Annotated in this window: 69 protein-coding genes, 1 pseudogene and 1 other annotated feature (2 of these 71 running past the window's edge); of the genes and pseudogenes, 23 read left to right on the top strand and 47 right to left on the bottom strand. The window is 35.5% G+C overall.

Going from position 1 to position 56,055, the window contains the following annotated elements:
- A protein-coding gene (locus AC0L0O_RS01340) for a DUF2953 domain-containing protein (RefSeq protein WP_000620650.1) crosses the window boundary here: on the bottom strand, window positions 1-384 show its 5' portion. It extends 255 nt beyond the left edge of the window; 384 of the gene's 639 nt are visible here — the first part of the coding sequence; it begins with the start codon at window positions 382-384; its stop codon lies off the left edge, out of view.
- Window positions 385-589: 205 nt separating this feature from the next.
- On the opposite strand from AC0L0O_RS01340, the gene AC0L0O_RS01335 reads away from it, so the two are divergent.
- Entirely contained in the window at window positions 590-1,393 is an 804-nt protein-coding gene (locus AC0L0O_RS01335) for an NAD kinase (protein WP_000785168.1), read from the top strand.
- Window positions 1,394-1,535: 142 nt separating this feature from the next.
- Here the strand turns inward: AC0L0O_RS01335 and AC0L0O_RS01330 are convergent, their stop codons facing one another.
- From AC0L0O_RS01330 to AC0L0O_RS01295, 8 genes are all read right to left on the bottom strand, one after another.
- Window positions 1,536-3,104: an amidohydrolase gene (locus tag AC0L0O_RS01330; RefSeq protein ID WP_000503969.1), complete on the bottom strand. Its 1,569-nt coding sequence runs from the start codon at window positions 3,102-3,104 to the stop codon at window positions 1,536-1,538.
- 69 nt (window positions 3,105-3,173) lie between these two features.
- Window positions 3,174-3,605 (bottom strand): VOC family protein, encoded by a 432-nt coding sequence (locus AC0L0O_RS01325; RefSeq protein ID WP_000600344.1) that lies wholly within the window; start codon window positions 3,603-3,605, stop codon window positions 3,174-3,176.
- A 102-nt stretch (window positions 3,606-3,707) separates the two neighbouring features.
- Window positions 3,708-5,294: an acyl-CoA synthetase MbcS gene (gene mbcS / locus AC0L0O_RS01320; RefSeq protein WP_001982857.1), complete on the bottom strand. Its 1,587-nt coding sequence runs from the start codon at window positions 5,292-5,294 to the stop codon at window positions 3,708-3,710.
- Window positions 5,295-5,516: 222 nt separating this feature from the next.
- Window positions 5,517-5,714 carry an alpha/beta-type small acid-soluble spore protein gene (locus AC0L0O_RS01315; protein ID WP_000124489.1) on the bottom strand — a complete coding sequence of 66 codons (198 nt, stop codon included), beginning with the start codon at window positions 5,712-5,714 and terminating at the stop codon, window positions 5,517-5,519.
- 80 nt (window positions 5,715-5,794) lie between these two features.
- Complete coding sequence (thiI, locus tag AC0L0O_RS01310; RefSeq protein ID WP_000989283.1) at window positions 5,795-7,009, bottom strand: tRNA uracil 4-sulfurtransferase ThiI; 1,215 nt, start codon at window positions 7,007-7,009, stop codon at window positions 5,795-5,797.
- Window positions 7,010-7,015: 6 nt separating this feature from the next.
- The gene (locus tag AC0L0O_RS01305) at window positions 7,016-8,158 is read right to left on the bottom strand and encodes a cysteine desulfurase family protein (RefSeq protein WP_000638961.1); all 1,143 of its coding nucleotides are present in this window, start codon (window positions 8,156-8,158) and stop codon (window positions 7,016-7,018) included.
- Between the two features lie 168 nt (window positions 8,159-8,326).
- Window positions 8,327-10,039, bottom strand: a complete 1,713-nt coding sequence (gene ezrA / locus AC0L0O_RS01300) for a septation ring formation regulator EzrA (RefSeq protein ID WP_000377288.1) — start codon at window positions 10,037-10,039, stop codon at window positions 8,327-8,329.
- 206 nt (window positions 10,040-10,245) lie between these two features.
- Complete coding sequence (locus tag AC0L0O_RS01295) at window positions 10,246-11,088, bottom strand: LysR family transcriptional regulator (protein ID WP_000362552.1); 843 nt, start codon at window positions 11,086-11,088, stop codon at window positions 10,246-10,248.
- 124 nt (window positions 11,089-11,212) lie between these two features.
- Between AC0L0O_RS01295 and AC0L0O_RS01290 the strand changes: the two genes are divergently transcribed.
- Window positions 11,213-12,157, top strand: coding sequence for a DMT family transporter (locus tag AC0L0O_RS01290; RefSeq protein ID WP_001036071.1), 945 nt, complete (start codon window positions 11,213-11,215; stop codon window positions 12,155-12,157).
- An 11-nt stretch (window positions 12,158-12,168) separates the two neighbouring features.
- On the opposite strand, the gene refZ is transcribed toward AC0L0O_RS01290, so the two are convergent.
- The gene (refZ, locus tag AC0L0O_RS01285) at window positions 12,169-12,807 is read right to left on the bottom strand and encodes a forespore capture DNA-binding protein RefZ (protein ID WP_000814927.1); all 639 of its coding nucleotides are present in this window, start codon (window positions 12,805-12,807) and stop codon (window positions 12,169-12,171) included.
- A gap of 147 nt (window positions 12,808-12,954) precedes the next feature.
- Between refZ and AC0L0O_RS01280 the strand changes: the two genes are divergently transcribed.
- The gene (locus AC0L0O_RS01280) at window positions 12,955-13,434 is read left to right on the top strand and encodes a GAF domain-containing protein (RefSeq protein WP_000494331.1); all 480 of its coding nucleotides are present in this window, start codon (window positions 12,955-12,957) and stop codon (window positions 13,432-13,434) included.
- 61 nt (window positions 13,435-13,495) lie between these two features.
- Here AC0L0O_RS01280 and megL read toward each other — a convergent pair whose 3' ends face one another.
- Window positions 13,496-14,674 carry a methionine gamma-lyase gene (gene megL / locus AC0L0O_RS01275; RefSeq protein WP_000726584.1) on the bottom strand — a complete coding sequence of 393 codons (1,179 nt, stop codon included), beginning with the start codon at window positions 14,672-14,674 and terminating at the stop codon, window positions 13,496-13,498.
- Window positions 14,675-15,071: 397 nt separating this feature from the next.
- Between megL and rpsD the strand changes: the two genes are divergently transcribed.
- Window positions 15,072-15,674: a 30S ribosomal protein S4 gene (gene rpsD / locus AC0L0O_RS01270; protein WP_000135311.1), complete on the top strand. Its 603-nt coding sequence runs from the start codon at window positions 15,072-15,074 to the stop codon at window positions 15,672-15,674.
- A 334-nt stretch (window positions 15,675-16,008) separates the two neighbouring features.
- On the opposite strand, the gene AC0L0O_RS01265 is transcribed toward rpsD, so the two are convergent.
- The 4 genes from AC0L0O_RS01265 to AC0L0O_RS01250 all read right to left on the bottom strand — a co-directional run bounded on the left by AC0L0O_RS01265 (window position 16,009) and on the right by AC0L0O_RS01250 (window position 17,317).
- Window positions 16,009-16,482, bottom strand: a complete 474-nt coding sequence (locus tag AC0L0O_RS01265) for a hypothetical protein (protein ID WP_473785628.1) — start codon at window positions 16,480-16,482, stop codon at window positions 16,009-16,011.
- Between the two features lie 70 nt (window positions 16,483-16,552).
- Window positions 16,553-16,720 (bottom strand): hypothetical protein, encoded by a 168-nt coding sequence (locus AC0L0O_RS01260; RefSeq protein ID WP_327960434.1) that lies wholly within the window; start codon window positions 16,718-16,720, stop codon window positions 16,553-16,555.
- Complete coding sequence (locus tag AC0L0O_RS01255; protein ID WP_473785627.1) at window positions 16,717-16,962, bottom strand: hypothetical protein; 246 nt, start codon at window positions 16,960-16,962, stop codon at window positions 16,717-16,719. The genes AC0L0O_RS01260 and AC0L0O_RS01255 overlap by 4 nt, the downstream gene beginning before the upstream one ends.
- A 139-nt stretch (window positions 16,963-17,101) precedes the next feature.
- Window positions 17,102-17,317, bottom strand: coding sequence for a hypothetical protein (locus tag AC0L0O_RS01250; protein ID WP_473785626.1), 216 nt, complete (start codon window positions 17,315-17,317; stop codon window positions 17,102-17,104).
- A gap of 280 nt (window positions 17,318-17,597) precedes the next feature.
- Between AC0L0O_RS01250 and AC0L0O_RS01245 the strand changes: the two genes are divergently transcribed.
- The 3 genes from AC0L0O_RS01245 to AC0L0O_RS01235 all read left to right on the top strand — a co-directional run bounded on the left by AC0L0O_RS01245 (window position 17,598) and on the right by AC0L0O_RS01235 (window position 20,972).
- A complete protein-coding gene (locus tag AC0L0O_RS01245; protein ID WP_473785625.1) occupies window positions 17,598-18,359 on the top strand; it encodes a hypothetical protein in 762 nt (253 codons plus the stop codon).
- Between the two features lie 407 nt (window positions 18,360-18,766).
- Window positions 18,767-20,650 (top strand): DEAD/DEAH box helicase, encoded by a 1,884-nt coding sequence (locus AC0L0O_RS01240; RefSeq protein WP_149884911.1) that lies wholly within the window; start codon window positions 18,767-18,769, stop codon window positions 20,648-20,650.
- Between the two features lie 4 nt (window positions 20,651-20,654).
- Window positions 20,655-20,972 (top strand): hypothetical protein, encoded by a 318-nt coding sequence (locus AC0L0O_RS01235; RefSeq protein ID WP_149884912.1) that lies wholly within the window; start codon window positions 20,655-20,657, stop codon window positions 20,970-20,972.
- Between the two features lie 185 nt (window positions 20,973-21,157).
- On the opposite strand, the gene AC0L0O_RS01230 is transcribed toward AC0L0O_RS01235, so the two are convergent.
- The 11 genes from AC0L0O_RS01230 to AC0L0O_RS01180 form a co-directional block, all read right to left on the bottom strand.
- Window positions 21,158-21,793: an AarF/UbiB family protein gene (locus AC0L0O_RS01230; protein ID WP_473785624.1), complete on the bottom strand. Its 636-nt coding sequence runs from the start codon at window positions 21,791-21,793 to the stop codon at window positions 21,158-21,160.
- A gap of 1 nt (window position 21,794) precedes the next feature.
- Window positions 21,795-22,382, bottom strand: a complete 588-nt coding sequence (locus AC0L0O_RS01225) for a hypothetical protein (protein ID WP_473785623.1) — start codon at window positions 22,380-22,382, stop codon at window positions 21,795-21,797.
- A gap of 30 nt (window positions 22,383-22,412) precedes the next feature.
- Complete coding sequence (locus AC0L0O_RS01220; RefSeq protein WP_473785622.1) at window positions 22,413-23,279, bottom strand: phage major capsid protein; 867 nt, start codon at window positions 23,277-23,279, stop codon at window positions 22,413-22,415.
- Between the two features lie 11 nt (window positions 23,280-23,290).
- A complete protein-coding gene (locus tag AC0L0O_RS01215; RefSeq protein WP_003289561.1) occupies window positions 23,291-23,455 on the bottom strand; it encodes a hypothetical protein in 165 nt (54 codons plus the stop codon).
- Between the two features lie 223 nt (window positions 23,456-23,678).
- Window positions 23,679-24,059: a hypothetical protein gene (locus AC0L0O_RS01210; protein WP_473785621.1), complete on the bottom strand. Its 381-nt coding sequence runs from the start codon at window positions 24,057-24,059 to the stop codon at window positions 23,679-23,681.
- Between the two features lie 21 nt (window positions 24,060-24,080).
- The gene (locus AC0L0O_RS01205; protein WP_445423695.1) at window positions 24,081-24,299 is read right to left on the bottom strand and encodes a hypothetical protein; all 219 of its coding nucleotides are present in this window, start codon (window positions 24,297-24,299) and stop codon (window positions 24,081-24,083) included.
- A 338-nt stretch (window positions 24,300-24,637) separates the two neighbouring features.
- The gene (locus AC0L0O_RS01200) at window positions 24,638-26,920 is read right to left on the bottom strand and encodes a phage/plasmid primase, P4 family (protein ID WP_473785620.1); all 2,283 of its coding nucleotides are present in this window, start codon (window positions 26,918-26,920) and stop codon (window positions 24,638-24,640) included.
- 102 nt (window positions 26,921-27,022) lie between these two features.
- Entirely contained in the window at window positions 27,023-27,319 is a 297-nt protein-coding gene (locus AC0L0O_RS01195) for a hypothetical protein (RefSeq protein ID WP_473785619.1), read from the bottom strand.
- Between the two features lie 14 nt (window positions 27,320-27,333).
- The gene (locus AC0L0O_RS01190) at window positions 27,334-27,477 is read right to left on the bottom strand and encodes a hypothetical protein (RefSeq protein ID WP_473785618.1); all 144 of its coding nucleotides are present in this window, start codon (window positions 27,475-27,477) and stop codon (window positions 27,334-27,336) included.
- Between the two features lie 145 nt (window positions 27,478-27,622).
- Window positions 27,623-27,892 (bottom strand): hypothetical protein, encoded by a 270-nt coding sequence (locus tag AC0L0O_RS01185; protein WP_473785617.1) that lies wholly within the window; start codon window positions 27,890-27,892, stop codon window positions 27,623-27,625.
- A gap of 31 nt (window positions 27,893-27,923) precedes the next feature.
- Window positions 27,924-28,118: a helix-turn-helix domain-containing protein gene (locus tag AC0L0O_RS01180; RefSeq protein ID WP_473785616.1), complete on the bottom strand. Its 195-nt coding sequence runs from the start codon at window positions 28,116-28,118 to the stop codon at window positions 27,924-27,926.
- A gap of 137 nt (window positions 28,119-28,255) precedes the next feature.
- On the opposite strand from AC0L0O_RS01180, the gene AC0L0O_RS01175 reads away from it, so the two are divergent.
- Window positions 28,256-28,825 (top strand): helix-turn-helix domain-containing protein, encoded by a 570-nt coding sequence (locus AC0L0O_RS01175; protein WP_473785615.1) that lies wholly within the window; start codon window positions 28,256-28,258, stop codon window positions 28,823-28,825.
- A gap of 65 nt (window positions 28,826-28,890) precedes the next feature.
- A complete protein-coding gene (locus tag AC0L0O_RS01170; protein WP_473785614.1) occupies window positions 28,891-30,072 on the top strand; it encodes a tyrosine-type recombinase/integrase in 1,182 nt (393 codons plus the stop codon).
- A gap of 121 nt (window positions 30,073-30,193) precedes the next feature.
- On the opposite strand, the gene AC0L0O_RS01165 is transcribed toward AC0L0O_RS01170, so the two are convergent.
- On the bottom strand, window positions 30,194-30,322 hold the full coding sequence (locus AC0L0O_RS01165) for a hypothetical protein (RefSeq protein WP_000050944.1): 129 nt from the start codon (window positions 30,320-30,322) through the stop codon (window positions 30,194-30,196).
- A 165-nt stretch (window positions 30,323-30,487) separates the two neighbouring features.
- Between AC0L0O_RS01165 and AC0L0O_RS01160 the strand changes: the two genes are divergently transcribed.
- The gene (locus AC0L0O_RS01160) at window positions 30,488-30,775 is read left to right on the top strand and encodes a YjdJ family protein (protein WP_428889012.1); all 288 of its coding nucleotides are present in this window, start codon (window positions 30,488-30,490) and stop codon (window positions 30,773-30,775) included.
- A gap of 78 nt (window positions 30,776-30,853) precedes the next feature.
- Here the strand turns inward: AC0L0O_RS01160 and tyrS are convergent, their stop codons facing one another.
- From tyrS to acsA, 6 genes and pseudogenes are all read right to left on the bottom strand, one after another.
- Window positions 30,854-32,110, bottom strand: a complete 1,257-nt coding sequence (gene tyrS, locus AC0L0O_RS01155; RefSeq protein ID WP_000512096.1) for a tyrosine--tRNA ligase — start codon at window positions 32,108-32,110, stop codon at window positions 30,854-30,856.
- 70 nt (window positions 32,111-32,180) lie between these two features.
- Window positions 32,181-32,409: a binding site (T-box leader), on the bottom strand.
- A gap of 76 nt (window positions 32,410-32,485) precedes the next feature.
- The gene (locus AC0L0O_RS01150) at window positions 32,486-32,731 is read right to left on the bottom strand and encodes a hypothetical protein (RefSeq protein WP_001293796.1); all 246 of its coding nucleotides are present in this window, start codon (window positions 32,729-32,731) and stop codon (window positions 32,486-32,488) included.
- A complete protein-coding gene (locus tag AC0L0O_RS01145; protein WP_000057171.1) occupies window positions 32,712-33,257 on the bottom strand; it encodes an RNA polymerase sigma factor in 546 nt (181 codons plus the stop codon). The genes AC0L0O_RS01150 and AC0L0O_RS01145 overlap by 20 nt, the downstream gene beginning before the upstream one ends.
- The gene (locus AC0L0O_RS01140) at window positions 33,238-33,693 is read right to left on the bottom strand and encodes a hypothetical protein (protein ID WP_000066442.1); all 456 of its coding nucleotides are present in this window, start codon (window positions 33,691-33,693) and stop codon (window positions 33,238-33,240) included. Before AC0L0O_RS01140 ends, AC0L0O_RS01145 begins: the two co-directional genes overlap by 20 nt.
- Before the next feature lie 67 nt (window positions 33,694-33,760).
- Window positions 33,761-33,850, bottom strand: a pseudogene (locus AC0L0O_RS01135) (acetyltransferase); the annotation flags it as partial.
- A gap of 122 nt (window positions 33,851-33,972) precedes the next feature.
- On the bottom strand, window positions 33,973-35,691 hold the full coding sequence (acsA, locus tag AC0L0O_RS01130) for an acetate--CoA ligase (RefSeq protein ID WP_000862052.1): 1,719 nt from the start codon (window positions 35,689-35,691) through the stop codon (window positions 33,973-33,975).
- Window positions 35,692-35,867: 176 nt separating this feature from the next.
- Here acsA and acuA point away from each other — a divergent pair, with 176 nt between their 5' ends.
- From acuA to AC0L0O_RS01110, 4 genes are all read left to right on the top strand, one after another.
- Window positions 35,868-36,500: an acetoin utilization protein acetyltransferase AcuA gene (gene acuA, locus AC0L0O_RS01125; RefSeq protein ID WP_000581406.1), complete on the top strand. Its 633-nt coding sequence runs from the start codon at window positions 35,868-35,870 to the stop codon at window positions 36,498-36,500.
- A gap of 17 nt (window positions 36,501-36,517) precedes the next feature.
- Entirely contained in the window at window positions 36,518-37,162 is a 645-nt protein-coding gene (locus AC0L0O_RS01120) for an acetoin utilization AcuB family protein (RefSeq protein WP_000634572.1), read from the top strand.
- On the top strand, window positions 37,159-38,325 hold the full coding sequence (gene acuC, locus AC0L0O_RS01115; protein WP_000092802.1) for an acetoin utilization protein AcuC: 1,167 nt from the start codon (window positions 37,159-37,161) through the stop codon (window positions 38,323-38,325). The genes AC0L0O_RS01120 and acuC overlap by 4 nt, the downstream gene beginning before the upstream one ends.
- A gap of 192 nt (window positions 38,326-38,517) precedes the next feature.
- Window positions 38,518-39,378 (top strand): alpha/beta fold hydrolase, encoded by an 861-nt coding sequence (locus tag AC0L0O_RS01110; protein WP_428888898.1) that lies wholly within the window; start codon window positions 38,518-38,520, stop codon window positions 39,376-39,378.
- 52 nt (window positions 39,379-39,430) lie between these two features.
- Here AC0L0O_RS01110 and AC0L0O_RS01105 read toward each other — a convergent pair whose 3' ends face one another.
- From AC0L0O_RS01105 to AC0L0O_RS01095, 3 genes are all read right to left on the bottom strand, one after another.
- A complete protein-coding gene (locus tag AC0L0O_RS01105) occupies window positions 39,431-39,718 on the bottom strand; it encodes a hypothetical protein (protein ID WP_428888896.1) in 288 nt (95 codons plus the stop codon).
- A gap of 122 nt (window positions 39,719-39,840) precedes the next feature.
- Window positions 39,841-40,530, bottom strand: coding sequence for a response regulator transcription factor (locus AC0L0O_RS01100; protein ID WP_001982862.1), 690 nt, complete (start codon window positions 40,528-40,530; stop codon window positions 39,841-39,843).
- A 1-nt stretch (window position 40,531) separates the two neighbouring features.
- A complete protein-coding gene (locus tag AC0L0O_RS01095) occupies window positions 40,532-41,986 on the bottom strand; it encodes a sensor histidine kinase (protein ID WP_272183151.1) in 1,455 nt (484 codons plus the stop codon).
- 149 nt (window positions 41,987-42,135) lie between these two features.
- On the opposite strand from AC0L0O_RS01095, the gene AC0L0O_RS01090 reads away from it, so the two are divergent.
- The 3 genes from AC0L0O_RS01090 to mscL all read left to right on the top strand — a co-directional run bounded on the left by AC0L0O_RS01090 (window position 42,136) and on the right by mscL (window position 44,349).
- The gene (locus AC0L0O_RS01090) at window positions 42,136-42,816 is read left to right on the top strand and encodes an ankyrin repeat domain-containing protein (protein WP_000475142.1); all 681 of its coding nucleotides are present in this window, start codon (window positions 42,136-42,138) and stop codon (window positions 42,814-42,816) included.
- A 79-nt stretch (window positions 42,817-42,895) separates the two neighbouring features.
- A complete protein-coding gene (locus AC0L0O_RS01085; RefSeq protein WP_428888893.1) occupies window positions 42,896-43,822 on the top strand; it encodes a Gfo/Idh/MocA family protein in 927 nt (308 codons plus the stop codon).
- 128 nt (window positions 43,823-43,950) lie between these two features.
- Entirely contained in the window at window positions 43,951-44,349 is a 399-nt protein-coding gene (mscL, locus tag AC0L0O_RS01080) for a large-conductance mechanosensitive channel protein MscL (protein WP_000267003.1), read from the top strand.
- Between the two features lie 49 nt (window positions 44,350-44,398).
- Here the strand turns inward: mscL and AC0L0O_RS01075 are convergent, their stop codons facing one another.
- Window positions 44,399-44,671 carry a DUF3917 domain-containing protein gene (locus AC0L0O_RS01075; protein ID WP_000636599.1) on the bottom strand — a complete coding sequence of 91 codons (273 nt, stop codon included), beginning with the start codon at window positions 44,669-44,671 and terminating at the stop codon, window positions 44,399-44,401.
- Between the two features lie 150 nt (window positions 44,672-44,821).
- Here AC0L0O_RS01075 and dhp61 point away from each other — a divergent pair, with 150 nt between their 5' ends.
- The 3 genes from dhp61 (at window position 44,822) to AC0L0O_RS01060 (ending at window position 45,800) form a co-directional block, all read left to right on the top strand.
- A complete protein-coding gene (dhp61, locus tag AC0L0O_RS01070) occupies window positions 44,822-45,118 on the top strand; it encodes a protein Dhp61 (RefSeq protein ID WP_000389134.1) in 297 nt (98 codons plus the stop codon).
- Between the two features lie 81 nt (window positions 45,119-45,199).
- Complete coding sequence (locus AC0L0O_RS01065; RefSeq protein WP_000637881.1) at window positions 45,200-45,436, top strand: DUF3949 domain-containing protein; 237 nt, start codon at window positions 45,200-45,202, stop codon at window positions 45,434-45,436.
- A gap of 1 nt (window position 45,437) precedes the next feature.
- Window positions 45,438-45,800 (top strand): DUF4288 domain-containing protein, encoded by a 363-nt coding sequence (locus AC0L0O_RS01060; RefSeq protein WP_001982812.1) that lies wholly within the window; start codon window positions 45,438-45,440, stop codon window positions 45,798-45,800.
- Window positions 45,801-45,834: 34 nt separating this feature from the next.
- On the opposite strand, the gene ccpA is transcribed toward AC0L0O_RS01060, so the two are convergent.
- From ccpA to AC0L0O_RS01040, 4 genes are all read right to left on the bottom strand, one after another.
- Window positions 45,835-46,833, bottom strand: coding sequence for a catabolite control protein A (gene ccpA / locus AC0L0O_RS01055; RefSeq protein WP_001103295.1), 999 nt, complete (start codon window positions 46,831-46,833; stop codon window positions 45,835-45,837).
- 652 nt (window positions 46,834-47,485) lie between these two features.
- Window positions 47,486-48,502, bottom strand: coding sequence for a CamS family sex pheromone protein (locus tag AC0L0O_RS01050; RefSeq protein ID WP_000738009.1), 1,017 nt, complete (start codon window positions 48,500-48,502; stop codon window positions 47,486-47,488).
- Between the two features lie 117 nt (window positions 48,503-48,619).
- On the bottom strand, window positions 48,620-48,946 hold the full coding sequence (gene ytxJ / locus AC0L0O_RS01045; RefSeq protein ID WP_001057490.1) for a bacillithiol system redox-active protein YtxJ: 327 nt from the start codon (window positions 48,944-48,946) through the stop codon (window positions 48,620-48,622).
- Window positions 48,946-49,458, bottom strand: coding sequence for a DUF948 domain-containing protein (locus AC0L0O_RS01040; protein ID WP_001197726.1), 513 nt, complete (start codon window positions 49,456-49,458; stop codon window positions 48,946-48,948). Before AC0L0O_RS01040 ends, ytxJ begins: the two co-directional genes overlap by 1 nt.
- Window positions 49,459-49,645: 187 nt before the next feature.
- On the opposite strand from AC0L0O_RS01040, the gene AC0L0O_RS01035 reads away from it, so the two are divergent.
- Window positions 49,646-50,761 (top strand): aminopeptidase, encoded by a 1,116-nt coding sequence (locus AC0L0O_RS01035; protein WP_000654739.1) that lies wholly within the window; start codon window positions 49,646-49,648, stop codon window positions 50,759-50,761.
- A gap of 36 nt (window positions 50,762-50,797) precedes the next feature.
- On the opposite strand, the gene AC0L0O_RS01030 is transcribed toward AC0L0O_RS01035, so the two are convergent.
- From AC0L0O_RS01030 to AC0L0O_RS01015, 4 genes are all read right to left on the bottom strand, one after another.
- The gene (locus AC0L0O_RS01030) at window positions 50,798-51,232 is read right to left on the bottom strand and encodes a lipoprotein (RefSeq protein WP_000757111.1); all 435 of its coding nucleotides are present in this window, start codon (window positions 51,230-51,232) and stop codon (window positions 50,798-50,800) included.
- A gap of 15 nt (window positions 51,233-51,247) precedes the next feature.
- Complete coding sequence (locus tag AC0L0O_RS01025) at window positions 51,248-51,430, bottom strand: hypothetical protein (RefSeq protein WP_000878347.1); 183 nt, start codon at window positions 51,428-51,430, stop codon at window positions 51,248-51,250.
- Entirely contained in the window at window positions 51,427-51,831 is a 405-nt protein-coding gene (locus tag AC0L0O_RS01020; RefSeq protein ID WP_098638935.1) for a PH domain-containing protein, read from the bottom strand. Before AC0L0O_RS01020 ends, AC0L0O_RS01025 begins: the two co-directional genes overlap by 4 nt.
- A 90-nt stretch (window positions 51,832-51,921) precedes the next feature.
- Window positions 51,922-52,476 carry a GNAT family N-acetyltransferase gene (locus AC0L0O_RS01015; RefSeq protein WP_000494669.1) on the bottom strand — a complete coding sequence of 185 codons (555 nt, stop codon included), beginning with the start codon at window positions 52,474-52,476 and terminating at the stop codon, window positions 51,922-51,924.
- A gap of 135 nt (window positions 52,477-52,611) precedes the next feature.
- On the opposite strand from AC0L0O_RS01015, the gene AC0L0O_RS01010 reads away from it, so the two are divergent.
- Window positions 52,612-52,956 carry a PadR family transcriptional regulator gene (locus tag AC0L0O_RS01010; RefSeq protein ID WP_000414135.1) on the top strand — a complete coding sequence of 115 codons (345 nt, stop codon included), beginning with the start codon at window positions 52,612-52,614 and terminating at the stop codon, window positions 52,954-52,956.
- Entirely contained in the window at window positions 52,953-53,615 is a 663-nt protein-coding gene (locus AC0L0O_RS01005; RefSeq protein WP_001031383.1) for an HAAS signaling domain-containing protein, read from the top strand. Before AC0L0O_RS01010 ends, AC0L0O_RS01005 begins: the two co-directional genes overlap by 4 nt.
- A 55-nt stretch (window positions 53,616-53,670) precedes the next feature.
- On the opposite strand, the gene murC is transcribed toward AC0L0O_RS01005, so the two are convergent.
- Complete coding sequence (gene murC / locus AC0L0O_RS01000; RefSeq protein WP_000219466.1) at window positions 53,671-54,981, bottom strand: UDP-N-acetylmuramate--L-alanine ligase; 1,311 nt, start codon at window positions 54,979-54,981, stop codon at window positions 53,671-53,673.
- A 252-nt stretch (window positions 54,982-55,233) separates the two neighbouring features.
- Window positions 55,234-56,055: the 3' portion of a nicotinate phosphoribosyltransferase gene (locus AC0L0O_RS00995; protein ID WP_000658369.1), read on the bottom strand. Its footprint extends 297 nt past the window's final position; 822 of the gene's 1,119 nt are visible here — the last part of the coding sequence; the start codon falls outside the window, past its right edge; the stop codon is at window positions 55,234-55,236.

Genomic DNA, 56,055 nt, shown 5'->3' with positions numbered 1-56,055 from the left:
TGCGTCGCCTGCTCCAATTTGTGTATGCCATTTCCAACCATTGATTTTCACTCGTTTGAGAAAATCTTTAACAATAGTATGAACTTCTTGAAGCTTTTTTATCAGTTCCCCCATACTATCAAGTTGTGCCATAATTTTATTGTCTAGTCCGCCGTCCTCTTCAGCCTTTTCAATTTTTTGTCCTGTTTTCTTCTGCTGTTTCTCAATTCTTTCCAACACATCAAATGTATATCGAATCATCCATATTTTCACTTGAAGCAAACATTGCTTTTCCATTTCTGAATATAAAAATGTCACTTTAAGCTTTATTTTCGACAATAGTATAAACAAAATAAAAAGGAGAAGAATTATTATTCCAATTACGAGCCACTTCATACGTATCATCCTTTCACTCCGTACCCATTATCGACAACTTTATTCATCATTAAACAGCGTTTCATAAGATTGAATATAAAAATTTTTCTAAAAATAAAAAGGTATTTTGACAATTTATATCGAAATATATTATTTGAACATATCGTCAGAGAACGGACTCTAATGATATGTAGCACGAAGCATAGAAAATTTAACTGCAGTGGAGGGATACATAATGGCAGATCGTCGCAATTTATTTTTCTTTTATGGTGATGACAAAGCAAAGCTCGTTGAAAAAATGAAACCAATCTATCGTATTTTAGAAGAGAATGGATTCACCATATTAGATCATCCAAAAAATGCAAACGCTATCGTCAGTGTTGGAGATGATGCAACTTTCTTACAAGCCGTTCGTAAAACTGGTTTTAGGGAAGATTGCTTATACGCAGGGATTTCTACGAAAGACGAAATTTCATTCTACTGCGATTTCCATATTGATCACGTTGATACAGCCCTTCAAGAAATTACAAAAAATGAAATTGAAGTGCGAAAATATCCAACAATTGAGGTAGATGTAGATGGTAGCACATCTTTCCATTGTTTAAATGAGTTCTCATTACGTTCTAGCATTATTAAAACGTTCGTTGTAGATGTTCACGTTGATGATTTATATTTCGAAACTTTTAGAGGTGACGGTTTAGTTGTTTCTACCCCAACAGGAAGTACAGCTTACAATAAATCGTTACGTGGTGCAGTTGTTGACCCGCTTATCCCTTGCTTCCAAGTAAGTGAATTGGCATCTTTAAATAACAACACATATCGTACACTTGGTTCACCGTTCATTTTAAATCACGAACGTACATTAACTTTAAAACTAAGACCAGACGGTAACGATTATCCTGTTATCGGTATGGATAACGAAGCGCTTAGCATTAAACAAGTGGAAAAAGCTGTTGTACGCTTAAGCGATAAACAAATTAAAACAGTTAAATTAAAAAACAACTCTTTCTGGGAAAAAGTACAGAGAACGTTTTTATAGTATTAAAATAACCGTAGAATTATGGTGGCCCATAATTCTACGGTTATTTATTTACCCCGACAACAATCTCTCACTATCTGGGCAATATTCTTGTCAATTTTTGTCGGTAAGTCGATATATTCCGATAATCGCTCATATATTTTTATGAATCTTTTCTATAGACGACTTGGCCATCTATTACGGTCATTTCTGCCTGTACTTCTTTTATTTCTTCTGCCTCTATTTCAAAAATATCGCGGTCTAATATTGTAAAGTCTGCCTCATATCCTTTTGTAATTTGCCCTCGCTTCGCTTCTTTTCCAATTGCATAGGCACTTCCTGTTGTAAATAAAGAAACAGCCTCATATACCGTTAATCTTTCTTCTGGCATATAACATACACCGTCAATAAAACTTCTACGTGTAACAGCGCTATATATGCCTAGAAACGGATTCACTTGCTCAATCGGAGCATCTGATCCCCCGTTACAGTGTAATCCTGCCTCCAGTAACGTCTTCCAAGCGTACGCATAACGAAGACGTTGCTCGCCCAGTTTTTCAATGACTGATGGAAAATCCGATGAAACAAAGACTGGTTGTATATCAATAATGGCTTGTAAGTTTTTCATTCTTTCAATCAACTCTTCACGAGCTAGCTGACAATGAATAATGCGGTCACGTAATCCTTCTGCTGGCGGATACAATTCAAGTGCATCAATGACATATTCAAGCGATAAGTCACCGATAGTATGAATCGCAACTGGCATATGTAAGTCTCGTGCTTTTTTCACTAACTCCGCAAGTTCTTCACGTGAGAAAATCGCAACCCCATTCGTTTCCTTCGCATCTTCATACGGTTCACTTAATAAAGCTGTTCTTCCGCCAAAAGAACCGTCTGAAAAAATTTTCATTGCCCCAAACTCAATATAATGCTCATTTTCATATTCTTTTCGTTCATGTGCTACTTCATGGTGAACGAGTAAATGTGCTTTAAATGGCATTTCTTTTATAACATGAGAAAACGCATTATGCGTTTTTCTAAATCCACCGTAATAATTTAAATCTTCCGTATGCCCGCCAACGAGTCCATATTGCCAGCAGTCTTTAATTGCTGTTTGCAAAGCTCTTTGTAAGTAGGCTTCATCAATTTCAGGCTGGACATGTTTGATTAACTCTTGGCCTTGTTCATATAAAAGTCCTGTTAATTTATTGAATGAGTCCCGTCCAACTTTCCCGCCTTTTGGATCTTTTGCCTTTTCTGTTATGTTCGCTTCTTGCAGTATGTATGAGTTCACCCATGTAACATGGCGACAAACGCGCTTTAATAAAATGGGATGTTCTCTTGAAATTGCATCTAAATCTTTTGCGTGAACATCTTTCGTATCCTTAAAGTTATTTTCATTCCAGCCCTCTCCGATAATCCAAGAACCTTTCGGCGCTTCTTCTACTCGCCTCCGAACGAGAGTCAGCACTTCGCTATAAGATGTGCAATTTGATAAATCTAAACGAAGTAATCTCTCCCCGTGACCAATAAGATGCATATGGCTATCAACGAGGCCTGGAATCATCGTTTTGCCTTTTAAATCGTGCAATTTAGCCACAGCATATCGGTTTTCTAACTCTTCTTTCCTTCCATTATCAACGATCCTGCCATTTTCAACATAAATAGCTTCTACTTTTTCATTTTCTTCCCTCATCGTGTAAATGTTGCCGCCATACCAAATTTCCCCCATATATTTCATCTCCTTTGTTTTATTGTATAAAAAAAAGCACCATTTCAAAACATGGTGCTTTTCTAAACATTACTTTTGTTCAGTAGTAGACGTTGTAACTTGCCATTCAATATTAAATTTATCTTTTACTTGTCCGTATGCTGGGCTCCAGAACGTTTCTTGAAGTGGCATAATAACTTCGCCACCTTCTTGTAACTTATCGAATACTTCTTTCGCTTTTTCTGCATTACTAATTTGAATTGCGATTGTTACTTGAGATCCAATTGCATGCCCTTGACCTGGGAATGTATCAGAAATCATAAGATCCGTATTACCAACTTTTAAAGTAGCGTGTAAAACGCGCTCTTTCGCTTCAGCTGGAACCGGGTATTCTGGATTTTCAGGCATATCACCAAAAGTTTGCATGATTTCTACTTTTGCATCTAACGCCTCTTTATAAAACTGTACAGCTTCTTGCCCACTACCATCTAAAACTAAGTACGGATTAATACCTAAAATCATACGGACACCTCTTTTTTCAATTTATAAAATCGAACTTGTGTTCGTTTTTATATTATCATTGTTTGCCATTTCATTCAACTATTTCCTTCACTGTTTTCAAATTTATTTTGACGGAATCTCCATCTCTTGTTTTCTAAGTTCAATACGGCGGATTTTTCCAGAAATCGTTTTTGGTAGTTCATCTACAAATTCAATTTTGCGAGGGTATTTATATGGTGCAGTAAGTTTCTTGACGTGTTGTTGGAGTATTGGAATTAATGTTTCTTCGTTCTTTTCTATATTCTCTCTTAATACGATAAATGCCTTCACGACACTTCCGCGAATTTCATCAGGACTTGCGACAACCGCACATTCTCTTACATAAGGGTGCTTTACGAGCGCATCTTCTACTTCAAACGGCCCGATTGTATAACCAGAGCTAATAATAATATCATCACCGCGCCCTTCAAACCAGAAATAGCCGTCTTCATCTTTCTTTGCTTTATCACCGGTAATATAATAATCACCGCGGAATTGCATCGCTGTGCGCTCATCGTCTTTATAGTATTGTTTAAAGAGGGCTGGTGTTTCAATATGAACCGCAATATCACCAACTTCGCCTACCCTTACTGGCATCCCTTCCTCATCTACAATATCAACGTGGTTGCCTGGCGTCGGTTTCCCCATTGATCCTGGTCTAATATCCATCCCTTTCATTACACCAACAAGCAATGTATTTTCCGTTTGCCCATAGCCGTCTCTCACTGTAATATGAAAGTGCTTTTGGAACGTTTCAATGACTTCTCTATTTAACGGCTCACCTGCGGATACAGCGCTATGTAACGCTTCTAAATTGTACTCGCTTAAATTTTCTACTTTTGCCATTAATCTATACTCAGTTGGCGTACAACAAAGTACATTCACCTTATTATCGTCTAATAAATTTAAATACGTTTTTGGTTCAAACTTACCGTGGTATACAAATCCTGTTGCCCCCGAGCCTAGAGTTGCTAAAAACGGGCTCCAAATCCACTTTTGCCAGCCTGGACTAGCTGTTGCCCATACAACATCATTCTCTTCAATTCCGAGCCAATTCGGAGCGCTTGTACGTAAATGAGCGTATGCCCACGCATGCGTATGAACAACACCTTTTGGATTTCCTGTCGTTCCTGACGTGTAAGATAAAAAGACCATATCTTCTTTATCTGTCTTCGCCATTTCTAACATGTCACTTTCTGTTTCTAACGCTGTTTTTAAATTGATCCATCCATCTACTGACTGCTCGCTCAGAACGAACTTTTGAAGGGATTCCATCGCTTCTATATCATCAAACTGTCCAATGTAAGGCTCATAACTTACGATTGCTTTTACTTCCCCGTGTCCAATGCGATATTCGATATCCTTTTTGCGTAACATTTCCGAACTCGGAATTACGACAAACCCTGCTTTAATCGCTGCGATATACGTCATGTACGCTTCAATTAAACGCGGCATCATAATGAGGAGCTTGTCCCCTTTTTGCAGACCACTCTTTATAAAAGCGTTTCCAATTTTATTTGCACCTTTCATTAACTCAGCGTATGTAACTTCTCGTCGATTCCCTTTATCATCTTGCCAAATTAAAGCAAGCTTCTCTTTATCACCTGTATATTTCTCTATTTCAGAAACTAAATTATAAGACGGTGGTGCCAACAATTCCTCTCTCTTCATAAACATCCTCCTTTTTCTTTATGCCTCCCTTATATAATAAAGAATTTTCTGTCAATTTTGAACCCTCATCTTTTGACAAATTTTTTAGTTCTGTCGAATATATCGAACACAACTTAGAATATATCAACGAAAAATTAAATATATCGACTTACCAACAAATAACGTCGCAACATAAAAAAGAAAGAGCGGGAGAACCCGCTCTTTCTAAGCCATCATATGGGATTATTTTTGGTAACCGCCTAATTGTTGCTCAGCTAGTGAAACTAGACGTTTAGTGATTTCGCCACCAACAGAACCGTTAGCGCGAGCTGTTGCATCAGCTCCAAGTTGAACACCAAACTCTTGAGCGATTTCGTATTTCATTTGGTCTAATGCTGATTCAGCACCAGGAACCGCTAATTTATTTGTGCTACGTGCCATGTTATATCACCTCCTTGTGAGTATAGAGTGTGATAAATAACATGACTTCATACACGTTTTAGATATGGTAATTTATGGTTTTAGAAAAGTTCTTCGAATTTTTCTTCTTCCGCTACTACTTCTACCGTTTGTAATACCATTGTTTCTTTGTTCGCTACAGCTTCATCGATTAATGGTGTGAAATCGTATTTCGCTTCAAAACGATTTGCTTTTTCACGCTTCGGCTTCGTCGCTGGACTTGCTGGTGTGAATACTGTACAGCAATCTTCGTACGGACGAATTGAAATATCATATGTGCCGATTTCTTCAGCGATTTTAATAATCTCTAATTTATCCATCGTAATAAGCGGACGAATAACTGGATAGTTTGTTACTTCGTTAATCGTATGCATACTATCTAACGTTTGACTTGCTACTTGTCCAAGACTTTCACCAGTCGTGATTGCTAGTGCGTTACGCTCCTCTGCGATACGCTCTGTAATACGCATCATCATACGGCGCATAACTGTCATTGAATAGCTAGATGGGATTTCTTTATTAATCGTTTTTTGCACTTCTGTAAATGGAACAAGATGAAGTGTTACACGTTTACAGTATTTCGTTAATTCTTGTGCTAAATCGATTACTTTTTGTTTCGCGCGCTCACTTGTGAAAGGCGGGCTATGGAAGTGAACTGCTTCCACAGATACGCCGCGTTTCATCGTTAAGTACGCTGCTACTGGGCTATCAATACCGCCAGAAAGAAGTACCATTACTTTTCCCCCAACGCCAACTGGTAAACCGCCAGCTCCCATACGCTCATCACACATAATATAGCTATAACCGCTACGGATTTCTACGCGTACATTTACATCTGGATTATGAACATCCACAGTAATATCTTCTGTATTTTCTAGAATATGTCCACCAATCTCAGGTAATAATTCCATCGTTCTCATTGGGAAATGCTTATAAGAACGGTGTACAGTAATTTTAAATGTTTTCACATCGCCTTTTACTTGTAAGAAAGCTGCTAATGCACCTTTTTTAATGTCTTCTAATTCTGATGGTACTTTCATCGCTAAGTTAAACTTATGAATACCAAATACATCTTTCAATCTTTCAGATACCGCTTCATGATCTTCGCCATTTAATTGGATGTACATGCGATCATGTGTTGCATCGATTTTAATATTTGGGAATTTTTTCAGTTTGAACTTTACGTTATCTTTTAATGTGCTTACAAATTTAGAACGGTTCTTACCTTTAGTCGTCATCTCTCCATAACGAACTAAAATATATTCATATGTCATCATATTCCTTTACCTCATCACTTCATATAATTTTGGCATCGTCTCTTTCACAATACCTTCAAATTGCTTTACTTCTTCCATCGTGTTTTCTGGCGCCAAACTAATGCGAATAGCACTTGCAGCAGCGGCATGCGGTACTCCCATTGACACTAACACTCTGCTCACTTCATTTGCTTTTGAAGAACAAGCAGATTTCGTTGATACATATACACCGTGCTCTTCTAAAGCATGAACGACCACTTCTGGTTTTAAACCAACAAATGATACATTTAAAATGTGCGGTGCTGCATATGCAAGCGACGTATTGATTGTTACATCTTCCATTTCTTTAAAGAAACGGACAAGCTCTGCTTGTAAACTGTGTAAATGAGCTACCTTTTCTTTCACTTGTTCCATTGTCATGCGAAGTGCTTTCACCATCGCTACAATGCCAGGTAAGTTCTCTGTACCAGAGCGATACTTCAGCTCTTGTTGGCCACCTGATAAAATTGGATCTAACCTTACGCCATCACGTACGTAAAGAAGACCTGTTCCTTTTACACTGTGGAATTTATGTCCAGATATTGAGCAAAGATCAATATGAGAAGCGTATAAATTAAGCGGTACTTTTCCTATCCCTTGTACATGGTCCACATGGAATCTTATTTTCGGATAATTCGATAATAACGTTCCAATTTCAGCAACGGGCTGAATTGCTCCAGTCTCGTTGTTCACGTGAATAATTGACACAAGAATCGTATCTTCACGAAGCGCTCGCTTTACATCCTCTACCGATACAACACCATGCTCATTAACCGGTAAATATGTTACATCAAAACCGAGATCTTCTAATTGTTTATATGCTTCAAACACAGACGCGTGTTCAATATTCGTTGTAATGATATGTTTACCGCGCGAACGATTCCTCATCGCTATTCCTTTAATCGCAAGGTTATTCCCTTCCGTTCCACCTGATGTGAAAATAATTTCAGAAGGTTTAACGTGAAGAAGCTGCGCTGCAATTGTTCTTGATTGTGTTAATAGACGCTCTGCCTCTCCTCCAAGCGAATGAATAGAAGAAGGATTCCCAAAATATTTCCCCGCAACCGTTACGTACGATTGAAGAGCTTCTGGATATGGCTTTGTCGTCGCACTATTATCAAAATAGATCATCGTTCTTCCCCTTTCAGCGCTGTCACATCATATAATCATATCACAAATACGTGTCATTACGCTAAGACTACTCAAAGGTTCCGTTATATTTTGAAACGAATAACCTTACTGTATTCCGCTATTCATTATAGCAACATCGCCTGCAAAATTACACAAAAAAACAAACCCTTATGAAAGGGTTTGTTCATTGTCTACATATTCAGCTATTTTTTGAACAACGCCAGGCTCAAGTTGCTCTAGTACAGAAGCCGCTTGTTCTAAAGCCGCATCGTATTGATATTCACGGAATAATTTCTCCGCATAATTTAAGCTCTCTGCAAGGTTCTCATCATGACTGCGGTAACGATTACCGTATTGAATTAATTTTTCAACTAAATACGCCTGTCCAATTAACTCTTCTGTCATTTCAGCTACACCATTAACAGTTGTGTAAGCTTCTTCTAAACTGCTATTTACAGCATTCATATTTAACGGCTTCACTTCTAATTGCTCATATACAGCTTGCATTGCCATTTGTCCTCTTTTTAAATCTTCCATAATACTCTCTGGAAGACCTGGCAAATTCGACTTTTGCATAAAGCGTTTCGTTTCAAAAATAGTATTTCGCATTTCTTGTAACTTCTCACGCGCTTCAAATTCTTCTTTACGCATCGTTTGCAGCATTTCTTTATATTCTGCATGAAGTACTTTTAATGTTTCACATTGCTCATAAATCTCTTCTAGTTCCTCACGAATAATAGAGAAGGCAATATCTTGTTCCGCAACGCGTAATTGCAACATTTCAAAACGTTTCGTTAAAATGTGCATTTGCTTTTCAATTACTTTTTGAGACTCAATGTCCTTATCTTGTAACTGATAACTTTGTTTCACAAGTTGTGTTTCTGCTTTTGTTTCAATCGTTTCCGTGCGAATTTCTTCTAAGTCTTCATAAACAGAAAGTGTTTTTTGCTCCACATAATGTCTCGCATGTACTTCTTGTTCCAGTTGATCGTAGAAGCCATCTAAACGTGTTTTCAAGTTTTCTACTTTTTCAGCCGCTTCCGTTATGTGAAGCTCTTGTATATCTATTAAACATGTTTGTAGTTGTTTCGTCATATCGCGAACTTCTTTAGGGACTTCCAAATAATCTAATACATAGCCTTGTCTTACCATATCATTATGTCCGTGTAATAAATCTTCCAGCTGAACTGGTAACGTCGCTTGACACTCTACCAATAAATCTGGAATTTGGTGAATAATGATTTCTAAATCTGCTAAACCTTCTTCCAAACTAATAACAATTTCTCTCGCTTTTAAATAGTCGCCATTGTTTGTTGCTTCTTCAAAGGTTTTAAATTTCTCAGATTCAGCGTCTAGCATCTCTTCGATTTTCTGCTCTGCTGCTCCATACATATGTCTATGAGCAAGAACACTCTTCTTCATACTACGATATGTATCACGTAACTCTTCAATTTCTGAGCTATTTTTTTCATGGCTTTCTAACAATTGCTGTAATTCATTTAAAATGTCTGTAATACGATTATCAGCGTCATCTAAACCACTTATGGATTCATTCATCGCATGCTTTGCTTTTCGGAAGGAGAATTGCGAGGCGAATTTTCGCGCTTGCGCTAAATCTTTGTCAGCTTTCGGAATCGTTGTTGATACAATTTCATCCCATTCTTCACGCCATTTACCAAACAGTTCTTCTGTTTGGCCCGTCATATTTAAATCTTTCACCCGTTTTAGCTCATCTGCCACAGGTTTATCTTTTATCTCTTGTTTCCACTGCTCAAGTGCTTCAATATCTTTATATGAACGATTTCTTATCACAAGCTCTATCATGAGCAGCACTAGAATAGAGCTTACTACAATGATAACGATCGTCAGGATAGAATCCATGCAAAAAAGCCTCCTAGTTATATCTCTTTTTTTGTCCGTTCCGTTTATGAAATGGAAGGCATTATGTATAAAAAGGGAATTCCCCTATATTTAACAACTAACAATGTACTAATCATACCATGTAATGGCTTGTTTTTGACCTAGTTTTTTTAAAATTTCATGTTTCTTTCAATGCAATTGTAATCTTTCTCAATATTCCGTTTGGATTACCTCTCATCATCAAATGAATGCAACAAAGGGCCTTCTTCCATATGAGATACGAAATAAATTTTGCGCACAAGTGGCGGTTCAATAGAAATCGCATGCACATTCCCTTGCTTTACCGCTTGCTCTACTGACATTTCTGGAAGTAACGTGATACCAAGTCCAGCACCAACCATTGCAAGCATCGGTTCTGCATAAGAAGTTTCAAATGCAATGATCGGTTTCGCACCTATCCCTTGAAACATATGCGTAATCATTTTCCTAACATCACAGATTTCTGGGTATACGATTAACTTTTCATTTTGCAAATCTTCCATTCGGATTACTGTTTTCTCTTTATAAAGATGATCATTTGAAACGACACAAACAATTTTTTCTTCTCGTATTTCTTTTATACACGTAGCGCCTTCTACTACTGAATCGATGAAGATCGCTTCAATCTTCCGTTCTTTAAACAGTCCCATCAGTACTTTTGTATGCTCAATTTTCCATTCTACTTCAAACCCGTCACCTAATATATCTTTACATTTTGATATATAATGTGCTGCTAAACTTGGCAATATGCCTATCGAAATGTTCCTCTTCTCTTGAAACTTCTTCATTTCAGCTTTCACTTCATGTATGTGTTCCAAAACCGGTAACATTCTTTTTATAAATAACTCTCCAGCACTTGTTAATTCTACTCCTTGCGCGGAACGCTTCAATAAAGTAACCTCTAAATCCGCTTCTAACCTTTGAATTTGTTTACTAAGCGCCGGCTGAGAAATATGTAAAATCTTACTCGCCTTTGATAAACTTCGCGTATTCTTCACTTCAATAAACGATCGTACTGCCTCTAAATCCATCGTACACACCTCTAACAAAAAGTTATAACTGTCATAAAAAATCAGTATTTCCTTCTATAAACAATTACTCTTTATACTTATTTCATCAACTTACTATAACGAAATGTAAAGGGGAAAGATACTCTTGAACAAAAAACAAATGCTACTCGGATCTCTTCTATGCTTACTTGCCGTAACGGCCTGGGGATTTATGTTTCCTGTCATGGCAAACGCCTTACAGTTTATCGATCCGTTTTTCTTCACAACGATTCGCTATGGATCAGCAGCTATTATTTTTCTTATTTTGTTATTAATGACCGAAGGGACAAAGTCACTCCGCTTAGAAAAGAAAACTCTTTCATTACTCTTTTACGGAACAGTCGGTTTCGCAGGATATGGTTTTCTCGTTTTCTACGGACAACAACTTGCCGGAACTTCCGGAGCCATCCATGCCGCGATGATTCAGTCTCTTATGCCACTCATCGCTTTATTATTGCAGTGGATAACAAAAAATAAACGCCCACAAAACTACACATTCCTTTGTATGTTCGTTGCACTAATTGGCGTTATGCTTGTCATTTCAAAAGGAAATATTCACTTATTATTTGGAGCTGCCAGTCACCTCTCAACAAATATACTTATGCTATGCGGCGTTACTTGCTGGGTCATTTATACAAACGGTGGTGCTAGTTTTCAATCTTGGTCACCACTCAGATATACGACGTTAACTTGTTTATTTGGCTCGATTTCACTCATCGTTATCGTCACCTTTTTAACTTATACAAACGTCGTTACTGTACCTTCACTATCTACAATTATGAACGTTCGTTTTGAACTCTTATATATGTCTATTATTGCAGGCGTTATCGCAGTATTTTGCTGGAACGCAGGAAATCGCTATATTTCATCTATTAACGGCATATTATTTATGAATTTAGTTCCTGTACTTGCACTTATCGGTTCCATCTTTCGAGGTTATACAGTCGACAAAATTGAAATTGTGGGCGCCTCATTAACAATTATCGCGCTATTATGCAACAATTTATGGCAAAGAAAAGAAAGCACAAAAATCCCCACCTCCGTTCGTTAGGTGGGGATTTTTTACATATGAACAGCTCTTGGCCATTCATAGTACATATTCGTTATACATAATGTTTGTTCCATCCATTGTTCAATCTCTTTCGTGTACATTTCTAAGAAAAAAGTCTCAGATGGAAAAGAATGCAACACTTCTGATATATATTGCGGATATAAAAACGGCATATTCATCATGCCTTTTAATTGCGTCATAAACATTGTAAAAGATACCTTTTTAAATTCTTGTTTCATTTGTCCCTGTCTAATCATTTGCTCTATATAATATCTTTCTTTAGAAAAATAAACGGTCATCACTTCGCGAATTAATGTCGTATCAAGCGAAAGCTCTCGGTAAAAAAAACGTGTCAGTTCCCTATTTTCAAATTGATATCGTAAAATCCCGCGTACCATTTGCACCATCACATCTTTAGCCGACAAATATTCTCTCTGTTCAAACGACGTTTCAATCACATGAATATACCCTTCCAAAAAATCAGTAATAAGCTGCTCTAATAAACCTTGCTTTCCAGCAAAATAATATGAAATATTCGCTACATTCACATCCGCTCGCTTTGCAATGTCTCGCACCGACGTTCCATCATAACCTTTCGTGTTAAACAACGATATTGCCGCATCAATTACTTTTTGTTTCGTCTGTTTCATGCGCTCACTTCCTCTCACTGAACAGCTATAGTTTAAATTTCTTGACTTTTAAGACAAATTCCTTTAATTTTCTATCGACAAAGTCATGTGAAATACATCGTATTTTGCTAATATTTTACACATCTCGATAAAAAAGGAGCTGTTTCCATGTTTACTAAAGAAAGTTATGCAGGATCTCGCGTGCAGCAATATGAGACAGTAATAAAACAACTGGATGCATTATTAACTGGCGAATCAAACATAGTCGCAAACTTATCAAATGCGTCCGCATTATTAAACCAATTCCTAGATCGCGTTAATTGGGTTGGCTTTTACGTAACAGAAGGAAATCAGCTTGTTCTTGGACCATTCCAAGGAATGCCTGCTTGCGTGCGCATTCCATTTGGACGTGGCGTTTGCGGCGTTGCAGCTGAAACGAAAACAACGCAGCTTGTAGCAGACGTTCACCAATTCCCAGGACACATCGCTTGCGACAGTGCTTCAAATTCAGAAATCGTCGTACCGATCATAAAAGATGGGAATGTCATCGGTGTACTTGATATTGATAGTCCTGAAAAAAATCGTTTCGACGAAGTAGATCAGCGCTATTTAGAAAAATTTGTGGAAACACTCCTAAAACATATGTAACAAAAAAGAGCTAGTTATCGATTGAGTACATTACGTACAAAACCGATAGCTAGCTCTTTTTTTATTGATTACTAACAGTAGATATTTTCTTTAATGCTTGCTCTAAATCAGAAACGATATCCTCCCACGATTCTAAACCGACAGATAAACGTATTAAATTATCATAAATACCCATTTCTTGTCTTAACTCAGCTGGAATCGCAGCGTGCGTCATCGTTGCCGGGTGCTGAATTAACGTTTCTGTATCTCCCAAACTGACTGCAATTGTAATAAAGTAGAGGTCATTAATAAACGCTTGCGTCTCTTCTTTCCCGCCTTTAATTGAAAAAGATATAACGCCGCCGCCCCGTTTCATTTGGCGAGATGCTAACTCCCCTTCTGGATACCAAACACCTTCTACCGCATCATGATTTTTTAGGAACGATACAATTTTTTCTGCATTATCACAATGGCGGTCCATTCTTACCGCTAGTGTCTTTAATCCGCGTAACAATAACCACGCATCAAACGGTGCCATAATACCGCCGATATCTTTTCGCATCGGGCGAATTTTTTCAGCTAACGCTTTCGTTTTACAAATTGTTACACCCGCTACAACATCACCGTGACCACCAATATATTTTGTCGCACTATGAACAACGGCGTCACAGCCAAGTTCAAGCGGTCTTTGTAAATAAGGTGAACAAAACGTATTGTCAACAATGACAAGTAAACCATTTCGCTTCGCAACCCGAATCACTTGTTTTAAATCAATTAATTTCATTGTCGGATTAATCGGTGTTTCAACGAAAATAAGCTTTGTATTTGGGCGAATTTTATTTTCAATATCAGCCTCTGTCTCCATATCACAAAACGAATGCGTAATCATAAATTTTTCTTCCAACACTTCCAAAAAGCCGTACGTGCATCCGTATAATCCATTTGAACAAATAATATGATCTCCAGCTTTTAGAAAACCAATTAACGTTGCGGAAATAGCTGCCATACCGGACCCGAAAGCAAGCGCTTCTTCTCCTCCTTCTAACACTGCCATACGTTCTTCAAATAATTTCACAGTCGGATTTCCAAGTCTTGAGTAAATATAAGATGGATCCACTCCCGCAAAACTCGCCTCTCCTTGCTGCGCAGTCTCAAATGTAAATGTAGACGTTTGAAATAAAGGCGGTGTCAAACTTCCTTTATGTTCCTCTGATGTATAACCGTGATGAATTAATGCTGTCTCCATATGCTTCTTTTTCATAAAAACATCCCCTTTTATGTTTTTATTGCCGCATATTCATCATTAAAAATTTGATGAACGTTTTACTTCATTTTATGTAAGCGTTTTATTTGTGTTTCTATCTCTTCTTTTATATCGTTTTAAATTCCTTCTTGTTCATTTCCAAAATTTATATGCATAAAACAAAAACGTACTCGCTTGACGAAACTCTGGGTAAAAGATATAATAGCGTTTGTGTAAAATAAAAAGGCAGCCTTGTAATGTGAGTTTATCGTTTGTATTTTGTTCCTCTACGGAGGTGTATCTCGTAACTCCCTGCTGCTGGAGCGAAGGTACATGAAAACAAAATGCCCGTAAATATCGATTACGTCTGTTTTTATTTTACGTAAATAAAAACATTTTAAAGGAGGAGTCAACTATGGCTCGTTATACAGGTCCAGCTTGGAAACTGTCTCGTCGTCTTGGAATCTCTCTAAGCGGCACAGGAAAAGAATTAGAAAAACGCCCTTACGCACCAGGTCCTCACGGTCCTAACCAACGTAAGAAACTTTCAGAATACGGTTTACAATTACAAGAGAAACAAAAACTTCGTCACATGTACGGCATGACTGAGCGTCAATTCCGTCGCACATTTGACCAAGCAGGTAAAATGCCTGGTAAGCACGGCGAAAACTTCATGATCCTTCTTGAAGCTCGTCTTGACAACTTAGTTTACCGTATGGGCTTAGCTCGCACTCGTCGTGCAGCTCGCCAATTAGTAAACCACGGTCACATCATGGTTGATGGCGCTCGCGTAGATATCCCATCTTACCGTGTAAAACCTGGTCAAACTATCAGCGTTCGCGAAAAATCTAACAACCTTGTTGTTGTTAAAGAAGCGATCGAAGTTAACAACTTCGTACCAGAATACTTAACTTTCGATGCTGACAAATTAGAAGCTACTTACACTCGTCACGCTGAGCGTGCTGAGTTACCAGCTGAAATCAACGAAGCATTAATCGTAGAGTTCTACTCTCGTTAATCTCGGTACTCTGCAAAGAGTCGTATTAAAAGTCTTAGAAATCTTGTTAAATCAAGGTTTCTGGGCTTTTTTTATTTTATTTAATAATGCAAGATAAGTCATAAAAAAGCATGTAATTGGGGCCACTTTGGGGCCACAATAAAAATGGCTGGCGTGTGTATAGAAATGGGTAAGTGTTAACAGAATAAGAAAATGAATTATGATACTTTAATTACCTTTATTATTCATGTTCTCTTTCCTTCTCAATATAAAGTTTTGTTTATGGAAGAATCTTATTAAAGCTTCCCTCACATCCAAGGTATAATAAAAAGCCACATTCAGTTGTTGAATGTGACTACATTAATCCTTCTATTAATTTATTTTCTTCCTCAATATATTTATCAATTAAAACCCATATAACCTTTTTATTTTGCTCAGAAGCTCTCTGGTAATGTGATTTTTTCTTTTCATCCGATGTGCTTAAAAAATCAGCACACCAAGTAACATATTCATTACAGTTTTCCCTTAAATCTTTTGTGAATTTGTTTTTTCTATCTAAGTTAATCCAAATAAATATTTTGTGATCTAACAATTCAAATTTCATTTTTTGCTTTTCTTTTTCATCAGTTTCTACATCACACCTTCTACCTATATCAAGAACTTTTGTAATGTGTTCAAATAAATCATTTTGCATTCTTCTTTTCTCAGATAATTCTACGGCGATCCTACGATCTTTTTCTTTATTTTCATTCAAGGTTCTAGCGTTATAAATTGATACAAATAATGTAGCTAATGAAATAATCGATGTAATAATTAATGCTATATTCACTTTGTTTCCCCCTTATGTTGTAAATAAATATTACCACATAAGGTTATTAACATATAAGAAATTCCACTTATTACATTACTTTCTTTTTAGCTTTTTCTGTAGCTTTCATTTCCGCCAATATACGAGGTACCGAAGTTCTCATAAAAAACTCAGCCATTTTTAATGCTGTTTCCTCACTAGGTGGATTATCTAATATAGTTCGTTCTTTTCTTTCTATAAGATTCTCCCTTTCATTCATAATTTTTTACCTTTTTTCTTTTTATTTCCTTTGTAAGTTAGTATGGTTCGTAATTTACCATCTTTCAGGACAACTTTTCTATCATAATCCGCTAGAATTTCCTCGCGATTGATTTTTTCTACTTTTTCACCGTACCTCCAATATCCAGCACGAAGCAGAAATTCAGAATATCCTTCTGGAATCGGTAATTCATAACCATCTAAGGTAATTCTAGTTACCTCAATACCTTCTCGAATTATCATTTAATCACCCTTTCAATTTTGAATATGGATAAGTTTGATTTAATATAAAAAATACCTTCAAATATTTTATAAGTGAATATAAAAAAGGGTATGAATAATGTTCACAACCTTTTTCGTGATGTCATAGTAAGGGCGCGCCTCATTTTTTCTTTTTAGTTTTTATACTTTCAACTTTTTCTATTGTTGTTCTAAGTTTCCCATCTTCCCCCACAAACCAATGGTATTCATAACCATCTTTTATGTATCTACTTGGGCACGGTTCACTACTTTCACATGGTGTTCCATACTTATCAATCAAATCGTAAATTATTTGTGATACTTCTCTTTTTCCAACAGGTGTATTAATGTAAGGCATCATAATTCCCCCGATTATTATCGTTATTGTTTATTCATAATAAAAAAATCACCCTTTCAGTTGGAATATGGATAAGTTCGCTTTGAGTTAGATTAATACCTTTACACAAATAAAAAGTCTCATGGATTACATAAATGGAATTATACACAATTTAACGGACAAACGTTAGTTGGATAAATATTTTAATGTGCAACAAGCATCAATAAAACAATTAAATTATGTTATAATAACCAAATTGGAATATTAAACCAAAATAATTAAAGGAGGATATATAAGTTATATGTCATTTACCGAAATTGCTGATATGGCTAAAATCGCAGGGGCAGCTGTAGGGGTTTGGGGGATTGTAAAAGGATTGGGTTCATTCTATATGGAGTCTTCCACTGCCAATGAATTCGATCAATTATTTAAGGACAAAGTTACACGGAAACAAATAAATATCTTTTCCTTTTGCCAGGACATTCTTATTATTGCACTGTCTATATTCATTGTACCTGCATCCTATTTCAAGTTCTTTATGCCTAATCTAATAACCAACTATGCATTTATTTTAGAACCATTGTATAAACTAAGTTATATATTAGTTACTCTACTCTTTTTAATTCTTATACCAATAAGTCTTTTACCTAAAAAACTCCTTAAAGCTAATTGGTTCAATCGATCTATAAAATGGCTTTCTATAATTCATATGTTTAGTTTTATGTTTTTTTATTGGTGCTTTTTCCATGTAAACATCCCTCAAAGTAATAAATACAATTTCATACTAATTGCTATCATTATTCCTTTATTTATGAGCTTTTTTTATCTATATTTAAGCAAACGATTCAATAAAACTTCTCAACCGCAATACCTTATGGAAATCATAAGTGAAGAAAAAATATCAGAGTTACAACTCATACATAATTTTATTATCGATGATAAAAGAAGTGTATTCCATGAAAAAAATAAACAGAAAGATGACACTTTTTATGTATGTGACTTTTCATCAAATGTATATTTAAAATACTCAAAAATGAAAACACGAAAAAACTCTTCAAAATAAAATCAACATGTCGGAAAGAGCATCCATAATGGATGCTTTTTTTTATTTAACTTTAAAATAAAAATTATTTCGTTTTAATTCACCCCCTTTATTTTCAAAAAATTTTATCTAACGATAGCTTTGCCCCCTACGCTACCTATCCTCCCCAGAGAGAGAATTTTAATTTTTGATAGGGGGGCTTCCGGAATAAAGGAATTACTCTTTTAACATTGAATAACTTTATAAGGTTAATACACAAATATATCCTTTTCTAGTGTGATGCATTTTTCATTTAAGTAAATCTATTATTCTACTGTTATTTTAAAATATAGAATATGGTATGATGGAAATAAATACATATTACACCATGCAACTAATAAAAAAACTAATAGAGTTATAGTGTCTTAACTAGGAAAGGAAAATTACCTATGAATCATTTTTCACTTGCAAATCCACATATTAGAAGTAATGTAAATCTAAGAGATCCTCAAGTTTTTGCCTACGAAAGTTTATTACAACATTACTCTAACCAAGAAAATGACAGAATGTCCTTAGTAGTATTACCAACAGGTACAGGAAAAACAGGCTTAATGGCAATTGCCCCATATGGAATAGCTAAAAAAAGGGTATTAATAATTACCCCTCAGACAATTGTGAAAGATACTGTTTTAGGTTCATTAGATCCAATGTATCCAAAGAATTTTTGGTTATCAACCAAAGTTTTTACTGGGAAACCTCAGCTTCCAACCGTAATAGAATATTCCAAAGAGATAAGCAATGGTATTTTAGAGAGTGCAGATATAGTTATTTTAAACGTCCATAAGTTACAGGAAAGACTAGAAAGTTCTTTATTAAATAAAGTTGATTCTACATTCTTCGATTTCATAATAATTGATGAAGCCCACCATTCAGAAGCACATACCTGGAAAAAAGCTATAGAATATTTTTCAGACGCTAAAGTACTGAAGGTTACTGGTACTCCATTTAGGAGTGATGGTGTACAAATTGAAGGAAAAGAAATATATAGATATAACCTCGGACAGGCTATGGCAAATGGATATGTAAAATCTCTTGAGAGATTTAAATACGTTCCAGAAAAAATGTATTTTACTTTGGATAAAAAAGATGATGAATTTTATTCCTTAGAAGAAATCTTAAAAATTAAAAAAGATGACTGGATTACACGGAGTGTCGCTTTATCGCCAAAAAGTAATATCAGTGTTGTTGATAGATCAATTGAAATGCTAAAACAGAAAAAAGAGAAAACCAATAATAATCCTCATAAAATCGTTGCTGTTGCATGTAGTATTGAACACGCATTACAGTTAAAAGATATTTATGAAAAAAGAAGTATGAGAGTAGCGATTGTTCACAGTAAAATGGACAAGAGTTCATTAAATGACGAATTTGATAAAATTGAAAGGCATGAAGTAGATGTAGTCGTAAACGTAGCATTATTAGGTGAGGGATATGACCATAAATTTTTATCTATTGCTGCTATTTTTAGACCTTTTAAATCTGATCTACCTTATCAGCAATTTATCGGAAGAGTTTTAAGAACAATTTCAATAAGTGATGGATATAATATTAACGAGGAAGATAATATTGCCCAAGTTGTACATCATCAAGAATTAAATTTAGATGCATTGTGGGATAACTATAAAAATGAGATCCGTAAAAGTGATGTTATCAAAGAAATAAAAAAATTAGCAAGAAAAGAAAAAGCGTTAAAACCAACCACCCCACTTGAAGATTTAGATTTTGGTAATACCGAAGAATCAAATGAGTACTTAACCGATGCGGATGCTTTTATGGATACTGAACTGTTAAAACTAAGAGAGACGAAATTAAAAGAAGAACAAGAACGAATACAAAAATTAATGAACGAATTCGGAATCAATGAAGAATTAGCAATTAATTTAAGTAGACAGATGAATGTTGAGGATAATGCAAAAACTGAACGATTACTAAGACCAGACTTATATCAAAAGAATCTCCGATCCATGCTTGATTCAAAAATTAGAGAAGAAATTGTACCTGACATTATTACATATTTCAAACTCGATCTAGCTGGGACTGAAATTACAGAACTACGTCATGAATTTATTGCTAATCCTAATCAAAAGCCTTATGATAATAAAGATAATAATGGAGCTACCTTAGCAAAGTACCTTAATATGTCATTAAGGAATTTTAATAGAAAAAATCGTAAGGAATGGGAACTTGATGATTACGAACGTGCAATTAAACAAGTCGATACTTACTCTGAATATGTTGTTCAAACATTAAAACATCATTTTAAGGAGAAATGAAAAAATGATAAAAATTGTTGAAAAGTTATATGAGGAGACATATTCTCCTAAGCTGACACCTGAACTATTAGTATCTAATTTAACATTAGATAACTATACAAAAATTAATTTCGAGAAAGTTCATGGAATACTTGAGGCTCACGTTTTTTGTTTTTTAGAAGATCATACTGAAGCAGAATATATATATAAATTTAAAGATAACTTATTGATTAAGTTAGAATCTAACATTGATAATATTAAGGAGACAATTTATTGTAGAGAAAAAGAAAAGCAAAAAATTCTTGATCAAATTAATTATTTTAAAGAAATAAAAAAAGCATAATCCAATGTGAAAGTAAATAAACATTAAAATACACTCACGCTGAAAAGTGAGTGTATTTTTTATCTTATAAAAAAGCCGTCAACAAAACGGCTTACATGTTAAATCTCCAAACGATACACCATTGGTTCTACTTCCTAATAAATCCAAATTCCATCATCGAGATTGTACGAATACCTTGTATCTTCTTATTTTTTATTTTCTCTTTCAAAAATTTTTGTATATGGTTGATTACAAATATTCATAACTGTTTTTGCTCCGAATAGCTTTTCTGTATTTTGAATTCGATCGTAAGCATCCACAATACCTTGGCCTTGATTTAACAGATTTTGAAATTGCTTAGAAGAATACAGATCATTTTTCACCTTCAAAAACAACCCAAAATCTACTATCCAAAAATCCCCCTCTTCGCTTATCATAATATTACCGCCATAAAGATCTCTTGGTAACCATCCTCTTTTGGCACATCCTTCAATAAATTCTTGTGTCTTTCTTTTATGTGTCTCATAATTATATTGAACTCGAAACCAGGAATAGCCACGCGCATACAAAAATACGGTGTTTCCATATATTCTTTGCATAACTATATATTCTCCATTATCACCACATTCATATACCTTTGGAACAAAAGGCAAGCCTTGTAAATCTATTAGGACTTTACTAGAATTTTGCCAATGCCATCCATTAGAGATCTTCAATACTAACTCATCACTTAAAGCATAAACTGTGTACTCCACTCCACGACCTATTTTTTTTAGTTTAGTTAAATCTACATTCTCTATCTTAAAGCTACTATGAATAAGACTCTCTTTTTTGGCAAGCATATCACTTTTCTAACAACTTAATTCCTTCTCTAAATTTTTCTGATGCTTCATCAACTGAAAACGTAGTATCAAATCTTCTTAACGTACTATGAAAATCACATACAACATTAGTGTCAACATAAGGCGTTATCACTCCAACAACATTGTTTAATTCAATATATTTACTAGTTTGTGTTTTCTTTGCCTTATCTAATAATTTTTTAATCTCATTTGAATACTTCTCAATTTGTTGTATATCATACTCCATCTCTTCTTTAAATTCTTGTAAGTATTCGTTATACAATTTATTATACTCATTGAAAAGCTCATTACTCTTATCAGAAGGATAACGTGATGAAGGCGCTTTTTGTAACATTTTCTTAGATGCATCAATCTTTGAATCAATATCTATAATCTGTCCAATAAGACTTTCACCTTCAGATTTTTCCAAACTTGTTCTTTCATGCTCTAATTTTTCAATATAACTACTAATCTCACTTCTCTTCTGTTCAGCAACTTTCATCGGTTGTTTAATTCCTGCAGCAAAAGCTTTTAATTTATTTAATGAATTCATTCTATTACTCTCTCCTTTTTTAATCATACATTTCATAAAATTATCCCCCTAATCAGATTCCATTACTTAAATACTTGGTGTATACGTAATATAGCATCCAGCTTCCTCATCCACTTTTTTTACATCAAAGCGAACATATCCAGCTAAAATTTGTCCATAAACATCATTTTCAATCCACTTTATCGACGCTTTTTGGCGGTCAAATAAAGTGCAATATTCATAGGCATCTCCCACAAAGCCAACTAAATCATCTTTTTTATTACCGATGATCTCATCATCTAAAACAACAACCTCTCTGCCTTTAATACGTTTACCAGATGCCACAGTGATATCGTCCTCTAATAAATAACGGCCAGTATTATCTTTCAACAAATCTAATTCGTTAAATAATGATGAAGAAATATAAAACTTGTTATTATAGAATTGCTTTAATTCTGTATTTAACAAAGTAATAATCCCATCTAAACCTACTACTACTTTAGGGGTAGCTGTTTTTAAAATATCAGCAATTTGTTCAGTCTTCGTATTTAAATCTTGATCTTTAATACCCTCTGCAATTAGTGCTGCAATGTCAAAATCAGCATCGTCAATCGCTTCTTGTGAAACTGGAATATAACCTCTGTATGTTTCAATTGCATATTCAACTTCAGTAAATGTTGGTTTTGCTAACTCAGGATTTTTCGCAAGTTCCTCAACAGATACCATTTTCCCATTTGATTTATAAATAACAGGATACTTTCCAGAACCATGATTAACAGGGACAATACGTACATATTGTGTTAAATCAACTGTATCTACTTTTTCCTTTTGTGGTGCTAATAACTCTTCTGGAATTAATGCTCCGCCTTCCACAGATGTGAAACCTGCTCTCGTTTGACCTTTACGACGTACATAAGTGTTGATTGCTTCTCTAATTTCGGTATTTGTTGACATAATTATTCCTCCTATTTTCTTCTTTGGTTAGGCTTTTTATTTTGTGCTCTCAACCTTTTATTTGCCCTTCGAATCCGTCTCCAACCAAACAAAAAATTATCTACTATCTTTTCTCCCTTAGTTCGATTGGCTCGTTTTTGAATTCCACCTTCTTTTTTCACGAATAATTCTTCCACGATATTTCACACCCCCTTTTTAATTTTTAAAAGGTCGCTCTATTGGAAAAACCTCCCCCTCTCGGTCCCCAATAAGTTTTTTTATTTATTTTGTAAGTGGGGGGGATTGTTTAACGAACGAGAATAGATTTAATTTATTATTCTTTTGATAGAATATTTTCTACACAACGTCATAAATCTATGTTTCTATTCTTTCAATACCTTCCACAGCTTTTTCTGACTTTTATTTCTCAGTGTTCCTAAAAACTCTCATAATCTCAGCATGTTTCTTGTTAATATAGCCTGTGCTGTACTTCAGTTCTTCAGCAATTTTTTCTAATGTCATTCCATCCATATATTTCAGCTTGAGTATCCTGTTGTCTAATCCTTTGAATGTACTGACTAACTTTTTCATATCATATAAATCATTCATCTTATGAGCCAGTTCATACTCAATTGCTTCAATATGCACTTCTACTTTTGCGCCATCTGACTCAGCAGTTAAACGTACCTCTCGCAAATCACCACTGATCCAACGTTTTAATTCAGCCTTTGTTTTATCTAAGTTGTATTCCAAATAAGCAATGTCCTGTTCTAACTTCTGATAGTCTTTCAACCAATTCAATTACATATCACCTACTTAGGTTTACTCTTTGATCACAATTTCTTTACCAGATAATTTCATCTTTTTAAGAACATAGCCTGTACGAATATAAGGACTATCTTCCTCAAAACAATGTGCATCTCTGTGTCCTTCACCTCTTCCGTGATGATGGAACTTTCTACAGTATTGACACCATGTGCTGAGATTTCCTTTTTCATCACGTTCAATTGCTAATACACTTGGAACTTTTTTAATTGCCATTTCTACACACCTCTTTAATAAAAATTGGTTTATTGCTACTTTTCGGCAACAAAGCAACAAGTAGGCAATAATTCCAATTCCTTGTCACTCTAAGGCTTGTACTTATTTTATTGCTTATTGCTGGCCGTCATATCTCATTCGTGCATTTATCTCACAAATAATTAATACGTATATTTGTTATAAACATAAATACATTTTTAATAACTCATTAATAGAAACTAGCAATACGAACACTATAAACCCTTACAGCTCTAAGACTTGTACTTATTGCCGCTTTATTGCTGACTCCGCAATACAAACACTCTAAAGCCTTGCAACTCTAAGGTTTATGCTTATTGCTATTTTATTGCTGGTTTTGACTTAAACCCTTTAACTGTTTTCCATGAACCATTAATTTTTGTCATCTTATCTTTCCATTCCATTTCATACTTAGTACATACTGAATCTTTGAATTGTTTTTGCCCTAACGGATGCTGAACGTGGTTATCTTTGCACCATTCGTCATATGCCTTCAAAGCATCCGTACCCCTGACTTCTTCAAAAAATTGCTTATCGTATTCAAAAAAGAAGTCGGCAAGTGGATCATTGTATTCCATAAAGTTCTGTTTCGCTTCCTCCGCCTTCTCGTTGTATGTTAAAATATCAACCGTGCGTTTTTTCATTTCTTTTATAGCATCTACCGCCAATTTCAAGACATATTCCCTTGCACTTACTGTTTCAAGTTGTTTCATGCTTTCCATTTCTGATATACGTTCTGAGTCGTTCATAAAATTATGATCAAACGGTAAAATATGCAGTCGTTTATTAATCTGATTGCCGTATTCCCTGAAATTAGGATAATGATTACTAGCTGTAATACATACCGTGTTCATTTGTACTGTTTGACTGCTCTTTCCCTTAAATTCGATATCGACATACCCACCTGTAATGATAGTTTTTAATGTTCCACTATCACGTATTACCTCATCGGGTTGATCATCTACGATATTTGCCAATTTCCCATAAATGCTACTACCCGCAAAGGCATTTTCCGCCAATTTCTGCGGACTTATCGCTGATATGTTCTCCCCAGAATTAAATGTCTTCTGTATCATATATAAAACCGTAGATTTCCCGTTATGGGCGCTACGTCCATACAGATAAAACATTTTCGGAACTAACAAGGTGGGATACAAAACCGCTCCAAACATTTCATGAATATTTTTGATAGTAGGTAAATGTCCATCAGATACTTTCATCAGCGTTCTTTCAACAAATGAATCAAAAGCATTTGAATTATATTTTGTAGGTATCTTTTTGGTTACAAATACCTCTGGTGTAAACTCTTTAAATTCCATACTATCAAGATGCAATAAACCATTTTCTACTGCTATATAATTCTTGGATTCTTCATTTACTACTGGTGACATATCCATAATGTATTCTTGTACTTCACGCACTTGATTTCTTTTTAATATCTCTGCATCACGAACGAGTGAACGTAACTTCCTACACGTTTTATCAAGTTCATATATTCCAGTAGCTTTGTTGTAAACATAGATATCACCATCTTCATTTGGAAAACGTACAATTTTATTTTCCTGTAAAATGTACTCGACCATGATATGATGTAAAAAACTAGTCCTTCCGTTATTTTCGCTCCACCATGAGCCTTTTTTTATACCATTTGTTTCAACTTGTTCATTTACCAAATAATGAACATCATTTTTTCGGTTGTAATCAGAACTACGGTTATAATCCGAAACAGAACTGTGGGTAGATTCAATTGCTTTTTCAATTGTCATTTCCCCATATGTACGGCCATCACTTGAATGTGGTTTATCCCATTTATCACGAATTAAAGCTGATTCTCTAAACATGGAATCCATCTTTGCAGCATCTTTATCCGTCCAAAATGCTAGATGATTACATAAAGCCATATCCGTTGAAGAATGGTCACCATTTATCAAAATGCCTTGGAATAAATCTTTAATGGCTGCACCGCTTTTACTATCAAACATTCGCTCCCATAGTTCTGCATCAGATAGAATACTTATATTACTTTTCCTTGAAACATAAGGTGTTTTTGGTGCTGCAGGTACTTCCTTCTTCTCTATATACTTCTGAAAAAGAACTTTTAAGTTTTCAGTTGATTCCTCCACAGGGAGGTTATTTATACTGTTAGCCGTGAATGTGAAGTATCTTCCGTGCCTATATATCTCAAGACCTAGGGCAGGACTTTTCTTTCCTGTGCCCGGCCCTCTTAACGGTAATTTTCCCTTTGCAATAATATGAATCCCCTGACCACTGGGCGAGTATTCTGTATAACTTGGAACAATCGTCATAATGTCCTTTGCTAAATCTGTAAACCCCCCTTCCTGGACACAATGATCTATATCAATCCCTATGAACGCATCTTCCTTAGAAAACATAAAACCAATACCGCTATAATCTCCCTGTTGATACTCTCCCAAAACTTCCTCAAAAGTAGACCAAGTATTACGGTTATTTGATTGAGCCATAGATCCATTAAGTTGATATGGTACCTTTGTTGTTTTCCCCGATCTAACTTGCGATTTCCACAAGACCCAATTAGGAGTTTTTTTCAATTCTGTTGGTATATTATTAAAATTATCAAGCATATATATCACCTCCTATTGCTGTCTAATTAACTTGATGCTAAAATATAAGTAGATAAATAATTACCTTTTGAGATATACGAACCGCTAATTCGTATATCTTTTTTATTGATTTTTACCATTTTTCACAACCTCATTGAATAAATCTGTATTGATTTTATCGAATGTTTCAACACTGTCATTTAATTCAGCTTGTAACTGACGTACGACATGCCACAAGATTCTAATTGTTCTATGATGGTCTCTGTAATAATTTCTTTCTTCGCCTTTCATTTCTACTTCGAACATTTTGTCATTTAATTGGTATAACAATGTTTCTACATCGATTAAAGTATCTGTATGCCCTTTAATTTGACCTACTTCATGATCTAACCCGAATGCTAAAGTTCTTAAATTCCCCATGTTTCTAACACTCCTTATTTACTATTCATTTCGTACAATCTTTTCTTAGCTTCAAACTCCATAGCTTCTAAAATCTCAGGATTTTTTCTGGCTTCTGCACATCGTTTTATAATTTCATGCCCCTTCATCATCCTTGCTGCCGATAATACCCCGTTCATATGTATTCACCTCACTCTTTTTCAATTAAGGTTGCTACCCCCATATTAGCTATAAGTCCCAACATCACGTTTATTTTCAGTCCGCTCGACCATCTGATCAACAACTTTATTTTTCCTATGCACACGCCAGCCAAAGCGTTATCGTCTACCAATCATTCACAATCTCTTCTATTGCTTCCAAAGCCCTCTTATAAAACCACCAACGTTTTCTATTACGTCGTCGCTCTATTAATCTCATACGAGGGTCTGACAAAATCTCATCTTCCAAAAATCTTTTGCTCATTGATGTAATGGTTACTAATCTTTCAATATCAACCATTAACAATGTTTCGTGAATCTGCTGGTCTATCTGTTGCTGTATGTACTCCTTGATGGCTTTTTCATCAATATTGACTTGCACATTTGCAGGAATCACTATTTTCACCTCTTTCTATCTATCAATTAAATTATGCTTCTACTTTTTCACAACTTTGCATAGCTCCATTAATTAACCATGCCTCGACTGTCGGACGGTGAAAAAGAATTTTACCTTTAATTCTTGCATGGGGTATTTCTCCCATACGAGCCATTGAATATACAGTTGTCAAAGAAACACCTAATAATTCCGCGACTTCTTTTACAGTTAATGTAATTTTCTTCATGTCTTCCCTCCTTTATTGCTGTTGCAATAAATATAACACCACTTTATTGCTTTTGCAATATTTTATTGCAATTTATTTTCATTTTATTGCTTTTGCAATGAATAATGTTTATTATTGATAAAAAAGGAGTGATTTAAATGAACAAAAAAAATATTGGTATGTATATTAAAGAATTGAGACAAAAGAAACAATTAACTCTCTCCAAACTTTCCGAAATATCTAGTATCTCTCAACCATACTTATCACAAATTGAAAAAGGGCAAAGAAACCCTTCGTTTGATATCATCAAAAAACTATCTGAAGCTTTTGAAGTTGATTTTACTGAATTAGCATGGAGAGCTGGATTATATACAGATGCAGAAATACAACAAAGAAGAGAAATGGAAGCATTTTATAATTCCATGACACCTGAAGAAGAAGAAGCATATATAGAAAGAGACATGAAATCTTCTCTCCTACATGACTATCGTCAACTACACTATCCTGATTTAAAAATACTTTTAAATGGGAGCAATGTATTTTTTGGTGGCAAATCGCTAAATTATGAACAGAGGCAAACAGCTACAAAAATATTAGAAGTTTTATTTGAAAAACTTGAAGTAAATTGCCCTTCAGATGAAGACATTGAAAAAGAATATGACGATATGAAGAATTTTAAGTTTGCATTTTTAAACCAAGATTCATCTGATCGTGACAAAGATAAATAACACCAATTCAACACTTATCCATTCCTATGCATACGCCAGCCAAAGCAATGAAAGGAATGGTAATAGTGAAATTGCATAAATCAGCAAAAGATCCGGAAATATACTATTATTTCAATGCAAGTAATGAAAAAGTGTGGATGTACCGTCACAAGTATTACGACAGTACAGGTAAAAGGAAAGAGAAAAAGAAAAGAGGATTTAAATCAGAAAAAGAAGCCCTCAAGTCCCTTTTAGAAGTGAAAGTTGCAACAATACGTGGTGAAGCTAAACAAGTAGAACACGATCAAATGACCGTTGGAGAATGGTTGGATACTTGGTATAACACTCATAAAAATAGTTGGAAACCAACATCTCGGGCTCAACGTGAAATGGCCATTCGCTTACAAATGAAACCATTGCTTGGCCATTACAAGTTACAAACGTTGGATAGAACCACATATAAAAGAGAATTCTTGAATGTACTTGAAAAGAAGTACAAACCAAGTACAGTTCATTTATTCCACACCCTTTTTAAAATTGCCATTAATGCAGCTGTGGAAGATGAAATATTATCCCGTAATCGTTTCACAAAAATTAAACTTTCAAGTCAAGAAACTATTAAAGAGGAAAACACTAATTACTTCACTCCTGAACAATTAGTTGAATTTTTAAAAGTAGCTAAACATGAAGAAAACACCACGAACTATACATTTTTATTAACTGTTGCATACACAGGAATTCGTAGAGGAGAAGCCTGTGGATTGCAGTGGAAAAACATCGACTTTGATAATAAAACAATTACTATTGAACGTACCAGAGATAATAAGGGTATACGATCACCCAAGACAAAAAACAGCTATCGAACAATTCTAATAGATGATGTACTTGTAAGCCAACTAAAAACATATCGTAAGTGGTGCATGGAAGTAATGCTATCTTTTGGATACAAACTAAAAGATGAATCTTTCGTATTTACATCATATCAAACCGGGAAGCCTATAACAGATAGCAGTGTACTATATGCATTTAGAAGGGTATTAAATAAAACAAATCTTCCCTCAATAACAATACATGGCTTACGCCATACACACTGTACCATACTATTAAACCAAGGTTTAAATGTAAAAGTGATTGCAGAACGTTTAGGGAATACTCCACAAATGATTTATGAAATTTATGGCCATGTATTGAAGGAAATGGAGTCCATGTCAGTAGAGTTATTTAGCCAGAGTTTAGCAGAAAGTGGGGCCAAATTTGGGGCCAGTTAATAATAAATACGCTTCAAACACTGATATAATAAGACTTTATAATACTATCGAGTTCTACTCTCGTTAATGACAAAAAGCCAATCCTGTGGATTGGCTTTTTTCGTTTATATATAAAATAAAGTTATTTATTTTCCTCTTTCTGAACATATACATAAGCATCTTTCTGCTCTTTATGTACATCCACCTTCGAATTCTCTGCAAGCTGACCCGCATTTAGCAAAGAAAAAATAATGAGCGCTTCTAGTGACATTTTGTTTTACCACTCCTTTCTAGTTGTTATACATTTATCATACCGCTTACATGTGATTTCCGTATGAACTCGAAAAGGAGATTACAACAAAAAGGTTACAGGCATATGAATACACGATATAATAACCATAAAATAGGAGGTGGATTCTTTTTGACAATAAACAAAATGGTTCAACTCGGAAGTTCATTTATGCTATTTATTACTTCCGCACTTATGAGTTGGTATCAGGGAAGTAATTTAATAGATAATCCTGATGAATGGAAATATAGCGCTAAATTTACGAATTACTTTAAAGGCACCGTTTCAAATTACGAAGATATTTATCAAATCGATTTCTTTATATATGCAGCAAAATTTTATCCAACAGCATTTATCGTTATGCTCATTAGCTTACTTTATATGCTTATATTAATTCTTTATACTCTATTTAAAAGAAAAGATCCGGGGATTTAAATCCATACATAAAAACCCCGAATCATAAACTTTTCAACCTACAATTCGGGGTACTATTTGTTTTATATTCGTTTCTAATTAGTAACGAATTAAGAAATATTTCTTCTTACCGCGGCGAATGATTGTGAATTTACCTTCGATGCGGTCTTTTTCTGTTACAACGTAGTCTAATGCTTGTGTACGCTCACCGTTTACGTAGATTGCGCCGTTCGTTACATCTTCACGCGCTTGACGTTTTGATGGAGAGATTTTGCTTTCTACAAGTAAGTCGATTAATACTGTATCTTCTGCAGTGCGTTCTACAGATGGTACGTCTTTGAATCCTTGCTCGATTTCGCTTGCAGTCAATTCTGCTACAGAACCGCTAAATAATGCAGCTGAAATTTTAATCGCTTGCTCTAATGCTTCTTCGCCGTGAACAAGTTTTGTCATTTCTGCACCTAATGCTTTTTGTGCTGCACGTTTTTCTGGTGCCTCGGCTACTTGCTTTTCAAGCTCAAGAATTTCTTCATGAGATAAGAATGTAAAGTATTTTAAGTATTTAACAACATCGCGGTCATCTGTGTTAATCCAGAATTGGTAGAACTCGTAAGGAGTTGTTTTCTCTGGGTCTAACCAAATTGCGCCGCCTTCTGTTTTACCAAACTTCGTACCGTCAGATTTTGTAACAAGTGGAATTGTTAAACCGAATGCTTTCGCATCTTCTTCTGATTTACGGATTAATTCAAGACCAGCTGTAATGTTACCCCATTGGTCACTACCACCGATTTGTAGGCGGCAATTATGGTGTTGGTATAAGTTTAAGAAGTCGTATGATTGTAAAATCATGTAACTAAACTCTGTGAATGAAATACCAGTCTCTAAACGAGATGCTACTGTATCTTTTGCTAACATATAGTTTAAACCGAAGTTTTTACCAATATCGCGTAAGAATGAAATGACATCTAAGTTACCAAGCCAGTCATAGTTGTTAGCCATTGTTGCTGGGTTTTCCACGTTTTCGAACTCTAAGAAGTTTGAAAGTTGGTTTTTAATGCTTTCTGTGTAGTAAGCAACTGTATCTTTCGTATTTAATGTACGCTCTGCTTTTTTACCACTTGGATCACCGATCATACCAGTACCACCGCCAACAAGTGCGATTGGTTGGTGACCAGCTAATTGGAAACGACGTAACATTAATACTGGTAACATATGACCAATGTGTAAGCTATCCGCTGTCGGGTCGAAACCACAGTATAATTTAACGCTTTCTTTTTCTAATAATTGCTCAAGGCCCTCAGCATCTGTTTGCTGATTAATTAGACCGCGAAATTCAAGATCTTGTAAAATACCCATATCCTACATACTCTCCTTTAAGTTCATTACTGGCGTGAAGGTTGAAAACATAAAAAAATCGCCCCTTCAAATAAGGGACGATTTTGATTATCGCGTTACCACCCTAGTTGCAGACCAAAAAAGCCTACCACCTTATTTACATAACGGCTTAGCACCGTCTTTTCCCTTTTGAATACAATTCAATCGAAAAAAGATGCTCTAGGGGCGTAATTCGCGATCATCTATGTGCTGATTTTCACCGGCCATCAGCTCTCTAAAACAGGGAAATGATCACTACTTCTCCCTTTCCACGCTCAATTATTCATATACTTTTCTTTATACCATCATTTATATAGGCGTGTCAAATAAGGTCGGGTTTCTCTTCTTGCCAATCCTTTACAACGTCATAAAGAGTATCGTAATAAGAGAAAGAATTGGAACCCCAACTAATAACGATACGTGAAACACAACTGATAAATCATTCCCAATCGTAGCCTCCACAGGATCTTTCGCCGGGGAACCAAGAAACCCGATTAATCGATCGAATCGACTTACCGTTTTTGGAAAGTCCGGTACTTCTACATGGTCACTATCTAAATGCTGTTTTAATTTATATTCACTCTTAAAGGGATTTTCGCTCAATTTCGTCCACCTCCAGCAATTGTTTCAATTTCTTTATCCCGTTATGGAGTCTTGATTTCACCGTTCCGACTGGAATATCTAATACCTCTGCAATCTCTTTTTGCTGCATATCATGATAATAAGAAAGGATCAGGACCGCTCTTTGCTCTTCAGGAACTTTCAAAATCGCGTCCCTTACTGTGAGCCGATCTTCGTGAGAAAATTCTTTTTCCGGAATCGGCACTAAAAACGGCAAAAGCGTACGCCACTTTTTTCTTCTATTTAATTTATTAATCATAAGGCGATAACCGATTTGAAATAAATACGTTTTTATTTTTCCTTTTTCAAGTTCATACATATGTTTCTTTCGTTCTAACGTCAAAAACGTATCTTGCACAAGGTCGATACTCAATTGTTCATCTCGATTAAATCGATATAAAAATGTGTATAGCGCTGGTTTGATTAAAACATATAGTTTTTCCCCAGCCTGCTTATCTCCCCTTTGATACGCAAGCATGAGCTCCTCCTCAATCCCAATCTGCGCCATGATTTTTGATCTCCTTTATTCCTTTTAACGTTAACGAAATGCGGGAAATTAAATAGCAACTTGCGACAATAATCCATACTTGTGATTGATTCGTAAAAAATTGAACGTACGGATTTTGAATTGTCTGGCCGGTTGAAACTAAAATATTTAATGCTTGCACACATATGCATGCATACACTGCAAGACAAGCCGAAATCGTATCAAATACATTCCAACGAAAGTACACTTTTGTTTTTGTAAAATCAATTTTATATCCTTTTTTCCGTACTATATACTTTCTATCAAACGGAATAATGATGGAAAACATCACAATCATCATAACTCCAGCTGTGATCATCGACACTTTAAATCCGATTGGCATCGGTAATAGTAAACCACAAGAAAATACAGCTATAATTCCAATTAAAGCAAAAGTAAGAAGTAATTTATTAGACATATAAAAAGCCTCCCTCATCTATTGTTTCATAAATGTATACAGACGAGGAAGATACTTCGTTCAAATATTATTTTAGTTTTTTAATAATCTTTGCAGGATTCCCGTAAACTACTACATGATCTGGCACACCTTTTGATACAACTGGATCAGTCGTTATCTACATTTCTCCTAGTATCATTTTTTTCTGTTTTCATTTTATTCCCTCTTTAACTTCTATGTAGGTTAAAGAGGGAATAAAAAAGAAAGGCCTGAACGCTATTTCGTTCAGGCCTTTCTCTCTTAATCTTCCATCGTTGATAAGTCACCTGTTGGTAAGTTTAACTCCCACGCTTTTAATACGCGGCGCATAATTTTACCACTTCTCGTTTTCGGTAATTTATCTCTAAATTCAATTTGTCTTGGCGCTGCATGAGCTGCTAGACCTTTCTTTACAAATTGACGGATTTCTTCTTTTAATTCTTCAGATGGTTCGTACCCTGCACGAAGCGCGATAAATGCTTTAATAATTTCGCCACGCACCGGATCAGGGATACCAATTACACCAGCTTCTGCAACAGCAGCATGCTCGATTAATTTGCTTTCCACTTCAAACGGACCAACGCGCTCACCTGACGTCATAATTACATCGTCAATACGCCCTTGGAACCAGAAGTATCCATCCTCATCCATGTATGCAGAGTCACCTGATACGTACCAATCGCCTGGCATGAAGTAAGACTCATACTTTTGCTTGTTATTCCAAATTCCGCGCATCATAGCTGGCCAACCTTTGCCAATTGCTAAGTTACCCATTGTGTATGGTGGCACTTCATTTCCTTCATTATCAACAATCGCTGCTTTTACACCTGGAATTGGCTTACCCATTGAACCTGGACGGATTTCCATACAAGGGTAGTTACAAATAACTTGTCCACCTGTTTCTGTCATCCACCACGTATCATGAATACGAAGTCCAAAGGCGTTCATACCCCAGCGAATTACTTCTGGATTTAACGGTTCACCAACGCTTAATACGTGACGCACTTGTGATAAATCGTATTTTTTAATTGCATCTTGTCCAGCACCCATTAACATACGGAACGCTGTTGGTGCACTATACCAAACTGTTACACCGTAATCTTGCAGTGCTTCATACCACGCTTCTGGACTAAAGCGTCCGCCTAAAATAACATTTGATGCCCCGACTAACCACGGTGCAAAAATACCATAAGCAGTTCCCGTTACCCAGCCTGGGTCAGCTGTGCACCAATATACATCGTCTTCTTTTAAATCTAATACCCACTTCGCCGTTTGATAGTGCTGAACCATTGCGTTTTGCGCATGAAGCACACCTTTTGGCTTACCAGTAGAACCAGACGTGTAATGTAAAATCAAACCGTCTTCACGGCCTAACCATTCAATATGTAATTCTTTTGAAGCTTGTTCAAATAAAGGATTGAATGCTACCGTTTTACCGCCTTCTTCTACATTATCTCCAACAAGGAAGACTGTTTTTAAAGCAGGTAAATCATTTAATGGTACACGCTCTAACAATTCAGGTGTTGTAATTAACACTTTTGCTTCGCTATCTTCTAAACGATCGCGAACTGCGCCTTCCATAAATGCTTCAAATAGCGGACCAACAATTGCTCCCAATTTCACTGCACCAAGAAGTGCGAAATATAACTCTGGAGAACGTGGCATAAAAATAAAAACGCGATCGCCTTTTTCTACATCGCCATAGTTTTTTAGGACGTTTCCTGCTTTATTAGAAAAATCCTTCATTTCCTTAAATGTATACTTCTCTTTTCGAGATCCGTCTTGATAATAAAGGGCTACTTTATTCTTTCGATCGGATTTCGCATGCTTATCAATTGCTTCATACGCCATATTTACTCGGCCTGTTTCATTCCAAGTAAAGTTTTTATTAACCTCTTCCCAGTTAAAATTCGCGTATGCCTCATCATAATTCGGCAAATTATTTTCTCCTTTAATGACAGGAAGCGTTTCTACTTTCATACTTTACATCCCCCTCCTATGTATTCTATTATCTATTATAATAACATTATTTAAAATTTTCAGTATATTTGTTGATTTTTAGACAAATTTTTAATGACAAATTTCGATTCACATCGCATATATTATAAAGTACGATATGAATAGATTCACAAACCCTCAAGGTGGTGAGCAATACATTGATTCATAAAAAAATATATAATGCTAGAAACTTAAAAACAGCGAAAGGCACTTTAATTATTGAAGGGCCTGTCTCTACACATAACTTAGAAATGTATGAATTTCATACAGATTTAGTTGCGTTTCGTCCTGCCGAGCAGCAATATAAAGCAATTGTCGAAATTTCTAAATTGCCAGAAGCTCGTCTCATTATTGCTAGACATGACCAAACGATTGTTGGATATGTTACATACTTGTATCCTGATCCACTTGAACGATGGTCAGAAGGAAAGATGGAAAACTTAATTGAACTCGGGGCGATTGAAGTTGTCCCTGCCTTCCGTGGTTGCGCTGTCGGAAAGAACTTATTAGAAGTTTCCATGATGGACGATTATATGGAAGATTACATTATATTGACGACTGAATATTATTGGCACTGGGATTTAAAACAAACAGGTTTAAATGTTTGGGAGTACCGAAAAGTAATGGAAAAGATGATGAATGCTGGCGGGTTACAATGGATGGCTACAGATGATCCTGAAATTTGTTCACATCCTGCTAACTGTTTAATGGTCCGCATCGGTAAACGCGTTGATACGGATTCTATTCAAGCATTTGATCGTCTACGTTTTCACAATCGTTTTATGTATTAATAAAGGGGGCAACTGGAATGATTGTAGAAGAAATTATGAATCAAGATGTGGTGACACTACGTCCAAACGATACAATCGAAACAGCAATCCGAACGATACGCACGAAAGGCATTCGGCACATTCCAATTGTCGATCAAAATAATCATGTCGTAGGCATTATTTCTGATCGGGATGTAAGAGATGCAAGTCCGTCTATTTTAGATGAACAAGTTTCACTCGATATGCTGAAGCAACCACTTGAACTTATTATGAAACACCCTGTTATGACTTGCCATCCTCTCGATTTCGTTGAGGAAATTGCTACTTTATTTTTTGAAAATAAAATTGGCTGTCTTCCTGTTACAAAGGCAGGAAAGTTAGTTGGAATTATTTCTGAATCTACTGTACTGCACACGTTAGTGAAATTAACAGGAGCACATCAACCGAGTTCACAAATTGAAATTCAAGTAAAAAATGAACCTGGCATTCTCGGAAAAGTCGTTGCTATTTTTAGTGAGTTACAAATTAATATCGTGAGCGTTCTCGTCTACCCAGCAAAAGATGAGAATGATAAAGTACTCGTTTTCCGCATTCAAACGATGAATCCGCTAAAAGTGATTGATGCACTTGAAGCAGAAGGCTACCGCGTATTATGGCCAAACATTATGGGGATGCAAGCATGAGTAGCGCGTTTATTTATTCAGATGACTTTCGGGGCTATTCATTTAGCCCTGATCATCCCTTTAACCAACTGCGCGTCACACTTACGTATGATTTATTACAAAAGGGCGGTTTCATCTCTCCTTCCCAAATCATCTCACCACGGATGGCTACAGATGAAGAGATTGCCTACATTCATACAGAGGAGTACATAAATGCGGTAAAACGTGCTGGAGAAGGTAAGTTAGAAAAATCAATTGCGATGACATATGGACTCGGAACAGAAGATACACCGATGTTTCCAAATATGCACGAAGCAAGCGCATTACTCGTTGGTGGTACGTTAACAGCTGTCGATGCTGTTCTTTCTGGGAAAGTAAAACACGCACTTAACTTAGGAGGCGGCTTACATCATGGCTTCCGCGGCAAAGCATCTGGCTTTTGCATTTATAACGATAGTTCCATCGCAATGAAATATATTCAAAAGAAATACGGTTTACGCGTTTTATATATTGATACAGATGCTCATCACGGTGATGGTGTACAGTGGTCCTTTTATGACGATCCTAACGTATGCACCATTTCACTACATGAAACTGGTCGATATTTATTCCCTGGAACTGGCGCTGTAAACGAACGCGGACAAGGTAATGGCTATAGTTATTCTTTTAACGTTCCACTCGATGCTTTTACAGAAGACGAATCGTTTTTAGATTCCTATCGAACTGTCGTAAGAGAAGTGGCCGCATACTTTAAACCGGATATTATTTTAACGCAAAATGGTGCTGACGCACATTACTACGACCCACTTACACACCTTTGCGCAACGATGAATATTTACCGCGAGATACCAAAGCTCGCTCGCGAAATCGCTAACGAATATTGCGAAGGTCGCTGGATTGCTGTCGGCGGCGGTGGCTATGACCACTGGCGCGTCGTCCCAAGAGCGTGGGCACTCATTTGGCTCGAAATGAACAACATCCAAAACATCTCAGGTTATCTCCCTCCAGAATGGATTGACGCTTGGAAAGGACAAGCAGAAACAGAACTTCCCCTCACATGGGAAGATCCAGACAACATGTATAAACCTATCCCCCGCAAACCAGAAATTGAAGAAAAGAACGCATTAACTGTAGCAAAATCCCTTGAAATTATTCGGAATAATATGAAAAAATCTTTGTACTAAACGAAAAGGAGGCTCGTTTTTGAATAGCCTCCTTTTATTTATTGTTGATTTCTGTCGGTGAGTCGATATATTTTAATAATCGCTGATATATTTCAAGTTGCGCCGATATATTTTGATAATCGCTGATATATTTTGAGTTGCGCCGATATATTCTAATAATCGCTGATATATTTTTATGTACTAACGGACATTATGGGAAAAGGTCGTGATATTATGTGGAAACAACAAATGGTCAACACGAAACGCGGCACATTCGAGCTTTTTACTAAAGGCAGTGGCGAACCACTTTGCATTACACATCACTATTCCCAATTTAATGAGACTGGTGATTACTTTGCGGATGTTTTCACTGCTACGCATCGTGTATTCCTCATTAATTTACGAGACGCTGGTAACTCGGTAAAAGCCAATTCAGAAAAAGAATTAAGTATGATTGAAACGATTCACGATTTAGACGCTATACGAGAAGCTTTACAACTTCCAACATGGCATTTCGCCGGTCATTCAACAGGTGGTATGCTTGGACTTTTATATGCGATTACATATCCAAATCCCTTACAATCACTAGTCGTCGTTGGAGCCGCAGCAAGTAATTATACTGAAACACCATTTTGTATTTATCATCCGGAACATCCTCAGTTTCATTATATGCAACAGCTCATTGAAAACTTAAAAAGTCACCACCTTACAAATGAGGAACGAAAAGAACTATCTACCAAACGAACAAAATTATCTTTATATAAACCCGCAAACTACAATTCTTATTTTGATAAACCAATCAAAAAAACAATGTCCGCTAGCCGGATGAACGCTTTTGCTCATGAATATCCATCATTTGATTTACGAGAGCATTTACCTTCTATAAAAACAAAAACAATAATTATGTGCGGAAGACACGATGTGCAATGTCCGATTCAGTATTCTATCGAGATGCATGAGGGCATACGTAATTCTATTTTTGTGATATTTGAAGAAAGTAATCATTATCCTTTCTTAGAAGAAGCTGCTCAATTTATTTCTACTACTCAAGAATTTTATAAATCGTTACACTAGTACCGTTATTATTAAAGAAAGCTCACAGCCTCTATAAGACTATAAGCTTTTTTCAAAAGAAATATTTCATACTAGAAACAACTAAAAGAAGAACAGAAAAAACCATTAAACTCAAATCAAGTACTACTGCCTTTTTATCTCCTTCTTTTAAACTTATCATAAAACTAGAAATGATTTTAATTATAAAAAAGACCATCATAAATAACCCACCGAAATGATCATTCGTATAATCGTCATCATAAAACATTTGTATTGCACCTATTAGTAATAAAACAAGTATGATATTAGTTCCAACCTTTAAAATCTTGTTTGATTTATTATCTTTTAATATATCCCCCAAAATGTAGCACGCCCTCTCACACTCTCCTATGTTTTTATCTCTCTTTATAGTTTAACATAAATTACCTATTCTCCCCTTTTGATCACATACAAAAAAAACCTGCCAAAACTTTGACAGGTTCCCTACACATTAAAACGATAACCAGCCCCCCACACTGTTTCAATATATTGCGGGTGAGCAGGATCTCTTTCAATTTTTTCACGTAACTTTCTAATATGAACGACAACAGTTGCTAAATCACCAGCGGAGTCTAATCCCCAAATGCGTTCAAATAACTGTTCTTTATTTAATACTTGGTTTGGGTTTGTGACAAAGAATGTTAATAAATCAAATTCTTTCGTTGTAAAGGCGATTTCTTCATTGTTTATAAAAACTTTCCTCGCCCTTTGATCAATAGAGATTCCGTGAATATATAGCGTATCGCGTTGCTTACTTACATTTCCTAATAATCTTTCATAACGAGAAATATGGGCTTTTACTCTTGCTACTAGCTCACTCGGGCTAAACGGTTTCGTTATATAATCATCCGCTCCTAATCCGAGCCCGCGAATTTTATCTATATCTTCTTTTTTTGCTGAAACAAGTAGAATCGGAATATCTTTTATAGCTCGAATTTGCTTACAAATTTCAAATCCATTCATTTTCGGAAGCATAATATCTAAAATAATTAAATCGTAGTCTTCTTGCAGGGCCATTTGTAAACCTGTTTCTCCTGAATGTTCTACATCAACTTGAAAATCATTAATTTCTAAATAATCTCGCTGTAATTCTGCAATGCTTACTTCATCTTCTATTAGTAAAATTCTTTTCAATTTACTCACCACATTTCTCTACTTTTTCCAATGAGAAGAAAATGCTTGTGCCTTCCCCAAGCTCGCTTTCCGCCCAAATATTCCCGCCATGTTCTTCAATAATTTGCTTCGCTATCGCTAAGCCAAGTCCACTTCCACCTGTACTAGAATTTCGCGATTGCTCTGCACGATAGAAACGTTCAAAAATATAAGGAAGTGTATCAGATTCTATACCTGATCCGTTGTCCATTGCTTTCACAATCACTTTATTGTTATCACTCCATACTGTTACAGTAATTTTCTTTTCTTCTTTATCCATGTATTTCACACTATTATGAATTAAATTTGATATCACTCTATTTATCTTTTCGCAATCAGCCTTTACATAAAGTGGGGATGCATGTAATTGTAAGTTAACTTCTATACCTTCTTTACTTAAATCCATCTGCATCTCTTCTATTAATTCTTGCATAAACATATTTAATTCAACCGTTTCAAACTGAAAGGGAACTCGATTCAAATCGAGCTTTGAGAATAAAAATAATTCATCAATGAGTGTATCCATATGTCTTGCTTTCGTATGGATAGTCGTTAAGTACTTCTCCATTTTTTCTGGCGTATTTGCTACTCCGTCTTTTATTCCTTCTACATATCCAATAATAGATGTAATCGGTGTTTTTAAATCGTGAGAGATGTTTGAAATGAGCTCTTTTCGATTTTCTTCATACTGCGTTTGCATCTCTATCGATTCTTTTAATTTCTTCCTCATTTCCTCAAATCCTTGATTTAATTGCCCGATTTCATCGTGCGATGTAACTGGTATTTGAAAATCTAAATTTCCTTCTTTAATTTTCCCAGTCGCATCTTTCAATACAAAGATTGGTTTTATGACACTTCTTGAGACGAGGTAACTTAATAATCCAATAAGTAAAATAGCTAACAGTAAAAGTGATACGAACAAAATCGGAAATAACTTTTGTGTAAGATCTACAAATGAACTTTGCTTCTTTAATACAAATATACTCCCCTCTTCTTCCTGAGGAAAATAAAAATCAAACTTTACATATCGATAAAATGTATCGCCTAATTCCGTTGTACCACGACTATTAATATTTGCTGATTCAAATTTCGGGAGGGCTTCCTTTAAAGCCACACTTTCAAATACTTTTGTAGCATAAGAAATGGTTTCTCCCTTTCTTACAACGATTTTCACCCCTTCTTTTTCAAGTGATGAAACGAACGATTCATCTAATAGTTGCGATTGATGTTTCTTTGCTGCCGTCTTTAACTCAATATACGCATTCTCTTCTTCTGACGTAAGCGGCTTTTGAATATAGGAGCTTTTATAGAAATTTTTCACTGCTTCCAAATCACCTGTTATCGAAAAAACGATTAAAAATCCCGCGACTAATATAAGCGTAATGGAAACGAGAATGACAGCGATATAAGAAAATAAAAACCTTGTTTTAATAGACATATGTTACATCCTCACTTTATCAAACCTTATTACTCATAAGCATAAAAATATATGTTCAAATACTCAAGCGATTTTATAGTAATTTTAGCGTCAGTTTATAAAAATTTAATGTTCTTCTTTTACAGTTGAAATGAGGAGGTTGAAATTCCATGTTCAAAAAAACATTAAGCATGATATGTTGCGTAATTTTTTTACAAGGTTGCTCACAAGAACAAGAAGTTAAAAAGGAGATGACAAACATGGAGACAGCGCTACTAACAGCTACTGAGAAACAAGAAACGAATACTGTTATATCGTTACTCAAAAAAGGGGCTGACATAAATATAACAGACAATAAAGGACGTACCCCTCTTATGATTGCTACATACAAAAATGATGTAAAAACCGCAAAAGCGCTTATCGATGCTGGTGCTGACGTAAATATCCAAGATGATATGAAAAACAATCCCTTTTTATACGCTGGGGCAGAAGGTTACTTAGATATTTTAAAACTAACAATTGATGCTGGCGCAGATCCATCGCTTACGAATCGATATGGCGGTACAGCTCTTATCCCAGCCTCAGAACATGGTTATATTGATGTTATAAAAGAACTCCTCACGCGAACAAATATCGATGTAAACCATGTAAACAACCTCGGATGGACAGCTTTAATGGAAGCCATCGTACTAAGTAACGGAAATGAAACACAACAACAAGTCATCCGCCTTCTTATTGAGCACGGTGCAGATATAAACATTCCAGATAATGATGGTGTTACTCCGCTAGAGCATGCTCGTGCTCATCACTTTGAAGAGATAGAGAAGATTTTGCTAGAAGGACATAAGTAAAACGCTAATTTTTGCCTTCCTTTCCCGCCCTATGCTACATTTAACTCGTTATAACAATATGAATAGGGTGGGAATACAAATGAACAAACCTAAAATTGGAATGATTGGACTTGGAAGTATCGCACAAAAAGCCTATCTTCCAACACTTACAAAAGAAACAAATTGGAATTTTGTAGGGGCATTTACACCTAACGCGGAAAAAAGAAAACAAATTTGCCAGCAATACCGCATTCAAGACTTCCATTCTATTGAAACGTTAGCTTCGGAATGCGATGCAATCTTCGTTCATAGTTCAACTGCATCGCATTATGAAATCGTTTCTGAACTTCTGAAAAAAGGAATCGATGTTTACGTTGATAAGCCGCTAGCTGCTACAGTAGAACAAGCTGAGAAGCTAGTCGAGTTGAGCGAAAAATATAACCGAAAGTTAATGGTCGGATTTAATCGCCGCTTCGTTCCTATGTATGTTGCGGCAAAAGGGCAAGCTCATCATATTTCATGGATTCGAATTGAAAAGCATCGTACAAATAAAGTCGGGCCCTATACGTACGACTTTACGATGTTAGATGATTACTTACATATTGTAGATACTGCTCGCTGGTTAGCTAACGATGAGCTTAACGTCGTTCATAATATGATGCAAATCAATGAAAAGAATGAACTTCTTTACGGACATCATACATATACAACTGCAAATGGACTGTTACTTTCTACCGCAATGCACCGCCATGCCGGTACAAATTTAGAACAAATTGAACTTGTAACGGCGGGAAAAATCATTCGTGTAAAAAACATGAACACATTTGAAGTTGAACAGGAAAACTCTGTTTCACAAAGTGGTTCCCCCTCATGGGAAACGACGTTAAAACAACGCGGTTTTGAAGATGCTGTTCATCATTTTATTGACTGTGTACACGGAGACACAAAGCCGTTAGTAGATGGATTAGAAGGATTAAAAACGCAGCAAATGCTCCAATCTCTACTGAATGATATAAACAAAAATTAAAACGGATACATTTTTCAGAATTTACTTTCATTCCCATTTCCCCTTTATTTCTCACGCAAATTTCTATAGAATATGTTGATAGGAATTATAAATTTCATAATGAATCGTGGAAAGGGTGGGATTAACACATGTGGAACGAGTTTAAGAAATTCGCGTTCAAAGGGAATGTAATCGATTTAGCTGTCGGGGTTGTAATCGGTGCTGCATTCGGTAAAATCGTTAGTTCTTTAGTAAAAGATATTATTACACCATTACTTGGTATGGTATTAGGTGGCGTTGACTTTACAGATTTAAAAATTACATTCGGTAAATCATCTATTATGTATGGTAACTTCATCCAAACTATTTTTGATTTCTTAATTATCGCAGCTGCTATCTTTATGTTCGTTAAAGTGTTCAACAAACTAACATCTAAAAGAGAAGAAGAAAAAGAGGAAGAACTTCCAGAACCAACAAAAGAAGAAGAACTTCTTGGCGAAATTCGCGACTTATTAAAACAACAAAACTCTTCTAAAGATAGAGCATAATTGAACGGATAAAAAGGCATGTCCCATCGGGACATGCCTTTTTTATATGCTATAACGTTTCCGAATTCATATGAATAAATAAAATAATACCAGCAACCATAAGTACCATAATACTACTTGCAAATAGTGTAATCCCCATAAACATTAAACTTGTGCTCATATCCACCGATACACTTTCAATAAAAATAGAAGTTACATACGTGATAAGGGCAATTCCTGCAAGAATACTTCCTGGAACAAATCGCTTTAAACCATTTTGTTTTAACGTCATATATGCAAAAATAGCAGTCATACAAAGCGTAATTATCCAAAGAACGATCATCTCTTTTCCCCCCTCACAAGCCTTTTCTTTCTATTATACATGACATTGCCCTATAATAGTTATTTTTACACTTATGTGACATATAACAAGGAATCATACAATCTATATAGAAGTCTTCCAGATAAGCTATAGTACTTGGGAGGGTTTCAATTGGAAGATGATATTGTAGGATACTTTAAACAAGTAGAGCGATATGATTATATTATAATTGACTTAGACAAAAAGTTTTTTTACATGGAAGTTGTACAACTAAAAACAAATATAACTTCGCTAAAAATATCACTTAACTTAGATAAAGATGAAACTATTATTGCTGGCAATGTGAAACAATATGATCCTTCTAGGTTAGAACAATTCATACAAAACTTTAAACATACTGCACAAACATGTCTTGAACATAATTTACGAAGTCCTGAAGAACTTTTTGCATTTTGGAAAGGAAATTGACCACCAGAAAAAAATGGATATTTTTCATATATATTGATATAATTACCATATATAAATATTCTTTATAAGGGAGTGTTCATAATGATTTGGATTTCACTAATCGTATTAGCCTATTTCATCATTCTCGTCCCAATACAGTATAACTACATTAAAATACTCAAAGAAAAACAGAAGAAAATGAATATGTCACAAAACGAACTATATGACAACATGTCTTATGAAGAATCCCAAATACATTACCATTACCAAAGTAACGTATTTACAATACCTGCTTCACTTGTCGCAAGTATTATTTATAGAGTGAAACATGCAGCATAATATGTACGCTGTAAAATTATTGTTTGAATCTGTTCATTCTGGTGAGCCTGATCCTACGAAAATGGATGAGCATTATGAAGAAAATCACGATACACTTTTTGAAGAAAGTATTATTCTTGTTAAGGCACACAGTTTGGAAGAGGCCCATGCACTAAGTGAACAAATCGCTATACAGTCTGAGCATACGTACGATAACATGGACGGCGAGCAAATAACGTGGACGTTTCGAAAAGTATTGCATGTGTTTGAATTAGACAATGCCCCATTTGAAACCGGAAAAGAATTATACGCAAGATTTTTACACGTTAAGAAAAATGAAACGGTGGATACTATAGTTCAAACATACTATCCTGAATATAAATAAAAGCTCACAGCAATCGCTGTGAGCTTTTTTATACTTACTTCGTTGAATCTCTAAATTGGATACGGTGAGGTAAGATAACAGTGTGATCTTCCACTTTTTCTTTGTTCATATACTTTGTTAACAGACGCATTGCTACTGCACCGATATCATACATCGGTTGTACAACTGTTGAAAGTTGCGGACGAACCATTAATGCAAGGCGTGTATTATCAAATCCAAGTACTTCTACATCAGTTGGTACGTTTAATCCAGCGTCTTGTGCTGCGTGGATTACACCTAGTGCCATTTCGTCAGAAGATACGAAGATTGCTGACGGCTTCTCATCAAGGCTCCAAAGCTTTTCGAATGCTTCGATACCTGAGTCATATGTGTAATCTCCATCGATTACAAGATTTTCATCATATGAAATACCTGCTTCTTCTAGAGCTTTTTTATAACCTTGTAATTTCTTCGCGCTTCCCGCTTTATCAATGAAAGGACCAGAGACGAAACCGATACGCTTATGTCCTTGTTCAATAAAGTGCTTCATTGCGTCGTAAGCTGCTTGTGTATAATCAATGTTTACTGATGGCGTTTCATTTTGCTCATCAAATGACGCTGCTAATACGATTGGTACTGGAGACTTTTTAAATTCTTCAATGTGAATGTCTGTAATATCTTCACCCATGAAAACAATTCCGTCCACTTGTTTTCCAAGCATCGTATTTAATAAATGGAACTCTTTCTCTTTGTTTTGGTCAGAGTTACTTAAAATGATGTTATATTTGTACATTGTTGCGATATCTTCAATTCCACGAGCAAGTTCTGCATAAAACGTATTTGAGATATCAGGAATAATAACACCTACTGTAGTTGTCTTCTTACTTGCTAATCCACGTGCTACCGCATTTGGGCGGTATCCTAAACGATCAATTGCTTCTAATACTTTCTTTCTTGTTGTAGGCTTTACATTTGGGTTACCGTTCACAACGCGTGATACGGTAGCCATTGAAACGTTCGCTTCGCGCGCTACATCATATATTGTTACGTTCATCTCATCGCACACTCCTTCTATTTTTGCTATCTATTTTTATGTATCGGTTACTTGAATGAAAAAAAGACATCAACTCTATTTGCAGATGCCACCAATCGTCCCGAGTTCTTCCTTTTACTAATGATACGATAAAAACGCAGGGTCATACAATATTTTCCCGCAAAAGTTTCGAAAAAATTCGCTTCTTTTCTCGTATTTTCGTATTTTTTATGAAAAAAAGGGCATTTTTTGTAAAAATATAGATGTTTCATAAGTAGAAATCTTATTTTAAGCAGTACGCTAGATAGTAATTGAAATTTATATCAGCGATTTTTTGAATATATCAACCGCAACTCGAAATATATCAGCGATTTTTTAAATATATCGACCACAACTCGAAATATATCAGCGATTTTTTAAATATATCGACCACAACTCGAAATATATCAGCGATTTTTTGAATATATCGACTTACCAACAAAAATCGACAATGATGGCCACTTGATGCGCTGGATCTAGAAGTACTCGGCAATTTGCGAAGATCACAATGCGTTACATCGCCAATGCAAGGGCAGGAAGGTACAGCGGAAATATGGAGCGTATTACGCAGCGCTCTGTCCTATCTTACACTTTTATTTACAATAAAAAAAGACAGTTTAAACACTGTCTTTTTTTATAAGAAGGAAACAAACGGTTTATCGCTGTTTTTCTCTTTTATAACAATTGCCTCGATTTTATTCTCGGACTTTATCTGCAATTGTACTTTTGCATCTTTCGGTAATTGTTCTAACATAATTTGAGCAGCCAATTGAGTAAGAGCCATTAATTCTGTTTTACCGTTATATTTAATAACAATATTCATATTTAATGTATCCATTTGATTTTTCTTATAAGAAACTTTAGCATTTACTGGAATAAAGTCTCCAGGAGAAAAACCTTTCATTTCCTTAGCAAAGTCATCTATTTTTGTATTATCTTCTCCATGTGCTTGTGTAAATTCATCAGAAGGATATGAATACGCTTTTTCTTCAATCGCATTCCAATTTCCAAGGTTCGTATCATTCTTTTGAACAGTAGCACTAGCAATATACGTACCATTTTTTAAAGAACTTGTACTTTCTTGCTTAAAGATAGCAAACGTAATTGGGGATTTATTATACTTGTCATTTTTATGAATAGCTTCAATCAGTTGATTGGCAACTTCAGTCCCCTTAGACATTGCTTCTTCATTCGATACACTTGAAGACATAGCTAAACCGATCATAACACCAGATAAACTTAGTTCGTTTGAATTCTGCTTTCCGAAATAGTCTTGTTCTATAATATTTGTCAAAACGGGCGCTTTTACTTTTGCGACTAGTTCATCAACTAACTTCTCAGGAATATACTGATTTAATTGAAGCACATGATTTTCTGTATCAAATTGCTCTTTCGCAATATTCATTAAACCATTTTCATACTCTGCTAAATCTAATTTAGAATTTGTTGTTATATTAGCTGTATTTATAACCTTTTGTTCTTTTAAAGGAATTACAGTTCTATAATAATCTTTAGAAACAGCAGTTCTCGGAATCATACTTTTTTCTTTCGTATCTTTCTGTATAACTTCATCCTTCTTACTAATCGTATCATTACTACAAGCTCCTAGTAATAGACTTACGACCGCGAAAGATAATGCCATTTTCTTCATTACTTAAAACCTACTTTCAACAATCTAGTTATTTAATTTGAACTAATAACAGTGTACCATTAAATATATTTCAACAAAAACAAAAAAAAGAAGCAAGCACCTTTCGCTTGCTTCTTTTTACTTAATATTCTCTTCTAAAGCGTCTTTTTTTATGTTCCAATGAGACGTATTCCATACTACCATCCCATCTTTTATGTATAACACTTGCGGAGATTCATGTTTAATGCTGTACTGTTCTGCAACACGATTCGAAACATCTCTCGCATCTTGTACGTATAAGTAATACGCTGGCACTGCCCTTTCTTCACTACAATAAGCTTGAAATTCTGTATAGGCACCATGACTAATCGGGCATGTCGTACTATGTTTAAAAAGAACATAAGGTTCGTTTTTTTCTACTAATACTTCAAGCTCTTCAATTGTTTCAACTTTTGTCATATTCATCACGATTCACCTCTCATACGAAGTCTAGAGCGCTTCTCTTTCTTTTCAGCTTTTTTCTCAAGTCTTTCTAATTTACGCTCTTCTTTTTCAACCTTTTTCTCTTGTCTTGTCGCACGATAATGATTGTATACTTCAATTGCTGCGCTACTCCACTGTACAACTTGCGCTACTTTATCTGCATTATTTTCAATTTCGTCCGTAACAGACTCTGATACATTACGAAGTTTCGTATTTAAAGAATGGATTGTCGTTCCAATTCCATCTACACCCGACACTACTTTATTTAATGATTGTGACTTCTGTTGAATGTCATCAGCTAACGCATTTGTCTTATGTAATAATTGCTCCGTCTCTACGCTAATCCCTTGCATTTGCTTTTCTAAACCTTCTAACGTGCTTGCAACGTTTTCTAACGTCTTCTGAACCGATAACAACGTTCTGCATACATACACTACTAATACAGCGAAAGCAACCGCGATAATAGCTGCACTTACATATAAAAGAACTTGCATTTCATCACTTCCTTTATCTTTTTCATACTTTCCCCTATTATACAATCATTTTCCGTTTCGTTCTAATCCCTATCTTTTCATTAGAATTTTCATACTTATTCGTTAACTTTAACATAAATCATTCAACAAATTCCACTAAGTAGGTTACAATAGGAGAGGATACATAATTAGTAGGGAGGCTTTACATATGAAAGATCCACGCATTGAAAAGTTAGCATACAATTTAATTAACTACTCTATTCGCTTACAAAAAGGCGAAAAAGTATTAATTGAAAACTTTGGCTTACAAAAAGAACTTGTAACTGCACTTGTAAAAGAAGCATATGCAGCTGGTGGTTTCCCATTCGTTTCTTTAAAAGATCATCAAGTAGATCGCTCTTTATTAATGGGTGCTACTGAAGAACATTTCGAACAAATCGCAGCGTATGAAGCAAGCGTAATGAAAGATATGGACGCTTATATCGGTCTTCGCTCTGGTGATAACATTAACGAACAAGCTGACGTACCAAGTGAGAGAATGCAAATTCACGGTCAAACAGTTGGTAAGAAAGTTCATAGAGACATTCGCGTTCCAAAAACACGCTGGGTTGTTCTTCGCTACCCAAATGCTTCTATGGCACAGCTTGCGAAAATGAGCACAGAAGCTTTCGAAGACTTCTACTTCGAAGTATGTAACTTAGACTACGGTAAAATGGATAAGGCGATGGATAGCCTTGTTACATTAATGAATAAAACAGATAAAGTGCGCCTAACTGGACCTGGAACTGACTTAACATTCTCTATTAAAGACATTCCAGCAATTAAATGCTCAGGTCATTTAAACATTCCAGACGGTGAAGTATACTCTGCACCCGTTCGTGATTCTGTTAACGGTACAGTTTCTTACAACACGCCATCTCCTTACAACGGTTATACATTTGAAAATGTACAACTTAAGTTCGAGAACGGCCAAATCGTTGAAGCAACTGCAAACGATACAGAGCGCATTAACAAAATCTTCGATACAGACGAGGGCGCACGCTACGTTGGTGAGTTCGCAATCGGCGTAAACCCATACATCTTACATCCAATGGGAGATATCCTATTCGATGAAAAAATCGATGGTAGCTTCCACTTCACTCCTGGACAAGCTTACGACGATGCATGGAACGGTAACAACTCGAACATTCACTGGGATTTAGTATGCATCCAACGCCCTGAATACGGCGGCGGTGAAATTTACTTCGACGACGTACTAATCCGTAAAGACGGACGCTTCGTTGTACCTGAATTAGAAGCTTTAAATCCAGAGAACTTAAAATAATAATAAAAACGCTCGGAGTTTTCTCTGAGCGTTTTTTTAATATTTTAATAAGTCTTTCGCCACATCTTCTGGCACTTTAAAACTCATTTTCTTATTTTTCATTTCAACTTCAACATAAGGGACATCTTTATATACTGTCATCGTACCAATTTCATGTAACTCCTTTTTATCTTTACTCGACTCCGATAATTTTGTTGTATCCTCTTGGTACATTTTAAATGTTTTCCCTTGCGGAGTATCTAAAGGAGCCGACTGCATTTCCCACTTATCCATTTTCATGACTTCAAACAGCTTTTCAATTTCTTTCTTATCGGTAATTACTTTCTTCTCACTTGAATCAGTAAGTGATTCAATTTCAACTTTTTGTGCCTTTTCTAAGTTCATACCTGCCTTTTCCTTCTTCGTACTACATCCTATTAAAAGAATCGATGCGGTTAGCAGAAGTACAAATAACATAAGGACTTTTTTCATTTCTAATCCTCCTAACTACATAGACCTACTTTTCTCGCTTTTTGTTTGCTGAAAGTGAAAATAATACAAAAGTGCCACTGCAATAGTACCAATTACTATCGGAACATATAAAGGCAGATTCCATTTCGTATATACTCTAGTGCAGCCAACAATTACAAACAAAATTTCCAAACAAAATAAAGGTTTTACATATTTCATTTCTTACCCACCATTTCTATTTTCACATGTGGATTCTCTTTTTCTACAAGTGATAAAAACTGCTTCATATGTTGCGGCATCGCAAGCAGGTGTACTTTATATGAATTCGTCGTAATTTCAAGATTTTTCCCAACTTGACGAATGATTCTTATCTCTTTCAATACGATATCGTCATTTAAAATACCGTACTTTAATACACCATTTTCTACTTTATGCTTTTTAATAAATACTTCCCAAACGAGCGGGACATTTACAATGAAACATAATCCCATCCCAATTAACGCTGACATCCACTGTTCTTTATTTGCGATAATCATGACGAGTGGATATACAAACATAAAAGCTAACGTGAGACAAACGAAAAATACTACTGACTTACTTCTTTGAATCGGAAAATTCATACATGCACCCCCACCCTAAATTATACCATTAATTCCATTTTAATTCATAAAAAAAGGCCATTTCTAAATGACCTCTTTAAACCATATACCTTACTTATCTTGAATCTCTTTCCATTCTGAAGCTAGTAAACTATATACTGCGATATCATGAAAATGATCATATAGCCATTCTTCATCTCTTAAAATACCATCTAACTTAAACTCTAAACGCTCTGGAATAGCACGGCTTTTCACATTTTCAACACCGCATCTAATTTCCATTTTATTTAATTTTAAATTCTCAAATGCATAGTGAAGTACAGCCTTTACGCTACGCGTCATAATACCTTTCCCGCCAGCATCTTCTGCAAGATAATATCCAAGACTTGCCGCTTTCTTCCCCCAGCTCACTGGATGAATACCTACCATACCAACGAGCTTTCCTTTATAACGTATGCCACTTTCAAAACCGTCTCCCTCTGCAAACTTCTTTAACCACATCGGACAAATCTCATTATAAGCATCAGCAGATTTCGTCCCATCTACCCAAGGAAGCCATCTTCTTAAATGATTACGGTTTTGATTTATTAATTGATATAGTTCCTCTTTATGATGCTTCTCTAATAACTGTAATTCAATTTCGTCGTCTACTCGGAGTGTGAACATGGTTTTCGGCCCCTTTTTAGTTTTCTTATTATTCTAACATCTATAGGTAAAAAATGTTAAATAATTTATTTTCATTTAAATAAAAAACAACTATATATGATTGATATATAGATACGTATCATATATAGTTAAAGTATGGAAAAAAATGATAATTTTATAATTCAATTACGTAAAGGTGTTTTTGATCTCGCTATATTGTCCTTAATAAGCAAACAACCTATGTACGGATACGAGATTACAAGCGCATTACAAGCTATCCCTGTGTTTCATATTCCGAACGGTTCGATTTACCCTATATTAAATCGAATCACGAAAAACAATTGGGCTATTTCCTATTGGGAAGAGTCCGGTGATGGCCCAAAAAGAAAATACTATCGCATTACAGACGAAGGGAGAGAAATTTTAAATAGTCGCTTACATGATTATGATGCAGTGTATCATGCTCTAATGTTACTAGCTAAAGGAGAGGATAAAAAATGAACAAAGAACAATTCTTTTCAAATGAACTCATTATTTCTTTCTTACACGATTTTCAGAAAGGTTTAATGAACTTACCTACATCAGCACGCGAACAACATGTGCTAGAAATCAAATCCGATTTATACGAAAATGCATTAAGTAAAGAAAGTGAAAGAATACCACCAGCAAACATCCCTTCACAAGTGATTGCAGAATTTCTTCCTCCAAAAGAACTAGCAAAGGAAATTGCAGCAGAATATACAGACGTTATTGAAGAAGCACAACAATCTACAAATACATTTATTAAATATTATTCTGGCCTATCTATCGGTCCACTTGGCGCTCTATCAGTACCTATTGTACTAGGCTTCATCAATATTTCAGCTAATTTGCCCTTTGTACTAGCTTTTATAGCAAGTAACATTTGGTTTATCTGTAGAGAAAACCATTGGAATACAGACTTATTAAAATACTTTAAAACAATAATTTCCATTAGCTCAAGGCTTTTAATCGCTCTTCCTTTTACTTTTTTCGCAATTCGCATCATCATAACAAAACAATTCGATATGTTTTCATTCTATTATTTAATTGGATATGTACTTTTTAGTTCAATTTATATCTTTTTGTTAAAACAACTCTACAAAAAGAATAAACAATACCAACCTATCAATGCTTTTTAACATATATCTAACACAACAAAAAAAGACGCACAGCCACCGCTATGCGTCTTTTTTATTACTTCTCTGCAACTTGAACTTCTTTTACGTAAGCTGCTTCGAATTTTTGGATGTCTCCTGCGCCCATGAAAATGAGAACGCCGTTTTTATGTTTCTTTAATACATCCGTTGTTGTATCTGTAATTAATTCTGCACCGTCAATACGCTTTTGCAGATCTTCGATTGTTAATTCACCTTTGTTTTCGCGCGCTGATCCAAAAATATCACATAAGTATACTTGATCAGCTTTGCTTAGGCTTTCAGCGAACTCATCTAAGAACTTTTCTGTACGTGAGAATGTGTGTGGCTGGAATACAGCGACAACTTCACGCTCTGGATGTTTTTGACGAGCTGCTTCAATCGTTGCATTAATTTCTGTCGGATGGTGTGCATAGTCATCAATGATAACTTGCTCTCCCATTGGCTTTTCATTAAAGCGACGTTTTACGCCTTCAAAAGTTGTTAGCTGATGCTTAACTGCTTCTACATCAACGTTTTCATAATGGCAAAGCGCGATTACTGCTAATGCATTTAATACGCTGTGGTTGCCGTAGCCTGTAATTTTGAACGTGTCATAGTACGTATTACGAACGAATACATCGAAAATAGTACCGTCAGTTCTCTTTTGAATGTTACGTGCTTGGAAATCATTATCTTCTCCAAATCCATAGAAAATAACAGGTACTTTCGCTTGAATTTTTTGAAGTTCTTCATCATCTCCACATGCAATAATGCCTTTTTTCACTTGCAATGCCATCTCTTGGAATGCACTGAATACATCATTGATATCTGTGAAATAATCTGGATGATCAAAATCAATGTTTGTCATAATTGCATAGTCTGGATTGTAAGACAAGAAATGACGACGATACTCACAAGCTTCAAATACAAAATACTTACTATTTTCTACCCCATGCCCTGTTCCATCTCCAATAAGGTAAGATGTAGGGTGTGCACCTTGCATTACATGGGCTAACAAACCAGTTGTTGATGTTTTTCCATGTGCACCAGTTACAGCAACACTTGTGTATTGGTTCATAAGATCACCTAAGAAGTGATGGTAACGATGTACTGGGATGTTTAATTCTTTTGCTGCTACGATTTCTTCATGCGTATCAGGAAATGCATTTCCCGCAATAATCACTTGTCCTTCTTTTACATTACTTTTATCAAAAGGAAGAATCGAGATATTACGCTTTTCCAACGCTGTTTGTGTAAAGAAACGCTTTTCATAATCAGACCCTTGAACAGTATGCTTCATGTCATGAAGAATTTGCGCTAATGAACTCATTCCTGTTCCTTTAATTCCTACAAAATGGTAAACTGTCATCTTAAAGAACCTCCAACATTTCGAACTAATACAACGGCCTATCTATAAGACAGTATATGAATCTTTTCTTATTTTGGTAATCATCATACATTTTTGATGTAGTGAAGTTATTCTTTCCTTCACTTATCAGGATAAACTCGTACGTACTTCTTTTTTATGTTCATAACAAATCCATTATAGCAAAAAAGAAGCCGCTATACTATGATAACAGAAAAACTGATAGGGTCAATCACCTATCAGTTTTTCTCTCTTTTACATATCTTCTCTTTTTTCTAATTGAACACGCTCTAAACGTGGGTTTGGACGATATTTACGACCAGCTTTTGCTTCTGGTTTTCCATTTAATTCTACGTTATCACCAGTAAAGCCAATATTCATTTTTAATAAGCTACTTCCTACTCCGTATATATCAACAGGTACGTTTTGAGCTTCAAATTCACGAATACGCTTCTCATCAAATCCACCAGTTACAACGATGTCTACATGCTGGAATCCTTCCTCATCAAGTGCTTTACGAAGTGCGAATACAAGCGATGGGTTTACACCACGTGGATCGAATGTTCCAAGTACTTCTGGGTGGCGAATGAAGTATTGATCAATCATCGTGCGAGACGTATCTACACGTACACCTTTTAATGTTGATCCAAATTCACGCGCTACGCGAAGTGCATCTGTAATGACATCATTGTTGTAATCTATTAATACAACTAATTCATCTTCTGGGAATTTCTTATGATATGCTTTTGCCGCTTCCACAACATCACCATTAAACATTTGAATTAATGCGTGAGGCATCGTCCCCATACCACTTTTGCCCCACCATTCATTCATCGCATGCGTCGCTTGTGCGCTCATACCTCCGATGTATGCTGCATAACCGTCACCAGCTTGTTGTGTATAATGATCATCACGGTCTCCCATGAAAATAACTGGTTTTTCTTTATCTACGCTACGCGCAGCTTGGACAACGTTATATACGTTTGTTGCAACCGATGTACGACGAGCTAAAATCCCATCAATGACACCTTCTAAAAATCCGAAATTTTCATAAGGACCATGAATTGTTAACACTGT

The sequence above is a fragment of the Bacillus sp. GS3m_15504 genome, from assembly GCF_055825275.1.
This window is presented reverse-complemented; position numbering and strand designations above follow the sequence as displayed.

What these genes read in the sequence shown, in the direction of transcription:
- AC0L0O_RS01335 (WP_000785168.1), top strand. Translation starts at nt 590, where the DNA reads ATGGCAGATCGTCGCAATTTATTTTTCTTTTATGGTGATGACAAAGCA.
- AC0L0O_RS01330 (WP_000503969.1), bottom strand. Translation starts at nt 3,104, where the DNA reads ATGGGGGAAATTTGGTATGGCGGCAACATTTACACGATGAGGGAAGAA.
- AC0L0O_RS01325 (WP_000600344.1), bottom strand. Translation starts at nt 3,605, where the DNA reads ATGATTTTAGGTATTAATCCGTACTTAGTTTTAGATGGTAGTGGGCAA.
- mbcS (WP_001982857.1), bottom strand. Translation starts at nt 5,294, where the DNA reads ATGAAGAGAGAGGAATTGTTGGCACCACCGTCTTATAATTTAGTTTCT.
- AC0L0O_RS01315 (WP_000124489.1), bottom strand. Translation starts at nt 5,714, where the DNA reads ATGGCACGTAGCACAAATAAATTAGCGGTTCCTGGTGCTGAATCAGCA.
- thiI (WP_000989283.1), bottom strand. Translation starts at nt 7,009, where the DNA reads ATGATGACATATGAATATATTTTAGTTCGTTATGGAGAGATGACGACT.
- AC0L0O_RS01305 (WP_000638961.1), bottom strand. Translation starts at nt 8,158, where the DNA reads ATGATCTATTTTGATAATAGTGCGACGACAAAGCCATATCCAGAAGCT.
- ezrA (WP_000377288.1), bottom strand. Translation starts at nt 10,039, where the DNA reads ATGGATTCTATCCTGACGATCGTTATCATTGTAGTAAGCTCTATTCTA.
- AC0L0O_RS01295 (WP_000362552.1), bottom strand. Translation starts at nt 11,088, where the DNA reads ATGGATTTAGAGGCAGTACGATCGTTTATTGAAGTGAAGAATACGCGA.
- refZ (WP_000814927.1), bottom strand. Translation starts at nt 12,807, where the DNA reads ATGAAACAGACGAAACAAAAAGTAATTGATGCGGCAATATCGTTGTTT.
- AC0L0O_RS01280 (WP_000494331.1), top strand. Translation starts at nt 12,955, where the DNA reads ATGTTTACTAAAGAAAGTTATGCAGGATCTCGCGTGCAGCAATATGAG.
- megL (WP_000726584.1), bottom strand. Translation starts at nt 14,674, where the DNA reads ATGAAAAAGAAGCATATGGAGACAGCATTAATTCATCACGGTTATACA.
- rpsD (WP_000135311.1), top strand. Translation starts at nt 15,072, where the DNA reads ATGGCTCGTTATACAGGTCCAGCTTGGAAACTGTCTCGTCGTCTTGGA.
- AC0L0O_RS01260 (WP_327960434.1), bottom strand. Translation starts at nt 16,720, where the DNA reads ATGAATGAAAGGGAGAATCTTATAGAAAGAAAAGAACGAACTATATTA.
- AC0L0O_RS01255 (WP_473785627.1), bottom strand. Translation starts at nt 16,962, where the DNA reads ATGATAATTCGAGAAGGTATTGAGGTAACTAGAATTACCTTAGATGGT.
- AC0L0O_RS01250 (WP_473785626.1), bottom strand. Translation starts at nt 17,317, where the DNA reads ATGCCTTACATTAATACACCTGTTGGAAAAAGAGAAGTATCACAAATA.
- AC0L0O_RS01245 (WP_473785625.1), top strand. Translation starts at nt 17,598, where the DNA reads ATGTCATTTACCGAAATTGCTGATATGGCTAAAATCGCAGGGGCAGCT.
- AC0L0O_RS01240 (WP_149884911.1), top strand. Translation starts at nt 18,767, where the DNA reads ATGAATCATTTTTCACTTGCAAATCCACATATTAGAAGTAATGTAAAT.
- AC0L0O_RS01235 (WP_149884912.1), top strand. Translation starts at nt 20,655, where the DNA reads ATGATAAAAATTGTTGAAAAGTTATATGAGGAGACATATTCTCCTAAG.
- AC0L0O_RS01230 (WP_473785624.1), bottom strand. Translation starts at nt 21,793, where the DNA reads ATGCTTGCCAAAAAAGAGAGTCTTATTCATAGTAGCTTTAAGATAGAG.
- AC0L0O_RS01225 (WP_473785623.1), bottom strand. Translation starts at nt 22,382, where the DNA reads ATGAAATGTATGATTAAAAAAGGAGAGAGTAATAGAATGAATTCATTA.
- AC0L0O_RS01220 (WP_473785622.1), bottom strand. Translation starts at nt 23,279, where the DNA reads ATGTCAACAAATACCGAAATTAGAGAAGCAATCAACACTTATGTACGT.
- AC0L0O_RS01205 (WP_445423695.1), bottom strand. Translation starts at nt 24,299, where the DNA reads ATGGCAATTAAAAAAGTTCCAAGTGTATTAGCAATTGAACGTGATGAA.
- AC0L0O_RS01200 (WP_473785620.1), bottom strand. Translation starts at nt 26,920, where the DNA reads ATGCTTGATAATTTTAATAATATACCAACAGAATTGAAAAAAACTCCT.
- AC0L0O_RS01195 (WP_473785619.1), bottom strand. Translation starts at nt 27,319, where the DNA reads ATGGGGAATTTAAGAACTTTAGCATTCGGGTTAGATCATGAAGTAGGT.
- AC0L0O_RS01190 (WP_473785618.1), bottom strand. Translation starts at nt 27,477, where the DNA reads ATGAACGGGGTATTATCGGCAGCAAGGATGATGAAGGGGCATGAAATT.
- AC0L0O_RS01180 (WP_473785616.1), bottom strand. Translation starts at nt 28,118, where the DNA reads ATGAAGAAAATTACATTAACTGTAAAAGAAGTCGCGGAATTATTAGGT.
- AC0L0O_RS01175 (WP_473785615.1), top strand. Translation starts at nt 28,256, where the DNA reads ATGAACAAAAAAAATATTGGTATGTATATTAAAGAATTGAGACAAAAG.
- AC0L0O_RS01165 (WP_000050944.1), bottom strand. Translation starts at nt 30,322, where the DNA reads ATGTCACTAGAAGCGCTCATTATTTTTTCTTTGCTAAATGCGGGTCAG.
- AC0L0O_RS01160 (WP_428889012.1), top strand. Translation starts at nt 30,488, where the DNA reads ATGGTTCAACTCGGAAGTTCATTTATGCTATTTATTACTTCCGCACTT.
- tyrS (WP_000512096.1), bottom strand. Translation starts at nt 32,110, where the DNA reads ATGGGTATTTTACAAGATCTTGAATTTCGCGGTCTAATTAATCAGCAA.
- AC0L0O_RS01145 (WP_000057171.1), bottom strand. Translation starts at nt 33,257, where the DNA reads ATGGCGCAGATTGGGATTGAGGAGGAGCTCATGCTTGCGTATCAAAGG.
- AC0L0O_RS01140 (WP_000066442.1), bottom strand. Translation starts at nt 33,693, where the DNA reads ATGTCTAATAAATTACTTCTTACTTTTGCTTTAATTGGAATTATAGCT.
- acsA (WP_000862052.1), bottom strand. Translation starts at nt 35,691, where the DNA reads ATGAAAGTAGAAACGCTTCCTGTCATTAAAGGAGAAAATAATTTGCCG.
- AC0L0O_RS01120 (WP_000634572.1), top strand. Translation starts at nt 36,518, where the DNA reads ATGATTGTAGAAGAAATTATGAATCAAGATGTGGTGACACTACGTCCA.
- acuC (WP_000092802.1), top strand. Translation starts at nt 37,159, where the DNA reads ATGAGTAGCGCGTTTATTTATTCAGATGACTTTCGGGGCTATTCATTT.
- AC0L0O_RS01110 (WP_428888898.1), top strand. Translation starts at nt 38,518, where the DNA reads ATGGGAAAAGGTCGTGATATTATGTGGAAACAACAAATGGTCAACACG.
- AC0L0O_RS01095 (WP_272183151.1), bottom strand. Translation starts at nt 41,986, where the DNA reads ATGTCTATTAAAACAAGGTTTTTATTTTCTTATATCGCTGTCATTCTC.
- AC0L0O_RS01090 (WP_000475142.1), top strand. Translation starts at nt 42,136, where the DNA reads ATGTTCAAAAAAACATTAAGCATGATATGTTGCGTAATTTTTTTACAA.
- AC0L0O_RS01085 (WP_428888893.1), top strand. Translation starts at nt 42,896, where the DNA reads ATGAACAAACCTAAAATTGGAATGATTGGACTTGGAAGTATCGCACAA.
- mscL (WP_000267003.1), top strand. Translation starts at nt 43,951, where the DNA reads ATGTGGAACGAGTTTAAGAAATTCGCGTTCAAAGGGAATGTAATCGAT.
- AC0L0O_RS01075 (WP_000636599.1), bottom strand. Translation starts at nt 44,671, where the DNA reads ATGATCGTTCTTTGGATAATTACGCTTTGTATGACTGCTATTTTTGCA.
- AC0L0O_RS01065 (WP_000637881.1), top strand. Translation starts at nt 45,200, where the DNA reads ATGATTTGGATTTCACTAATCGTATTAGCCTATTTCATCATTCTCGTC.
- AC0L0O_RS01060 (WP_001982812.1), top strand. Translation starts at nt 45,438, where the DNA reads ATGTACGCTGTAAAATTATTGTTTGAATCTGTTCATTCTGGTGAGCCT.
- ccpA (WP_001103295.1), bottom strand. Translation starts at nt 46,833, where the DNA reads ATGAACGTAACAATATATGATGTAGCGCGCGAAGCGAACGTTTCAATG.
- AC0L0O_RS01050 (WP_000738009.1), bottom strand. Translation starts at nt 48,502, where the DNA reads ATGAAGAAAATGGCATTATCTTTCGCGGTCGTAAGTCTATTACTAGGA.
- ytxJ (WP_001057490.1), bottom strand. Translation starts at nt 48,946, where the DNA reads ATGAATATGACAAAAGTTGAAACAATTGAAGAGCTTGAAGTATTAGTA.
- AC0L0O_RS01040 (WP_001197726.1), bottom strand. Translation starts at nt 49,458, where the DNA reads ATGCAAGTTCTTTTATATGTAAGTGCAGCTATTATCGCGGTTGCTTTC.
- AC0L0O_RS01035 (WP_000654739.1), top strand. Translation starts at nt 49,646, where the DNA reads ATGAAAGATCCACGCATTGAAAAGTTAGCATACAATTTAATTAACTAC.
- AC0L0O_RS01030 (WP_000757111.1), bottom strand. Translation starts at nt 51,232, where the DNA reads ATGAAAAAAGTCCTTATGTTATTTGTACTTCTGCTAACCGCATCGATT.
- AC0L0O_RS01025 (WP_000878347.1), bottom strand. Translation starts at nt 51,430, where the DNA reads ATGAAATATGTAAAACCTTTATTTTGTTTGGAAATTTTGTTTGTAATT.
- AC0L0O_RS01020 (WP_098638935.1), bottom strand. Translation starts at nt 51,831, where the DNA reads ATGAATTTTCCGATTCAAAGAAGTAAGTCAGTAGTATTTTTCGTTTGT.
- AC0L0O_RS01015 (WP_000494669.1), bottom strand. Translation starts at nt 52,476, where the DNA reads ATGTTCACACTCCGAGTAGACGACGAAATTGAATTACAGTTATTAGAG.
- AC0L0O_RS01010 (WP_000414135.1), top strand. Translation starts at nt 52,612, where the DNA reads ATGGAAAAAAATGATAATTTTATAATTCAATTACGTAAAGGTGTTTTT.
- AC0L0O_RS01005 (WP_001031383.1), top strand. Translation starts at nt 52,953, where the DNA reads ATGAACAAAGAACAATTCTTTTCAAATGAACTCATTATTTCTTTCTTA.
- murC (WP_000219466.1), bottom strand. Translation starts at nt 54,981, where the DNA reads ATGACAGTTTACCATTTTGTAGGAATTAAAGGAACAGGAATGAGTTCA.